The 54854-nt window shown below is 69.7% G+C and carries 65 protein-coding genes (1 of these 65 running past the window's edge); 17 read left to right on the forward strand and 48 right to left on the reverse strand.

Translation table 11 applies throughout. The features are described 5' to 3' along the window. The coding region (locus Q1V88_RS02010) for an HNH endonuclease signature motif containing protein (RefSeq protein WP_300677202.1) at positions 1–582 on the forward strand (582 nt) is incomplete at its 5' end. A gap of 2 nt (positions 583–584) precedes the next feature. Here the strand turns inward: Q1V88_RS02010 and Q1V88_RS02015 are convergent. Genes Q1V88_RS02015 through Q1V88_RS02040 form a run of 6 tightly spaced genes read right to left on the reverse strand, consistent with a single transcriptional unit; the run spans position 585 to position 9429 of the window. Next, positions 585–1193 carry a 4'-phosphopantetheinyl transferase superfamily protein gene (locus Q1V88_RS02015; RefSeq protein WP_300677205.1) on the reverse strand — a complete coding sequence of 203 codons (609 nt, stop codon included), beginning with the start codon at positions 1191–1193 and terminating at the stop codon, positions 585–587. Next, positions 1190–5029, reverse strand: a complete 3840-nt coding sequence (locus Q1V88_RS02020) for an amino acid adenylation domain-containing protein (RefSeq protein ID WP_300677207.1) — start codon at positions 5027–5029, stop codon at positions 1190–1192. Before Q1V88_RS02020 ends, Q1V88_RS02015 begins: the two co-directional genes overlap by 4 nt. A 2-nt stretch (positions 5030–5031) precedes the next feature. Next, positions 5032–5922, reverse strand: a complete 891-nt coding sequence (locus Q1V88_RS02025) for an isochorismatase family protein (protein ID WP_300677210.1) — start codon at positions 5920–5922, stop codon at positions 5032–5034. Further along, the gene (locus Q1V88_RS02030) at positions 5919–7568 is read right to left on the reverse strand and encodes an AMP-binding protein (protein ID WP_300677213.1); all 1650 of its coding nucleotides are present in this window, start codon (positions 7566–7568) and stop codon (positions 5919–5921) included. The genes Q1V88_RS02025 and Q1V88_RS02030 overlap by 4 nt, the downstream gene beginning before the upstream one ends. An 8-nt stretch (positions 7569–7576) precedes the next feature. Next, the gene (locus Q1V88_RS02035) at positions 7577–8656 is read right to left on the reverse strand and encodes an isochorismate synthase (protein ID WP_300677216.1); all 1080 of its coding nucleotides are present in this window, start codon (positions 8654–8656) and stop codon (positions 7577–7579) included. After that, positions 8653–9429 carry an SDR family oxidoreductase gene (locus Q1V88_RS02040; RefSeq protein WP_300677218.1) on the reverse strand — a complete coding sequence of 259 codons (777 nt, stop codon included), beginning with the start codon at positions 9427–9429 and terminating at the stop codon, positions 8653–8655. The genes Q1V88_RS02035 and Q1V88_RS02040 overlap by 4 nt, the downstream gene beginning before the upstream one ends. 85 nt (positions 9430–9514) lie before the next feature. Here Q1V88_RS02040 and Q1V88_RS02045 point away from each other — a divergent pair, with 85 nt between their 5' ends. After that, entirely contained in the window at positions 9515–10327 is an 813-nt protein-coding gene (locus Q1V88_RS02045; protein ID WP_300677221.1) for a siderophore-interacting protein, read from the forward strand. Positions 10328–10423: 96 nt separating this feature from the next. Here Q1V88_RS02045 and map read toward each other — a convergent pair whose 3' ends face one another. From map to rpsJ, 24 genes are all read right to left on the reverse strand, one after another. Beyond that, the gene (map, locus tag Q1V88_RS02050; RefSeq protein ID WP_300677223.1) at positions 10424–11245 is read right to left on the reverse strand and encodes a type I methionyl aminopeptidase; all 822 of its coding nucleotides are present in this window, start codon (positions 11243–11245) and stop codon (positions 10424–10426) included. Then, on the reverse strand, positions 11245–11817 hold the full coding sequence (locus Q1V88_RS02055; RefSeq protein WP_300677226.1) for an adenylate kinase: 573 nt from the start codon (positions 11815–11817) through the stop codon (positions 11245–11247). Before Q1V88_RS02055 ends, map begins: the two co-directional genes overlap by 1 nt. Then, positions 11817–13124, reverse strand: coding sequence for a preprotein translocase subunit SecY (secY, locus tag Q1V88_RS02060; protein ID WP_300677229.1), 1308 nt, complete (start codon positions 13122–13124; stop codon positions 11817–11819). The genes Q1V88_RS02055 and secY overlap by 1 nt, the downstream gene beginning before the upstream one ends. Before the next feature lie 165 nt (positions 13125–13289). After that, complete coding sequence (gene rplO / locus Q1V88_RS02065; protein WP_300677231.1) at positions 13290–13742, reverse strand: 50S ribosomal protein L15; 453 nt, start codon at positions 13740–13742, stop codon at positions 13290–13292. A gap of 2 nt (positions 13743–13744) precedes the next feature. Next, entirely contained in the window at positions 13745–13927 is a 183-nt protein-coding gene (rpmD, locus tag Q1V88_RS02070) for a 50S ribosomal protein L30 (protein WP_300677234.1), read from the reverse strand. Continuing rightward, entirely contained in the window at positions 13927–14571 is a 645-nt protein-coding gene (gene rpsE, locus Q1V88_RS02075; RefSeq protein ID WP_300677237.1) for a 30S ribosomal protein S5, read from the reverse strand. The genes rpmD and rpsE overlap by 1 nt, the downstream gene beginning before the upstream one ends. A gap of 21 nt (positions 14572–14592) precedes the next feature. Continuing rightward, positions 14593–14976 carry a 50S ribosomal protein L18 gene (gene rplR / locus Q1V88_RS02080; RefSeq protein ID WP_300677374.1) on the reverse strand — a complete coding sequence of 128 codons (384 nt, stop codon included), beginning with the start codon at positions 14974–14976 and terminating at the stop codon, positions 14593–14595. A 2-nt stretch (positions 14977–14978) separates the two neighbouring features. Further along, positions 14979–15518 carry a 50S ribosomal protein L6 gene (gene rplF / locus Q1V88_RS02085; RefSeq protein ID WP_300677240.1) on the reverse strand — a complete coding sequence of 180 codons (540 nt, stop codon included), beginning with the start codon at positions 15516–15518 and terminating at the stop codon, positions 14979–14981. A gap of 19 nt (positions 15519–15537) precedes the next feature. Then, entirely contained in the window at positions 15538–15945 is a 408-nt protein-coding gene (gene rpsH, locus Q1V88_RS02090) for a 30S ribosomal protein S8 (RefSeq protein ID WP_300677243.1), read from the reverse strand. A gap of 73 nt (positions 15946–16018) precedes the next feature. After that, on the reverse strand, positions 16019–16204 hold the full coding sequence (locus Q1V88_RS02095; protein ID WP_008361020.1) for a type Z 30S ribosomal protein S14: 186 nt from the start codon (positions 16202–16204) through the stop codon (positions 16019–16021). A 1-nt stretch (position 16205) separates the two neighbouring features. Next, a complete protein-coding gene (gene rplE / locus Q1V88_RS02100) occupies positions 16206–16766 on the reverse strand; it encodes a 50S ribosomal protein L5 (protein ID WP_300677250.1) in 561 nt (186 codons plus the stop codon). 1 nt (position 16767) lies between these two features. Beyond that, positions 16768–17136 carry a 50S ribosomal protein L24 gene (rplX, locus tag Q1V88_RS02105; RefSeq protein WP_300677253.1) on the reverse strand — a complete coding sequence of 123 codons (369 nt, stop codon included), beginning with the start codon at positions 17134–17136 and terminating at the stop codon, positions 16768–16770. Continuing rightward, entirely contained in the window at positions 17136–17504 is a 369-nt protein-coding gene (gene rplN, locus Q1V88_RS02110; protein ID WP_300677256.1) for a 50S ribosomal protein L14, read from the reverse strand. Before rplN ends, rplX begins: the two co-directional genes overlap by 1 nt. Positions 17505–17725: 221 nt before the next feature. Beyond that, positions 17726–18004 (reverse strand): 30S ribosomal protein S17, encoded by a 279-nt coding sequence (gene rpsQ / locus Q1V88_RS02115; RefSeq protein WP_300677259.1) that lies wholly within the window; start codon positions 18002–18004, stop codon positions 17726–17728. A gap of 2 nt (positions 18005–18006) precedes the next feature. Further along, positions 18007–18249: a 50S ribosomal protein L29 gene (gene rpmC / locus Q1V88_RS02120; RefSeq protein ID WP_300677262.1), complete on the reverse strand. Its 243-nt coding sequence runs from the start codon at positions 18247–18249 to the stop codon at positions 18007–18009. Beyond that, positions 18249–18668 carry a 50S ribosomal protein L16 gene (rplP, locus tag Q1V88_RS02125; protein ID WP_300677265.1) on the reverse strand — a complete coding sequence of 140 codons (420 nt, stop codon included), beginning with the start codon at positions 18666–18668 and terminating at the stop codon, positions 18249–18251. The genes rpmC and rplP overlap by 1 nt, the downstream gene beginning before the upstream one ends. A gap of 4 nt (positions 18669–18672) precedes the next feature. Continuing rightward, on the reverse strand, positions 18673–19488 hold the full coding sequence (rpsC, locus tag Q1V88_RS02130; protein WP_300677268.1) for a 30S ribosomal protein S3: 816 nt from the start codon (positions 19486–19488) through the stop codon (positions 18673–18675). Between the two features lie 3 nt (positions 19489–19491). Continuing rightward, positions 19492–19914, reverse strand: a complete 423-nt coding sequence (gene rplV, locus Q1V88_RS02135; protein WP_300677271.1) for a 50S ribosomal protein L22 — start codon at positions 19912–19914, stop codon at positions 19492–19494. Continuing rightward, positions 19911–20192, reverse strand: a complete 282-nt coding sequence (rpsS, locus tag Q1V88_RS02140) for a 30S ribosomal protein S19 (protein ID WP_300677273.1) — start codon at positions 20190–20192, stop codon at positions 19911–19913. The genes rplV and rpsS overlap by 4 nt, the downstream gene beginning before the upstream one ends. A 15-nt stretch (positions 20193–20207) precedes the next feature. Then, positions 20208–21044, reverse strand: a complete 837-nt coding sequence (gene rplB, locus Q1V88_RS02145; protein WP_300677276.1) for a 50S ribosomal protein L2 — start codon at positions 21042–21044, stop codon at positions 20208–20210. A 28-nt stretch (positions 21045–21072) separates the two neighbouring features. Next, the gene (rplW, locus tag Q1V88_RS02150) at positions 21073–21378 is read right to left on the reverse strand and encodes a 50S ribosomal protein L23 (protein ID WP_300677279.1); all 306 of its coding nucleotides are present in this window, start codon (positions 21376–21378) and stop codon (positions 21073–21075) included. After that, a complete protein-coding gene (rplD, locus tag Q1V88_RS02155) occupies positions 21375–21986 on the reverse strand; it encodes a 50S ribosomal protein L4 (protein ID WP_300677281.1) in 612 nt (203 codons plus the stop codon). Before rplD ends, rplW begins: the two co-directional genes overlap by 4 nt. A 2-nt stretch (positions 21987–21988) precedes the next feature. After that, complete coding sequence (gene rplC, locus Q1V88_RS02160) at positions 21989–22645, reverse strand: 50S ribosomal protein L3 (protein WP_300677284.1); 657 nt, start codon at positions 22643–22645, stop codon at positions 21989–21991. Positions 22646–22661: 16 nt separating this feature from the next. After that, positions 22662–22970 carry a 30S ribosomal protein S10 gene (gene rpsJ / locus Q1V88_RS02165; protein ID WP_008360994.1) on the reverse strand — a complete coding sequence of 103 codons (309 nt, stop codon included), beginning with the start codon at positions 22968–22970 and terminating at the stop codon, positions 22662–22664. Positions 22971–23415: 445 nt separating this feature from the next. Between rpsJ and Q1V88_RS02170 the strand changes: the two genes are divergently transcribed. The 3 genes from Q1V88_RS02170 to Q1V88_RS02180 are packed head-to-tail and all read left to right on the forward strand — an operon-like array spanning position 23416 to position 26503. Beyond that, entirely contained in the window at positions 23416–24663 is a 1248-nt protein-coding gene (locus tag Q1V88_RS02170) for an MFS transporter (RefSeq protein ID WP_300677287.1), read from the forward strand. 9 nt (positions 24664–24672) lie between these two features. Continuing rightward, positions 24673–25518: a hypothetical protein gene (locus tag Q1V88_RS02175; protein WP_300677289.1), complete on the forward strand. Its 846-nt coding sequence runs from the start codon at positions 24673–24675 to the stop codon at positions 25516–25518. A gap of 16 nt (positions 25519–25534) precedes the next feature. Next, the gene (locus Q1V88_RS02180) at positions 25535–26503 is read left to right on the forward strand and encodes a hypothetical protein (protein WP_300677291.1); all 969 of its coding nucleotides are present in this window, start codon (positions 25535–25537) and stop codon (positions 26501–26503) included. Between the two features lie 101 nt (positions 26504–26604). Here the strand turns inward: Q1V88_RS02180 and trmB are convergent, their stop codons facing one another. From trmB to Q1V88_RS02220, 8 genes are all read right to left on the reverse strand, one after another. After that, positions 26605–27408, reverse strand: a complete 804-nt coding sequence (trmB, locus tag Q1V88_RS02185) for a tRNA (guanosine(46)-N7)-methyltransferase TrmB (RefSeq protein WP_300677293.1) — start codon at positions 27406–27408, stop codon at positions 26605–26607. Positions 27409–27581: 173 nt separating this feature from the next. Beyond that, positions 27582–28775, reverse strand: coding sequence for an elongation factor Tu (gene tuf, locus Q1V88_RS02190; RefSeq protein ID WP_300677296.1), 1194 nt, complete (start codon positions 28773–28775; stop codon positions 27582–27584). A gap of 87 nt (positions 28776–28862) precedes the next feature. Beyond that, positions 28863–30977: an elongation factor G gene (fusA, locus tag Q1V88_RS02195; protein WP_300677298.1), complete on the reverse strand. Its 2115-nt coding sequence runs from the start codon at positions 30975–30977 to the stop codon at positions 28863–28865. Positions 30978–31066: 89 nt separating this feature from the next. After that, the gene (rpsG, locus tag Q1V88_RS02200; RefSeq protein WP_300677300.1) at positions 31067–31537 is read right to left on the reverse strand and encodes a 30S ribosomal protein S7; all 471 of its coding nucleotides are present in this window, start codon (positions 31535–31537) and stop codon (positions 31067–31069) included. A 1-nt stretch (position 31538) separates the two neighbouring features. Next, a complete protein-coding gene (gene rpsL, locus Q1V88_RS02205; RefSeq protein ID WP_280610197.1) occupies positions 31539–31910 on the reverse strand; it encodes a 30S ribosomal protein S12 in 372 nt (123 codons plus the stop codon). A 144-nt stretch (positions 31911–32054) separates the two neighbouring features. Beyond that, on the reverse strand, positions 32055–33320 hold the full coding sequence (locus Q1V88_RS02210) for an MFS transporter (protein WP_300677308.1): 1266 nt from the start codon (positions 33318–33320) through the stop codon (positions 32055–32057). A gap of 53 nt (positions 33321–33373) precedes the next feature. Continuing rightward, positions 33374–33592 (reverse strand): DUF2530 domain-containing protein, encoded by a 219-nt coding sequence (locus tag Q1V88_RS02215; protein WP_300677310.1) that lies wholly within the window; start codon positions 33590–33592, stop codon positions 33374–33376. Beyond that, entirely contained in the window at positions 33592–34362 is a 771-nt protein-coding gene (locus tag Q1V88_RS02220; protein ID WP_300677312.1) for a DUF3027 domain-containing protein, read from the reverse strand. Before Q1V88_RS02220 ends, Q1V88_RS02215 begins: the two co-directional genes overlap by 1 nt. A 68-nt stretch (positions 34363–34430) precedes the next feature. Between Q1V88_RS02220 and Q1V88_RS02225 the strand changes: the two genes are divergently transcribed. Further along, positions 34431–35840, forward strand: coding sequence for an MFS transporter (locus Q1V88_RS02225; protein WP_300677315.1), 1410 nt, complete (start codon positions 34431–34433; stop codon positions 35838–35840). Positions 35841–35856: 16 nt separating this feature from the next. Here Q1V88_RS02225 and Q1V88_RS02230 read toward each other — a convergent pair whose 3' ends face one another. Beyond that, on the reverse strand, positions 35857–36255 hold the full coding sequence (locus Q1V88_RS02230) for a cold-shock protein (RefSeq protein ID WP_300677317.1): 399 nt from the start codon (positions 36253–36255) through the stop codon (positions 35857–35859). Positions 36256–36368: 113 nt separating this feature from the next. Next, positions 36369–36977 carry an HAD family hydrolase gene (locus Q1V88_RS02235; protein ID WP_300677377.1) on the reverse strand — a complete coding sequence of 203 codons (609 nt, stop codon included), beginning with the start codon at positions 36975–36977 and terminating at the stop codon, positions 36369–36371. Between the two features lie 89 nt (positions 36978–37066). Between Q1V88_RS02235 and lepB the strand changes: the two genes are divergently transcribed. Continuing rightward, on the forward strand, positions 37067–37783 hold the full coding sequence (gene lepB / locus Q1V88_RS02240; RefSeq protein ID WP_300677319.1) for a signal peptidase I: 717 nt from the start codon (positions 37067–37069) through the stop codon (positions 37781–37783). 81 nt (positions 37784–37864) lie between these two features. Here the strand turns inward: lepB and Q1V88_RS02245 are convergent, their stop codons facing one another. Next, positions 37865–39316, reverse strand: a complete 1452-nt coding sequence (locus Q1V88_RS02245; RefSeq protein ID WP_300677321.1) for an FHA domain-containing protein — start codon at positions 39314–39316, stop codon at positions 37865–37867. 41 nt (positions 39317–39357) lie between these two features. Between Q1V88_RS02245 and Q1V88_RS02250 the strand changes: the two genes are divergently transcribed. After that, positions 39358–41337, forward strand: coding sequence for a helicase-associated domain-containing protein (locus Q1V88_RS02250; RefSeq protein ID WP_300677323.1), 1980 nt, complete (start codon positions 39358–39360; stop codon positions 41335–41337). A gap of 15 nt (positions 41338–41352) precedes the next feature. Here Q1V88_RS02250 and Q1V88_RS02255 read toward each other — a convergent pair whose 3' ends face one another. Further along, complete coding sequence (locus Q1V88_RS02255) at positions 41353–41796, reverse strand: cysteine dioxygenase family protein (protein ID WP_300677325.1); 444 nt, start codon at positions 41794–41796, stop codon at positions 41353–41355. A gap of 39 nt (positions 41797–41835) precedes the next feature. Here Q1V88_RS02255 and Q1V88_RS02260 point away from each other — a divergent pair, with 39 nt between their 5' ends. Further along, entirely contained in the window at positions 41836–43566 is a 1731-nt protein-coding gene (locus Q1V88_RS02260) for a DNA repair helicase XPB (RefSeq protein ID WP_300677328.1), read from the forward strand. Positions 43567–43737: 171 nt separating this feature from the next. Here the strand turns inward: Q1V88_RS02260 and Q1V88_RS02265 are convergent, their stop codons facing one another. Next, positions 43738–44274 (reverse strand): Fic family protein, encoded by a 537-nt coding sequence (locus tag Q1V88_RS02265; protein WP_366914054.1) that lies wholly within the window; start codon positions 44272–44274, stop codon positions 43738–43740. Further along, positions 44190–44819 carry a Fic/DOC family N-terminal domain-containing protein gene (locus Q1V88_RS02270; RefSeq protein WP_300677333.1) on the reverse strand — a complete coding sequence of 210 codons (630 nt, stop codon included), beginning with the start codon at positions 44817–44819 and terminating at the stop codon, positions 44190–44192. Before Q1V88_RS02270 ends, Q1V88_RS02265 begins: the two co-directional genes overlap by 85 nt. Positions 44820–45008: 189 nt before the next feature. Between Q1V88_RS02270 and Q1V88_RS02275 the strand changes: the two genes are divergently transcribed. Continuing rightward, positions 45009–45503 carry a hypothetical protein gene (locus tag Q1V88_RS02275; RefSeq protein ID WP_300677336.1) on the forward strand — a complete coding sequence of 165 codons (495 nt, stop codon included), beginning with the start codon at positions 45009–45011 and terminating at the stop codon, positions 45501–45503. A 1-nt stretch (position 45504) separates the two neighbouring features. On the opposite strand, the gene Q1V88_RS02280 is transcribed toward Q1V88_RS02275, so the two are convergent. Continuing rightward, on the reverse strand, positions 45505–45768 hold the full coding sequence (locus tag Q1V88_RS02280) for a hypothetical protein (protein ID WP_300677339.1): 264 nt from the start codon (positions 45766–45768) through the stop codon (positions 45505–45507). Positions 45769–46012: 244 nt separating this feature from the next. On the opposite strand from Q1V88_RS02280, the gene Q1V88_RS02285 reads away from it, so the two are divergent. The 6 genes from Q1V88_RS02285 (at position 46013) to Q1V88_RS02310 (ending at position 52362) form a co-directional block, all read left to right on the forward strand. Next, the gene (locus Q1V88_RS02285; RefSeq protein ID WP_300677342.1) at positions 46013–47194 is read left to right on the forward strand and encodes an RtcB family protein; all 1182 of its coding nucleotides are present in this window, start codon (positions 46013–46015) and stop codon (positions 47192–47194) included. 117 nt (positions 47195–47311) lie between these two features. Continuing rightward, positions 47312–47638, forward strand: coding sequence for a hypothetical protein (locus tag Q1V88_RS02290; RefSeq protein ID WP_300677345.1), 327 nt, complete (start codon positions 47312–47314; stop codon positions 47636–47638). 117 nt (positions 47639–47755) lie between these two features. Then, complete coding sequence (locus Q1V88_RS02295) at positions 47756–49117, forward strand: TrpB-like pyridoxal phosphate-dependent enzyme (protein WP_300677347.1); 1362 nt, start codon at positions 47756–47758, stop codon at positions 49115–49117. A gap of 189 nt (positions 49118–49306) precedes the next feature. Next, positions 49307–50512, forward strand: coding sequence for a phosphoglycerate dehydrogenase (gene serA, locus Q1V88_RS02300; RefSeq protein ID WP_300677350.1), 1206 nt, complete (start codon positions 49307–49309; stop codon positions 50510–50512). 40 nt (positions 50513–50552) lie between these two features. Then, positions 50553–51134, forward strand: coding sequence for a hypothetical protein (locus Q1V88_RS02305; protein ID WP_300677353.1), 582 nt, complete (start codon positions 50553–50555; stop codon positions 51132–51134). 40 nt (positions 51135–51174) lie between these two features. Continuing rightward, positions 51175–52362 carry an MFS transporter gene (locus Q1V88_RS02310; protein WP_300677356.1) on the forward strand — a complete coding sequence of 396 codons (1188 nt, stop codon included), beginning with the start codon at positions 51175–51177 and terminating at the stop codon, positions 52360–52362. 112 nt (positions 52363–52474) lie between these two features. Here Q1V88_RS02310 and Q1V88_RS02315 read toward each other — a convergent pair whose 3' ends face one another. Next, the gene (locus tag Q1V88_RS02315) at positions 52475–53086 is read right to left on the reverse strand and encodes an alpha-ketoglutarate-dependent dioxygenase AlkB (RefSeq protein ID WP_300677358.1); all 612 of its coding nucleotides are present in this window, start codon (positions 53084–53086) and stop codon (positions 52475–52477) included. A 124-nt stretch (positions 53087–53210) separates the two neighbouring features. On the opposite strand from Q1V88_RS02315, the gene Q1V88_RS02320 reads away from it, so the two are divergent. Continuing rightward, positions 53211–53930: a GntR family transcriptional regulator gene (locus Q1V88_RS02320; protein WP_300677361.1), complete on the forward strand. Its 720-nt coding sequence runs from the start codon at positions 53211–53213 to the stop codon at positions 53928–53930. Between the two features lie 16 nt (positions 53931–53946). Here Q1V88_RS02320 and Q1V88_RS02325 read toward each other — a convergent pair whose 3' ends face one another. Together Q1V88_RS02325 and Q1V88_RS02330 are read right to left on the reverse strand one after the other, a co-directional pair. Beyond that, positions 53947–54507, reverse strand: a complete 561-nt coding sequence (locus Q1V88_RS02325; protein ID WP_300677363.1) for a LemA family protein — start codon at positions 54505–54507, stop codon at positions 53947–53949. A gap of 16 nt (positions 54508–54523) precedes the next feature. Next, positions 54524–54854, reverse strand: partial view of a DUF2207 domain-containing protein gene (locus Q1V88_RS02330; RefSeq protein ID WP_300677366.1) — the end only. It continues 1418 nt past the right edge of the window; the window shows 331 of its 1749 coding nt (coding positions 1419–1749); the start codon falls outside the window, past its right edge; it ends in the stop codon at positions 54524–54526.

The following is a 54854-nucleotide window of genomic DNA, read 5'->3' on the forward strand; positions in this document are numbered from 1 at the left end:
CCTGAGTCCGGAGAGGCCACCATCTCACCACGGCCGTGGTGGGCGATGCCGGCCCCACACAAACTGGGTCATGCGTTCGTGGAGTTGCTTTCGCGGATCCCGATGGACCGGCTACCGGTCCACGGCACCACTGCGGCGACCCTGTTCATCACCGTCTCCCTGGACCACCTGCGGTCCGGGCTGGGCGCTGCGATCGTGCAGGCCCCTACCGGCGAAGACCTGATCAGTGCCACCGAGGCACGGCGTCTGGCGTGCACCCACGACCTGATCCCCGCAGTCCTCGGGACGAAAGGGGAGGTCCTTGACCTGGGGCGCCGCACCCGGCTCTTCAGCCCCGCCCAGGTGCGGGCACTACGGCTACGACATACGTCCTGCCAGGGCCAGGGCTGCACCAGGCCCGCGTCCTACTGCGAAGCCCACCACGACGCCGGCTGGCTTACCGGCGGCCCCACCGACCTGGCCAACGCCCTCCTGCTCTGCAACAGGTGTCACCACCACGCCCACGACCCCACCACGACCTACCAGGTCACCGCCGACGGCACCGTCGCCTTCTCCCGGAAGGACCCCGCATGGACGCACTGAGGCTAGGCCAGCAGCACCCAGGCGCCGACGACCTGACCAGCCCACGCCGTGTCCTCGAAGGTCCGGTCGTGCACCCGCGGATCAGGATCGAGCACGTCCAGCGTGCCCAGGTCGTCCAGGGTCGCAACGCCGGCCTTGATCAACGCCTCCTTGCGGGCCCACAGCCGACTGCGGGCCCGGTCGTCCCCGGCGTGCGAGCGCTCCCGGCCGGTCAGCGCCCGATCCGGCACCCGCCCGATCTGCTGTACGTCGATCCCGCACGGTCGCGACGCGGCCATCGCAGCCACGAACCGGTGCGAGTGGCTCAGGCTGACGTGGAGATCCTCGCGGCCCGGCACGTACGGCGCGCCGTGGTCGGTCCCGCCGCAGCCCGCGCACCGCTGGGCGAACGCGACCGGCTCCCCGGCCAGCTCCGCCAGACAGGCGCGGGCGAGCTCGTGGGCGAAGACGTAGGCAGCGCGCGCCTCGGCGGTGCGATGGCGGGCGAACCGCTCCCGTTCCCAGGCCTCGAGCCCGGCGGCCCAGGTCGGGAGATGCGAGGGCCCCGCCTCCTGGGTCTGGGCGACCCAGGACGGCGGGACCTCGTCGAAGCGGATGACCGGCGGTTTCACGCCTCACATGGTGCCAGCCACGGCTCCAGCAGCCGCGCCAGCATCTCCCCCACCTCGGCACGGCGGACCAGCTCGCCGTGCCCACAGGGCACGTCGAACCGGCCCAGATCGCCTGCGACCAGCGGGTCCCACCCGGCAGGGTCGACCCAGGTCTCGGGGCGGGGCGCGGTGGCCACGACCAGGGTCGCCGAGCCGGCCAGGACGCCCGGTGACGGCGTACGGACGAGGCGGGCGGCCTCCAGCACTGACGCGATGCAGCCGTCGATCACCTTCTCCGGGAGCGAGGCCAGGGCACTGCCGGACTCGCGCAGGGCCTGCGCGACCCGGTCGCGGGTGAGCACGGTGCCCTCGGGAACCGACGCCGCGCCGAGGCGGAGCAGCCCGAGCAGGGCGTCGGCCTCGGTCGGCTCGGGCAGCCCCTGCCACTGGTCGGACGGGTAGGCGTCGAGCAGCACGACCTCGCCGACCTGCTGGCCCGCGGCCCGGGCCAGGGTCGCTACGGCGTGGGCGGCCATCCCGCCCAGGGACCAGCCCGCGACGTGGAAGGCCCCGTCCCCGACGACGGAGCGGATCGTCACCCACTGCCGGGCGGCGAGCGCGGTCAGGGATTCGACCGGCTCCGGGGAGCCGTCGGCCAGGCCGGGCGCCTGGACGGTGAGGACCGGCAGGTCCCGCGGCAGGTGGCGCAGCAGCCCCGCGTAGCACCACCCCAGCCCACCGGCCGGCGGGAGCAGCACCAGCGGCGCCACCCCGGCACGGCCGGGCCGCAGCGTGAGCAGGTCGTCGAACCCGGACCCGGTCCCGGCGGCAGCCCCGGGCCGCAGCGCCGACTCCACCAGCACCGCGAGGTCGGCAGGGCTCGGCGCAGCGAAGACGCTGGCGAGCTCCAGGTCGATCCCCCACTCCTCCTCGATCGCAGCCAGCAGCGCCAGCACCGCCAGCGAGTCACCACCGAGCTCGAAGAAGTCGTCGTCACGGCCGACCGACGCCACCTCCAGGCACTGCCCGATCAACGCCGCGAGGCGTTCCTCGACCAGGCTCTGCGGCGGTACGCCACCCCCCTCCGACTCCCCCGCGTCGGTGGCCGGGGTGCGGGCCGCGAGCGTCCGTCGATCGGCCTTGCCGCTGGTCCCGACCGGGATCTCGGGCACCGGGATCCACCGTGTCGGCACCCACGCCGCGGGCAGCGTCGCAGCCACCGCCGTCTTGAGTACGGCCAGGTCGACGTCCCCGTGCAACCAGCAGACCAGCCGGTCGGCGATCACCCCGGCGACGGCACCCTCGACGCCGGGCTGGGCGGAGACGACCGCCTCGATCTCGCCGAGCTCGACGCGCTGACCGCGGACCTTGACCTGGTCGTCGGTGCGCCCGAGGTAGCGCAGCGCCCCGTCGAACCGCCACGCGGCCAGGTCGCCGGTGCGATAGAGCCGACCGAACGGCGTGGAGACGAACCGCTCGGCGGTCAGGTCGTCGCGACCGACGTACCCGTGAGCGAGCTGGACGCCGCCGAGCCAGAGCTCGCCGACGGCACCGACCGGCAGGGGCCGCAGGTCGGCATCGAGGACGAAGCAGGTCGTGTTCCAGATCGGTACGCCGATCGGCACCACCTCGTCGTCGGGCGTGCTGCGCCACACCGTGACGTCCACGGCGGCCTCGGTGGGGCCGTACAGGTTGACCGGCGCGGTGCCCAGCCACTGCACCGCCCCGGCGACCAGGTCCGGGGTGAGTGCCTCACCCGACGTGACCAGGTGCCGCAGCCCCCGTCCGGCCGCAGCCGAGGCGGCGACCGTCTCACGGGCCAGCCGGTCGCCCAGGAACGCGCGCAGCATCGAGGGCACGAAGTGCGCCACCGCGATCCCGTCGAGCAGCCGGGCCAGCGCCCGCGGATCGCGGTGCGCGCCGGGCGGAGCGATCTCGACGCAGGCACCGACCTGAAGCGGCCAGAACAGCTCCCAGACCGAGACGTCGAAGGAGATCGGGGTCTTGTGCAGCACCCGGTCGCCCACGCTCAACGGCAGCTCGTGCTGCATCCAGGCCAGCCGGTTGTCGATCGCCCGGTGGCCGACCAGGACCCCCTTGGGCCGCCCGGTCGAGCCGGAGGTGAAGAGTAGGTAGGCACTGGCATCGACGTCGTCGAAGACCCCGCTCCACGGCCCCGCGTCCAGGCCGGCGGCGACGAACCGCTCGACGTCGTCGACCAGGACGGTGACGGCGGCGTCGGCCAGCATCATCGCGGTCCGCTCCTCGGGCAGGTCCGGGTCGATCGGCAGATACACCGCCCCGAGCAGGATCACGGCGTGCAGCGCCTCATAGAGCGCGAACGAGCGTTCGAGGCGTACGCCGACCACGTCCCCGGCCCGCACCCCCGCCGCCACCAGCCCGCCGGCGATCAGGCGTGCCCGGGCGTCGAGGTCGGCATAGGTGCGGCTCGCACCGTCGCAGCGCAGGGCGACCGCGTCGGGGTAGGCCGCCACCGCGTCGGCGAAGCGGCGCCCCAGGGTCGCCACGTCGCGCTCGTGCGCGGTGGCGTTGAAGGTCTCGGTGACGAGCCGGTGCTCGGCCTCGTCGATCAGGCTCAGGTCGGCGATCGCGGTCTCCGGCTCGGCGGCGGCCCACCGGCCCAGCCAGGTGACCAGCCGCGGCAGGTGCGCCTCGACCTCGGCGCGCGGGTAGAGCGCCGGGTTGGCGTCGACCTCCAGGCGCACCGCACGGCCCCGTCCGGGCACCCCTCGCAGACCGACGGTGACGTCCTCGACCGGTCCCGCGGTGAGGTTGCGGACCACCCCGGTCACCTCGCCCAGCCGTAGCTCCAGGTCGAACGGGATCACGTTGACCTGCGCCCCGAAGAGCTGACCGCGGCCACCCAGACGTCGGGCCAGGTCCTCCTGACGGGTGAACGGCGCGGTCCTGATCGCGGCCTGCTCGGCGGCGGTGGCAGCCAGCGCCTCAGCGACGGTGCCCTGGCCGGGGACGGTGATCGGCACGACGTTCATCGCGGTGCAGACCGTCCGAGCCGCCGGCAGCGCACCGACCCCGGGCACGATCCGGTTCATCAGCGGCAGCCCGATCCGGATGGCGGGCTGGGAGGTCATCCGCGCCAGGTAGGCCCCGACCGCGGTGGTGAACAGGTCGGCCCACGGCACCCCCAGCCGCTTCGCGCCGGAGACCAGGGCCTGCTGCACCGCCGCGGGTACGTCGATCGCGGTCCGCACCGCTGCCGGGGCGGGCGCCGCGGCGTGACCGGCCAGGGACGCCGGCCCCTCGTAGCTCGCCAGCCGCTCCTCCCACACGTCGCCCGCACGGAGCGTCGCGGCGACCTCGGCGTCAGCAGCCACCAGCTCGGCCAGCGTCACGGTGCTGAGCGGCTTCGGGGCGCCCCCGACGTGCTCGGCCACCCGGCGGAGCAGCTGCTGGACGCCGTACCCGTCGAGCAGGACGTGGTGGGCAGCATGGACCAGCCAGTCCACCTCGGGCAGACGCACCAGCACCGCCCGCATCGTCTCACCGCCGCTCAGGTCGAGGGGGCGGGCCAGCAGCGTCGCGATCGTCTCCTCGGCCTCGGCCGGGCCGGCGACCTCGGTCACCTCCAGCCGTACGCCGGCCGAGGGCCGCACCCGCTGGACGGGGCCGTCGACGCGCAGCGCGAACTCGGCCCGGAGCTGTTCGAACTCGTCGTACGCCGCCAGCAGCGCGGCCTCCAGCCGAGCCGGCTCGATCCGCCCGTCGAGCTCGACCACCTCGGCGGTGGTGTAGCACGGGTTGGTCGGGTCGAGCTGGTGGGCGAAGAAGAGCCCCCGCTGTGCCGAGGTCAAGGGCACCCAGTCGTGCTGCTCCACGATCAGACGGCCACCGTCGACGCGTCGCGCAGGAACGTCAGGCTCGCCGAGCGGGCGAACTCCCCGAAGTCGACGTCCACACCGATCTCGGCCAGCGCGTCGAGGAGGTCGAAGGCGCGGATCGAGTCCAGGCCCAGCTCGAAGAGGTCCGCGCCGGGATCGGCGTACGCCGCCTCGACGACGTCGGCGGGCAGGAGCTCGTCCAGGGAGCGACGCAGCACCCCCTCGAAGCCCTCGGCCTCGCCCACCTCCGGCTCGGACTCGGCCTCGAACGCCGCCAGCACCTCGGCCGTGGTGGCGACCACACCCATGCAGCTGGCGACCTGGGCCAGGGCCCGCTCGTGCGCCTCGGCGGAGAAGTCGGCCACCGCGTCGGCCAGCACGAACGGCCGGACCTCACGCTGGAAGGCGTCGAACGCGGTCGCCGTGACCCCGATGTGGGCGTAGACGCCGGTGATCACCAGCTGGTCGCGGCCCGCCGCGGCGAGCCGGTCAGCCAGGTCGGAGTGGGCGAAGGCGCTGTAGCGGTGCTTGACCAGGACGGTGTCGCCCTCGGCCGGCGCCACCTCGGGCACGATCGTGGTGTGCTCGGCGATCGGCTGCATCCCCGGACCCCACAGCTCGCCCTGGAGACCACGCACGATCTCGCTCGGCTCGCCGGTCTGCGCGGTGTAGAACACCGGGACACCGGCGGCCCGGGCCGCGCTCAGCAGCGCGGCGGTGTTGGCCAGCGCCGCGCTCATCACCGGGGTTCCGGGGGCGAAGGGGCGCAGGAAGTAGTGCTGCAGGTCGTGCACCAGCACCGCAGCGCGCGACGGGTCGAAGCGCCACGGCGCCTTCGACTCGGGCAGCGTGGTCGGGACGGCGTAGTCGACGAGGTCGGGCAGGGTCATCGGGAGGCTCCAGTGGCGAGGTCGGTGACGAGCAGTCGGCGGAGTTCGCGTCGGCTGTTCTTGCCGACGTGGGTGGCGGGGAAGGTGTCGAGCACGACGACGTCGTCGGGGCTCTTGTGGCTGGCCAGGCCGGCGGCGGCGAGGTGGGCCCGCAGGTCCGGCGGCACAGCGCCGGGCTCGAGCCGGACGACGAGGGCGATCCGCTCCCCCAGATACGGGTCGGGTACGCCGACCGCGACCGCGTCCAGCACCGCGGGGTGCGCCAGGGCGAGCCCTTCGAGCTCGTCGGTGGCGATCTTCTCCCCCGCCCTGTTGATCTGGTCCTTGTCCCGGCCGGTCACGATCAGGTGCCCGCTGGGCAGCTGCCGGACCAGGTCGCCGGTGCGGTAGAAGCCCTCGGCGGTGAAGGAGTCGGCGTCGGCCTGCGGGGAGCCGTAGTAGCCCCGGATCGTGTACGGCCCCCGGGTGAGCAGGGAGCCCTCGGTCCCGACCGGCACCGCACGGTCCTCGGCGTCGACCACACGGATCTCGTCGAAGGCGCTGATCGGGCGGCCCTGGGTGGTCGTGATCAAGTCGGCGGAGTCGTCCAGCCGGGTGTAGTTGACCAGCCCCTCGGCCATGCCGAAGACCTGCTGCAGCCCGGCACCGAGGACGGGGCCGACCTCGGCCGCGACGGTGTCGGCCAGCCGGGCGCCGCCGACCTGGATCAGCTCCAGGCTCGACACGTCGGGGCGGCGCCGCTTGGCCGCCGAGATCCAGGCCTGGGCCAGTGGCGGCACCAGCGATGCCATCGTGACCCGCTCGGCCTCGATCAGCCGGAACGCGGTGCCGGGGCTGGGGTCGCGGGCCAGCACCACGGTGCCGCCGGCGTGCAGCACTCCGAGCACGCCCGGTGAGCTCATCGCGAAGTTGTGCGCCGCGGGCAGGCAGACCAGCATCACGGTCTCGGCGGTGACGCCGCAGATCTCGACGCTGGCCCGGACCGAGTACAGGTAGTCGTCGGCGGTACGCGGGATCAGCTTCGAGATCCCGGTGGTGCCGCCCGAGAGCTGCAGGAAGCCGACCTCGTGGGCGGCGCGGCCGGCGTCGGCGCTCAGCGCCTCTGGGGCGACAGCGACATCGCCGCCTGCCTCCTCCCCGACCAGCGGCGCCCACTCAGCCACGTCGACCAGCACCGGCGGCTCCCCGGCCAGGCGGGCAGCGGTAGCCGCATGGACGCCTGCCCAGTCGGCCCCGCCCGGCTCGGTGGCGACCACCAGCGCAGCGGCGTCGGCGATCTCGCAGAACTGGCTCAGCTCCAGCTCGCGGTGGGTCGGCAGCCCGAAGATCGGCAGCGCCCCGAGCCGGAACAGTCCGAGCACCACGGCGACGAACTCACCGATGTTGGGCAGCGCCACCACGACCCGGTCGCCGGGCTCGACCCCGACCGCGCGCAGTCGGGCCGCGGCCTGGGAGGCGGCGGTGCCGAGATCGGCGTACGACCAACGGATCGGCTCGCCGGTGGCCGAGGTCGCCACCACGGCTCGACGCTCGGCGAACTGCGTGGTCCTGCCGGTGACGAAGTCGGCGAAGGTCTCGCCGGTCCACAGGCCGGCGTCGCGGTACTGCTGGGCGGTGTCGGCGGGGATGGACCGCACCTGGTGCATCGGGGACCTCATGCCAGCCCCACCACCCGCAGCATCGTGGCCAGCTTGGCGCCGGTCTCGACCACCTCGGCGCTCGGCACGGAGCCTTCGACGATGCCGGCTCCGGCGAAGAGCCTGAAGGTCTCCTCGTGCAGCACCCCGGCCCGGATGGCCAGCGCGAACTCGCCGTCGCCGTGGGCGTCGACCCAGCCGACCGCCCCGGTCAGCGGGCCCCGGGAGTCGCGTTCGATCTCGGCGATCGCGGCCAGCGCGGCCGCGGACGGGACCCCACCCATCGCGGGCGTGGGGTGCAGCAGGAGCGCCAGGTCGAGGGCGGAGAGTCCGGTGTCACCCAGGGTGGCCTCGATCGGGGTGGCCAGGTGCCACAGCGTGTCGGTGGAGACCAGCACCGGTTCGGCCGGAGCGGCGGTCTGCTCGGCGACGTCGGCCAGCGCACCGACGATCTGGTCGACCACGTAGCGGTGCTCGGCCAGGTCCTTGGTGGAGCGCTGCAGCTGGGCGGAGCGCTCGGCGTCCTCACGCGGGTCGTCGACGCGGGGCAGCGAGCCGGCCAGCGGCAGGCTCTCGACCCGGGTGCCCCGGCGCCGCACCAGCAGCTCCGGGCTGGCCCCGAGCAGGGTGCCGTGCGGGGTCGGCACCGAGAAGACGTAGCGTCCCGGCCGGGTGGCCAGCAGCCGCGCGAGCAGCTCCTCGGGCTCCCAGGCCGGGGTCGAGGTGATCCGCAGGCCGCGGCCCAGCACCACCTTGTCCAGCTCGCCGCGCTCGATCCGCTCCAGGGCGTCGGCGACGCGGATGGCGTACGTCGACGCGGACGGCTCCTCCTCGACGCGATGGCTGCGGGCGCGGTCGGTGACCTTCGGCACCACGGTGTCACTGCGGCGGACCCGGTGCGCGATCGCCGGCTCGTCAGGTGAGAACGGCAGCACCACGACGGCACGCTCGGTGCCTCGCAGGGTGGGCACGATCTCGGCCGGCGGACCGCTGGCGAGGATCTCGCCACTGAAGGTCTCCTCGCCGTTGGCCAGGAGCACGGTGGTGCCGGCGTACTGGGTGAGGCTGGTCAGGCCTGCCTCGAGGAGCTCGGTCACAGCGACGCACCTCCATCGACGAAGAGCTGCTGCAGGGTGACGTGGCGGGCGGCGTCGGAGAGCAGGAAGAGCGCCACCTCGGCGACGTCGTCGGGGTCGGCGATCCGGCCCAGCGGGATGCCGACGCGGTACTCCGCGGGGGTGCCGCCCAGAGCGGCGGCGCGGCCGACCTCGGCGTCGGGCCACAGGTCGCGCTGCATCGCAGTGTCGGTCGAGCCGGGCTCGACGACGTTGCAGCGGATGCCGCGGGCGGCCAGCTCCAGGCCGGCGCAGCGGGCCAGGGCCGAGGTGGCGGCCTTGGAGGCGGCGTAGGCGAGCATCCCGGTGCGCGGCACCCGGGCCGCGTTGGAGCTGATCACGACGACGGCACCGCCGTCGACCAGGGCGGGGGCACCGTGCTGGAGCAGGTGCAGGACGCCGGTGGTGTTGACCGCGAGGTGGCGCTCCCAGGAGGCGGCGGTGACCTCGGCGAGTCCCCCGGGCTCGAGGATCCCCGCGGCCGAGACCAGTCCGGCGAGCGGCCCGAGGGCAGCGGTGGTGGCGTCGAGGGCGGCGGCCATCGCGGCCGCGTCGCTGACGTCGACGGTGTGCGTGACCACGTCGGCGGCGCCCTCCGCGCGGGCACGACGGGCGACGTCGGAGAGGGCGGTGGGGTTGAGGTCGAAGAGAGCGACGCTCCGGCCCTGCATAGCGAGGCGAAGTACGATCGCTCGGCCGATCCCGGAGGCGGCGCCCGTCACGAGGACGGGCCGTGACTCGGTCGAATGAATCATATGATGATGGTAAGGGAAGGCTTACCTACAGGGATAGCCCCCTCCCCTGACACACTGATGTCCTCTGCCTGCCCGAAGGAGTCTCATGGCCCTCCCCGACCGTCCCGCCAAGCCTCAGCACCTGCTCACCGTGGTCAGCAGCGAGCGTGTCAGCCCCCACATGGTGCGGCTCACGTTCAGCGCCGACACGATCAGCGAGTTCCCTGACGACGGCATCACCGACCGCTACCTCAAGCTGATCTTCATCGACCCCAGCCTGGGGCTCACCCCGCCGTACGACGTCCGTGCACTGCGCGCCGAGCTGCCGGCCGACCAGGCGCCGCGGGTGCGGACCTACTCCGTGCGCGCGGTCGACCGCGCCGCGGGAACTCTCGCCGTGGACTTCGTGATCCACGGCGACGAGGGCCTCGCCGGCCCGTGGGCGGCCGCGGCCCAGCCCGGCGACGTCATCTCGGCCACCGGCCCCGGTGGCGCCTACGGCCCCTCGGCCCAGGCGCCGTTCCACCTCTTCGTCGGCGACCTGTCGGCACTGCCGGCGATCTCGGCCGCGCTTGAGCGGGTCCGGCCCGGTACGCCGGGTCTGGCCCTGATCGAGATCCACGACCCGGTCGACGAGATCGACCTCTCCGGCGCCCACAGCGTCGAGGTGCGGTGGCTGCTCAACACCGACACCGCCGACGTCGACTTCCTGGCCCGCGCCGCCGCCGAGGCGCAGTGGCCCGCCGATGCGCAGGTCTTCGCCCACGGCGAGCGCGGCGCGATCAAGGCCGTCCGGGCGGTCATGCGCGAGCGCGAGATCCCGCGTGAGGCTCTCTCCATCTCGGCGTACTGGGCGCTCGGCCGTGCCGAGGACGCCTTCCAGGCCGAGAAGCGCGAGCCGATCGGCAAGATCGACTGACCGTCAGGCCTCACCACCCACAACGCGAACCGGGGGAAGATCACGACACAGTCGTGTTCTTCCCCCGGTTCGCTGGTGGTGGCTACGTTGCCTGGCTCAGTCCTGGCCGCCGTACGGCACGCCGAGCTCCGCGAGCTTGGCGCGGCCGCCGTCGAGGGCGGTCAGCACCCAGACACCGTCGTTGGTGAGGGCGAAGGCGTGCTCGAAGTGAGCCGCCCAGGAGCCGTCGTTGGTCTTGACGGTCCAGTCGTCGTCGAGCTCGTGGGTCTCCTTGGTGCCCAAGGTGACCATCGGCTCACAGCACAGCGCGATGCCGCGCTGCAGCTTCGGACCGCGTCCCGGCTTGCCGTAGTTCGGCACGTCGGGGTCCATGTGCATCTCGGTGCCGATCCCGTGCCCGAAGTAGTCCTCCAGGATGCCGTAGCGCTCTCCCCCGGGCTGGGCCCGGATGTAGCTCTCCACCGCATGGGAGATGTCGGTGACCCGACCGCCGAGCCGAGCCGCGGCGATGCCGGCCCACATCGACTCCTCGGTGACCCGCATCAGCTCGGTGACCTCGTCGGTGACGGGGCCGACCGGGACGGTGATGGCGGAGTCGCCGTGCCAGCCCTCCACGATCGCGCCGCAGTCGATGGAGATCACGTCTCCCTCGACCAGCGGTACGTCGCCGGGGATGCCGTGCACGACCGCGTCGTTGACCGACGTGCAGATCGTGGCAGGGAATCCGTAGTACCCGAGGAAGTTCGGCGTGGCGCCTCGCGAGCGGATCGAGTCCTCCGCGATGGCGTCGAGCTCCTTCGGCGTGACCCCGGGGCGCACCGAGGACCGCAGCAGCTCGAGGGTCTCCCCCACCACCAGACCAGCTCGCCGCATCAGGGCGAGCTGGTCAGGCGACTTGAGCTGAACCCGACCGAACATCAGGCCGTGCGCTGGGCGAGCGCGCCGAGGACGCGCTCGGTGACCTCGGCGACCTCGCCGAGACCGTCGACCTCCACCACGAGGCCACGGCTGCCGTAGACCTCGATCAGCGGAGCGGTCTGCTCGGCGTAGACCTCCTGGCGGTGCCGGATGACCTCTTCGGTGTCGTCGGCGCGACCCTCGGTCTGGGCCCGGGCGAGCAGGCGCTCGACCACGGAGTCGCGGTCGACCGTCAGGCACAGGACGGCGTCCAGCTGGTGGCCGGCCGGAGCCAGCATCCCGTCGAGCTCCTCGACCTGGGCCAAGGTGCGCGGGTAGCCGTCGAGGAGGAAGCCCTCTGCGGCGTCGGCGTGCGTCAGACGGTCGGCGACCATCGAGTTCGTCACGGCGTCGGGCACGTACTCGCCCTTGTCCATGAACTTCTTGGCCTCCAGCCCGAGCGGCGTCCCCGCGGACACGTTGGCCCGGAAGATGTCACCGGTCGAGATCGCCGGAATGCCGTAGCGCTCGGCGATGAACTTCGCCTGAGTGCCCTTGCCGGCCCCAGGGGGGCCCATGATGATCAGCCTCATCAGTGGAGGAATCCTTCGTAGTTGCGTTGCTGTAGCTGGCTCTCGATCTGCTTCACCGTGTCTAGTGCAACGCCGACCATGATGAGGATCGACGTACCACCGAACGGGAAGTTGCTGTTGGCATTGATCAGGGCCAGCGCGATCAGCGGGATCAGCGCGATCAGACCGAGGTAGAGCGCGCCCGGGAGGGTGATGCGGGACAGGACGTAGGACAGGTAGTCCTCGGTCGGCTTGCCCGCACGGATACCGGGAATGAAGCCGCCGTACTTCTTCATGTTGTCCGCCACTTCCTTCGGGTTGAAGGTGATGGAGACATAGAAATAGGTGAAGAAGACGATCAGGAGGAAGAACGCCGCCATGTAAAGCGGGTGGTCACCCTTCACGAAGTAGGTGTTGATCCAGTCGACCCAGGCCGGAGGGTTCTTGTTGCCGGACTGGAACTGGGCCGCCATCGCCGGCAGATAGAGCAGCGAGGACGCGAAGATCACCGGGATGACACCGGCCTGGTTGACCTTCAGAGGAATGTACGTCGAGGAGCCGCCGAACATCTTGCGGCCCACCATGCGACGGGCGTACTGCACCGGGATCCGGCGCTGCGCCTGCTCGATGAAGATGACAGCCGCGACCAGCGCCAGACCGATCGCCAGCACGATGCAGAACGTCCACCAGCCGTGCTGCTGCTTGGTCGCCCACATGGTCGACGGGAAGGTCGCGATGACCTGGGTGAAGATCAGGATCGACATGCCGTTGCCGATGCCACGCTCCGTGATCTGCTCACCGAGCCACATGATCACCGCGGTGCCGGCGGTCATCGTCACGACCATCACCAGGAAGGTGCCAGTGCCGTTGTCGTAGAGCAGATCCTTGTTGCACTGCAGCAGGTTGCCCGAGCGGGCCAGCGCCACGATGCCGGTCGCCTGGAGCAGCGCGAGGCCGAGCGTCAGGTACCGGGTGTACTGCGTGATCTTCGCCTGACCGGACTGGCCCTCCTCCTTGAGCCGCTCCAGTCGCGGAATCACCACGACGAGCAGCTGGAGAATGATGCTGGCCGTGATGTACGGCATGATCCCCAGCGCGAAGATCGTCAGCTGAAGCAGGGCTCCACCAGAGAAGAGATTGACCAGGTTGTACAGCCCGGCCCCCGACCCTTCCTTGGTGAGATTGATGCAGGACTCGACGTTGCCGACATTCACGCCCGGGGCGGGGATCTGGGAGCCCGCCCGGAAGATCACGATGATCAACAACACGAAAAGCAACTTGCGACGCAGGTCCGGGGTTCGGAAGGCGTTCGCGAACGCGCCTAGCACGTGGGGTCCTCTTCTCGACAGTGGAGCAAGCCAATGGGGCAGAAAGTCGCCCGGGGCAGCCTAACAGGGCCAGGGAAGCAAGAACGCGGCCAGGGTGCCCGTACGACGAATGGTGTCTACCATGCGCTGGGCGGCCCTGACCGCGTTCTTGATGAAACAGTTACCTCAGGAGAGGGTGATCGAGCCGCCAGCGGCCTCGATCTTCTCCTTGGCCGAAGCCGAGGCGGCGTCGACGGTGAGATCGATCTTCACCGTGATCTCGCCGGTGCCGAGAACCTTGACGACCTCGTTCTTGCGAACCAGGCCCTTGGCCACGAGGTCGGACACAGCAACGGTGCCACCCTCGGGGAAGGCCTCGCTGAGGCGGTCGAGGTTGATGACCTGGAAGGTCACCTTGAAGGGGTTCTTGAAGCCCTTGAGCTTGGGCAGACGCATGTGAATCGGCATCTGGCCACCCTCGAAGGCGACGGGAACCTGGTAGCGGGCCTTCGTACCCTTGGTACCGCGACCAGCGGTCTTACCCTTGGATCCCTCACCACGACCCACACGGGTCTTGGCGGTCTTGGAACCCGGGGCGGGGCGAAGGTGGTGGAGCTTCAGCGGGCTGTTGTCACCCATGATCAGTCGACCTCCTCGACCGTCACCAGGTGACGGACGGTGTTGACCATGCCACGGATCTCCGGGCGGTCTTCCTTGATGACCACGTCGCCGATCCGCTTGAGACCGAGCGTACGCAGGGTCTCGCGCTGGTTCTGCTTGAGACCGACGAGGCCCTTGTTCTGGCGAACCTTGAGCTGAGCCATTACGCGCTCACCTCGGCCTTGTCGGCGGCCGGAGCCGCAGCAGCCTCGGCGGCAGCAGCCTCACGGGCCTTGAGCAGAGCCGCCGGGGCGACCTCCTCGACCGTGAGACCACGACGCGAGGCCACGGCCTCGGGCTGCTCGAGCTGACGCAGCGCCTCGACCGTCGCGTGGACGATGTTGATCTGGTTGGACGAACCGAGCGACTTGCTCAGCACGTCGTGGATGCCGACGCACTCCAGGACCGCGCGCACCGGACCACCGGCGATCACACCGGTACCGGGAGCGGCGGGACGGAGCAGGACGACGCCAGCAGCCTTCTCACCCTGGACCGGGTGAGGGATGGTGCCGCCGATACGCGGGACGCGGAAGAAGTGCTTCTTGGCCTCTTCAACACCCTTGGCGATCGCGGCCGGCACCTCCTTCGCCTTGCCGTAGCCGACGCCGACCATGCCGTCGCCGTCACCGACGATCACGAGGGCGGTGAAGCTGAAGCGACGACCACCCTTCACGACCTTGGCGACACGGTTGATCGCGACGACGCGCTCGATGTAGGTGCTCTTCTCGGCCTGGCCTCCACGACGATCGTCGCGACCACGGCCGCGACCGTCGCGGCGGTCGCCGCGCTGGGGAGCGGTTGCGCTCATCAGACTAATCCTCTTTCCCGATCAGAACTGGAGGCCGCCCTCGCGGGCGCCATCAGCCAGGGCCGCAACGCGACCGGTGTACTTGTTGCCGGCGCGGTCGAAGACGACACCGTCGATACCAGCGGCCTTGGCGCGCTCGGCAACGAGCTGGCCGACCGTCTTCGCCTTGGCCGTCTTGTCACCGTCGTTGGCACGCAGATCGGCCTCGAGGGTGGACGCGGACACCAGGGTCTTGCCGACCAGGTCGTCGACGACCTGAGCGGTGATGTGCTTGGCCGAACGGGTGACGACCAGGCGCGGACGCTCGGCAGTACCGGAGACCTTCTTGCGGCCACGGACCTGGCGCTTGAGGCGCGCCTTGACCCGAGCAGCGGTGTGCTTGTTGTTGGACAGCGAGATGGCCATCGTCACTTACCAGCCTTTCCGACCTTGCGGCGGACGTTCTCGCCGGCGTAGCGAACACCCTTGCCCTTGTAGGGCTCGGGCTTGCGCAGCTTGCGGATGTTGGCCGCGACCTCGCCGACCTGCTGCTTGTCGATGCCGACGACACCGAGCTTGGTCGGGCCCTCGACGGTGAAGGTGATGCCCTCGGGGGCGTCGAAGATGATCGGGTGGCTGTAGCCGAGCTGGAACTCCAGCTGGGTCGGGCCCTTGGACAGGACACGGTAACCAACGCCGACGATCTCGAGCTTCTTCTCGTAACCCTCGGTGACACCGACGACCATGTTGCTGATCAGGGTGCGCGAGAGGCCGTGAAGAGCCTTCGAGGTGCGCTCGTCGTCGGGACGCTTGACGTCCAGGACGCCCTCGCCCTTCTCGACGGTGATGGGCTCGGCCACGACGTGCGTCAGCGAGCCCTTGGGGCCCTTGACGGTCACGCTCTGACCATCGATCTGAACGTCCACGTTGCCCGGGACCGGGACGGGAAGCTTGCCAATACGAGACATGTCTTCTTCTCCTTCCCGATTACCAGACGTAGGCGAGGACTTCGCCGCCCACGCCCTTCTGGTTGGCCTGACGGTCGGTCAGCAGGCCCTGGCTCGTGGAGATGATCGCCACGCCGAGGCCACCGAGCACGCGCGGGAGACCCGAGTGCTTGGCGTACACCCGGAGACCGGGCTTGCTGATGCGGCGCACACCGGCGAGCGAGCGCTCACGGTTGCGGCCGTACTTGAGGGTGATGGTGAGGGTCTTGGAGACCTCGCCCTCACCGGGCTCCTGCACCTCGAACGAGGAGATGTAGCCCTCCTGCTTGAGGATCTCGGCGACGCCCTGCTTGATCTTGCTGTGCGGCATCGACACCGAGTCGTGGTACGCCTGATTGGCGTTACGCAGACGCGTGAGCATGTCTGCGATGGGGTCAGTCATCGTCATGATGTGTTCTTTCTCGAAGTGGTTTCGCGTCGCACGAAGGCGTCCGCGACCTGCTTTGACTAGTTGGTGGCTGTCACCAGCTGGACTTGGTCACGCCGGGGAGTTCGCCACGGTGGGCCATCTCACGCAGGCAGATACGGCACAGGCCGAACTTCCGGAAGACGGCCTTCGGGCGGCCACACCGCTGGCAGCGGGTGTAGGCGCGAACGGCGTACTTCGGCTTGCGCGCGGCCTTGACCTTGAGCGCGGTCTTCGCCATGTCAGTTCTCCTTGAACGGGAAGCCGAGCGCCTTGAGCAGCGCGCGACCCTGGTCGTCGTTGGTGGCCGTGGTCACCAGGGTGATGTCCATACCGCGCGAGCGGTCGATCTTGTCCTGGTCGATCTCGTGGAACATGACCTGCTCGGTCAGACCGAAGGTGTAGTTGCCGCGGCCGTCGAACTGGTTGCCGTTGAGACCACGGAAGTCCCGGATACGCGGCAGGGCGAGCGACAGGAGGCGGTCGAGGAACTCCCACATCCGGTCACCACGGAGCGTGACGTGGGCGCCGATCGGCATGCCCTCGCGCAGCTTGAACTGAGCGATCGACTTCTTCGCCTTGTTCACCAGCGGCTTCTGGCCGGTGATCGCGGTGAGGTCCTTGATCGCGCCCTCGATGAGCTTCGAGTCGCGAGCAGCCTCGCCGACACCCATGTTGACGACGATCTTGGTGAGGCCGGGGATCTGCATCACGTTCGGGATCTCGAACTGCTGCTGCAGAGCCGGAGCGATCTCACTGCGGTAGCGAGCCTTCAGGCGCGGCTGGGTAGCGGTCTCAGTCATGTCAGATCTCCTTGCCGCTCTTGCGCGAGATGCGCACGCTGCGCTCGGCCGAGTACGTCGACCCGTCGGGGCGACGCTTGGTCACCGCGTCGCGACGGAAGCCGATGCGAACCGGCTTGCCGTCCTCGAGCAGCTGAACGTTCGAGACGTGGATCGGGGCCTCGGAGGCAATGATCCCGCCCTGGGTCTGCTGACCCGCGGCGTTCTGACCCGACTTGAGGTGACGCTTGATCAGGTTGACACCCTCGACGACCACGCGGTCCTCGTCACGAAGAACGCGGATGACCTTGCCCTCAGCGCCCTTGTCCTTGCCGGCGAGAACCTTGACGGTGTCACCGGTCTTGATGTTGAAGGACTTGCCCACAGACATCACAGCACCTCCGGGGCCAGGGAAATGATCTTCATGAACTTCTTGTCGCGCAGCTCGCGACCCACCGGGCCGAAGATGCGGGTACCACGGGGCTCGCCGTCGTTCTTGAGGATGACAGCCGCGTTCTCGTCGAAGCGGATGTACGAGCCGTCTGGACGACGACGCTCCTTGACGGTCCGCACGATGACGGCCTTGACGACGTCGCCCTTCTTGACGTTGCCGCCGGGGATCGCGTCCTTGACAGTGGCGACGATGACGTCACCGATGCCGGCGTAGCGACGACCAGAGCCACCGAGAACGCGGATGCAGAGGACTTCCTTGGCACCCGTGTTGTCGGCGACCTTCAGTCGCGACTCCTGCTGAATCATGGATAACTCCTTGTCGAGCTGGTTCTCTCACCGCAACTGGGGCGGCAGAGCCTGGCCGAACTTCGAATGGTTGGTCTCCGTACAAACGCCGGGGAACGTCTTAGTCTCCCCGGCGTGTGCACAGAAGGTCAATTTGGCGAACGCCCAGGCCCCCTCCCCGAAGGGAAGAGGGCCTGAACGCACGCTCGGGCGACACGGGCTATGCCCGTGCCGCCCTGAGCTCACTTGGCCTTTTCGATGATCTCGATCAGGCGCCAGCGCTTCGTCGCCGACAGCGGGCGGGTCTCCATGACCAGCACGCGGTCGCCGATGCCGGCGCTGTTCTGCTCGTCGTGCGCCTTGAGCTTGCTCGTGCGACGCATGACCTTGCCGTAGAGCGGGTGCTTCACGCGGTCCTCGACAGCAACGACGATGGTCTTCTCCATCTTGTCGCTGACGACGAGGCCCTCACGCACCTTGCGGCTGTTGCGCTCTTCAGTCTGCTCAGTGGTCTCAGCCATGATCAGGCCTCCTCGTTGGTGCTGGCGCCCGGAGCGGTCCGAATGCCGAGCTCACGCTCACGCACCACGGTGTAGATCCGAGCAATGTCCTTCTTGACCGTCCGAAGGCGGCCGTGGCCTTCCAGCTGGCCGGTGGCCGCCTGGAAGCGGAGGTTGAAGAGCTCCTCCTTGGACTCGCGGAGCTTCGCCTCGAGGTCCACATCGTTGAGCTCGTCGAGCTCGATCGCGGTGATCTGGTCTGCCATCAGAACTCACCAGCCTCTCGCGTGATGAAACGGCACTTCATGGGGAGCTTGTGGATCGCGCGGCGCATGGCCTCGCGGGCCACGTCCTCGGAGACACCGGAGAGCTCGAACATGACACGGCCGGGCTTGACGTTGGCGACCCACCACTCGGGCGAACCCTTACCGGAACCCATGCGGGTCTCGGCGGGCTTCTTGGTCAGCGGGCGGTCCGGGAAGATGTTGATCCAGACCTTTCCACCACGCTTGATGTGACGGGTCATCGCGATACGAGCCGACTCGATCTGTCGGTTGGTCACGTAGTGACCCTCGATCGCCTGGATGCCGAAGTCACCGAAGGCGAGCGAGGTGCCGCCCTTGGCAGCGCCATCCCGCTTGGGGTGGTGCTGCTTACGGTGCTTGAGCCGACGGGGCATCAGCATGGTCTCAGCCCTCCTGGGTCTCAGACGGAGCGGCCTCGGCCACGGGAGCCTCCACGGCGGGAGCCTCAGCGGCCGGAGCCTCGGTGCGAGCGCCACGCGAGCCACGGCTCGGACGGTCGCCACCACGGGCGGGACGGCCGCTGCGGCCGGGGACACCGGCACGGGCAGCCTGCTGGGCCTGGCGCTCGGCACGCGTGCCGGCAACCTCACCCTTGTAGATCCAGACCTTCACGCCGATGCGACCGAAGGTGGTGCGAGCCTCGTAGAAGCCGTAATCGATGTCGGCACGCAGCGTGTGCAGCGGAACGCGACCCTCACGGTAGAACTCGGTACGCGACATCTCGGCGCCGTTGAGACGGCCGGAGCACTGGATACGGATGCCCTTGGCACCCGAGCGCATCGTCGTCTGCATGGCCTTGCGCATGGCACGGCGGAACTGCACACGACCGGAGAGCTGCTCGGCAACACCCTGGGCGACCAGCTGAGCGTCGACCTCGGGGTTCTTGACCTCGAGGATGTTCAGCTGGACCTGCTTGCCGGTAAGCTTCTCGAGCTCGCCGCGGATGCGGTCGGCCTCGGCGCCACGGCGACCGATGACGATGCCCGGGCGGGCCGTGTGGATGTCCACACGGACACGGTCACGGGTGCGCTCGATCTCGACGCGGGCGATGCCGGCGCGCTCCATGCCCTTGGACAGGAGCTTGCGGATCGCAACGTCCTCGCCCACGTAGGACTTGTAGAGCTTGTCGGCGTACCAACGCGACTTGTGGTCGGTCGAGATGCCGAGGCGGAAGCCGTTCGGGTTGATCTTCTGACCCATTGCTTACTTACCTGCCTTCTTCGCGGCGACCACGTCGGCCGGCTGGACGGCCAGCGTGATGTGGCTGGTGCGCTTGTTGATCCGAGTCGCACGGCCCTGGGCCCGGGGGCGCCAGCGCTTCATGGTCGGACCCTCGTCCACCATCGCGACCGAGACGACCAGGTCGCCACGGTTGAGACCCTCAGTGGTCTCGGCGTTGGCAACAGCGCTCTCCAGGACCTTGTACACGGTCTCGGAGGCCGCCTGCGGCGCGAAGGCCAGCAGGGACAGAGCCTCGTCGACCTGCAGGCCGCGGACCATGTCCACGACGCGGCGGGCCTTGAGCGGCGTGATCCGCACGAAGCGGGCGCTGGCGAAGGAGCCGGGCTCCTCGCCGAGGACGGAAAGGCGCCGTGCGGAGACGGAACGACGATCGGTGGTGCTCATCGACGCTTCCCCTTTCGGTCTTCCTTGACGTGACCCTTGTAGGTACGGGTCGGTGCGAACTCGCCGAGCTTGTGGCCGACCATGGAGTCGACGACGAAGACCGGCACGTGCTTGCGACCGTCGTGCACCGCGATCGTGTGTCCGATGAAGGACGGCAGGATCATGGAGCGGCGCGACCAGGTCTTGATGACGTTCTGGGTGCCCTTCTCGTTCTCGGCGTCCACCTTCTTGACGAGGTGGCCGTCGACGAAGGGGCCCTTCTTCAGGCTGCGAGGCATTGGACTACTCCCCTATCAACGCTTGTTCTTGCCGGACTTGCGGCGACGGATGATGAGGGCGTCGGATGCCTTGCGGCGGCGCGTGCGGCCCTCCGGCTTGCCCCACGGGGAGACGGGGTGACGTCCACCGGACGTCTTACCCTCACCACCACCGTGCGGGTGGTCGACCGGGTTCATGACCACACCACGGACGGTCGGGCGAACGCCCTTCCACCGCATGCGGCCGGCCTTGCCCCAGTTGATGTTCGACTGCTCGGCGTTGCCGACCTCGCCGATCGTGGCGCGGCAGCGCACGTCGACGTACCGCATCTCGCCCGAAGGCAGACGCAGCGTCGCGCGGCTACCCTCACGGGCGACCAGCTGAGCCGAGTTACCGGCCGAGCGAGCCATCTTGGCGCCACCACCGGGACGCAGCTCGATCGCGTGGATCGTGCTACCGACCGGGATGTTGCGCAGCGGCAGGTTGTTGCCGACCTTGATGTCAGCAGTCGGGCCCGCCTCGACGGTCATGCCCTGCTTGAGGTCCTTCGGCGCAACGATGTAGCGCTTCTCGCCGTCCGCGTAGTGCAGCAGCGCGATGCGAGCGGTGCGGTTCGGGTCGTACTCGATGTGAGCGACCTTGGCCGGCACGCCGTCCTTGTCGTAACGCTTGAAGTCGATCACGCGGTAGGCACGCTTGTGACCGCCACCCTTGTGACGGGTGGTGATGCGACCCTGGTTGTTGCGACCACCGGTCTTGGAGAGCGGGCGAACCAGCGACTTCTCCGGGGTGGTGCGGGTGATCTCGACGAAGTCGGCCACCGAGGAGCCACGACGGCCCGGGGTAGTCGGCTTGTACTTGCGAATAGCCATTGTTCGATCAGTCCTTACTCAGACCCGGTCAGGCGACCGGACCCCCGAAGATGTCGATGCGGTGACCCTCGGCGAGCGACACGATGGCGCGCTTGGTGTCCTTGCGCTTGCCCAGACCGAACTTGGTGCGACGCACCTTGCCGTTCCGGTTGATCGTGTTCACCGAGGTGACCTTGACGTTGAACACCTTCTCGACCGCGATCTTGATCTCGGTCTTGTTGGCGTCAGGGTGCACCAGGAAGGTGTACTTGTTCTGGTCGAGCAGGCCGTAGCTCTTCTCAGAGACGACCGGCGCGAGCAGGATGTCGCGGTGGTCCTTGTGCAGGGTGCTCACTTGGCAATCTCCTTCTTGGAAGCGACGAGCGCCTCGAAAGCAGCCTTGGTGAAGACCACGTCGTCCGAAGCCAGCACGTCGTACGCGTTGAGCTGGTCGACAGCGATGAGGTGAACCTCGGGCGCGTTACGCAGCGACAGCCACGTGACGTTGTCCTCGCGGTCCAGGACGACCAGGTACTTGGCGCGCTCGGTGAGCGAGCGGAGACCGGCGAGAGCGTCCTTGGTGGACGGCTTCTCGGCGACGCCGAAGCCCTCGACGACGTGGATCCGACCGTGCGCGGCGCGGTCCGACAGGGAACCGAGGAGCGCGGCGGCGATCATCTTCTTGGGGGTGCGCTGCGAGTAGTCACGCGGCTGCGGACCGTGGACGATGCCACCGCCGGCGAACTGCGGCGCGCGGGTCGAGCCCTGGCGGGCGCGGCCGGTGCCCTTCTGCTTGTAGGGCTTGCGACCACCACCGCGCACGTCGGCGCGGGTCTTGGTGGCGTGCGTGCCCTGACGAGCGGCAGCCTGCTGAGCGACCACAACCTGGTGGATCAGCGGAACGTTGACAACCTGGCCGAAGATCTCGGCAGGCAGGTCGACCTTGACAGTCTTGAGAGCCATGGTCACTTCTCCGTCTTCTTCGCGGCGGAGCGGAGAACCAGAAGGCTGCCCTTGGGGCCGGGAACGGCGCCCTTGACCAGGATCAGGCCCTTCTCCGCGTCGACGGCGTGCACGGTGAGGTTCTGGGTGGTGACGGTGTCAGTACCCATGTGACCTGCCATGCGGACGCCCTTGAACACGCGACCGGGGGTGGCGCACGCGCCGATGGAACCGGGCTTGCGGTGGTTACGGTGAGCACCGTGCGACGCCGAGACACCGGCGAAGCCGTGACGCTTCATCGTTCCAGCGAAACCCTTACCCTTCGACGTGCCGGTGACGTCGATGACGTCGCCCTCGGCGAAGGTGTCCACAGCGAGCTCCTGGCCCACGGTGTAGGACGCGGCGTCAGCGGTGCGAATCTCGACCACGTGACGGCGCGGCGTGGTGCCTGCCTTGGCGAACTGGCCAGCGGCGGGCTTGGTCACCTTGCGGCTCGCGATCTCGCCGAAGCCGACCTGGATGGCGTTGTAGCCATCGGTCTCGGGCTGGCGGATCTGCGTGACCACGTTGGTGGAGGCGACAACGACGGTCACCGGGATGACCTTGTTGTTCTCGTCCCAGACCTGGGTCATGCCCAGCTTGGTGCCGAGGAGGCCCTTCACATTGCGCTCGAAAGTCATTGGAGGTCCTCCTTACTCAGAGCTTGATCTCGATGTCGACACCGGCCGGAAGGTCGAGGCGCATCAGAGAGTCAACGGTCTTGGGGGTGGGGTCGATGATGTCGATGAGGCGCTTGTGCGTGCGCATCTCGAAGTGCTCGCGCGAGTCCTTGTACTTGTGGGGCGAGCGAATGACGCAGTAGACGTTCTTCTCGGTCGGGAGCGGCACGGGGCCGGCGACCTTGGCACCCGTACGGGTGACGGTGTCCACAATCTTTCGCGCCGAGGTGTCGATCACCTCGTGGTCATAGGCCTTGAGCCTGATGCGGATCTTCTGTCCCGCCATCTGTCTCTCTCGTCCTTCTTCAGTCGCAGTTCCGACCCCCGCGGTCGGGCGTGTCGCCACTATTTGCGTCACGAACCGGGGCTCATCACTGCTTGGTTTGGGTTAAAACCTGCCAGGGGACTGACAGATTGAATCGGGTCTCCGTATCGATGCGGACACACCTGACCACCGATACACGACTGGAGCTCACGAGGAGCCCAGGAGACGCAATTCAGTAGTCAATTTGTAGCCGCACCCCGGCAAACCCAGCCGAAGCAACTTGGTTAGTCTGCCATCGGCCACGGGGGTACACCAAATCGTGGTCATGGGAGTCTGCGCCACGCCCATCGGGCCTGGAATCGACTCGCCTCCGACCACGGTTCTCGGACAACATGAGGCCGTGCCACCTGCTGTCGAACTCCCGTCGCGGCCTATCGTACGACGTCGCCTGCACCGTGCCGTACCGGTGGCCGCCGTCACGCTGCTGGCCCTCGTCGCCGCGGCCGGGTTCCGCTCCTCCACCGGTGCCCTGCTGGAGCCCTTGGAGACCGAGTTCGGCTGGACGCGGGCCACCACCTCCGGCGCGGTCTCCCTCAACCTGATCGTCTACGGCCTCACCGCCCCGTTCGCGGCCGCTCTGATGGGCCGCTTCGGGATGCGCCGGGTGGTGGCCGCCTCCCTCGTCCTGACGGCCCTCGGCTCGGGCCTCACCACGGTGATGACCCAGGCCTGGCAGCTGTGGCTGCTGTGGGGGTTCGCGGTAGGGGTGGGCACCGGGTCGCTGGCCCTGGTCTTCGGCGCGATCGTGGCCAACCGCTGGTTCACCTCCCACCGCGGCCTGGTCACCGGCGTGTTCTCGGCGGCCGGCTCCACCGGACAGCTCGTCTTCCTCCCGGCGATCGCCGCGCTGGCCGACGGGCCGGGCTGGCGCTGGGCGGCCGGCCTGATCGCGGTCTTCGCACTGGCGCTGGCACCGATCGTCTGGCTGGTGCTGCGCGACTCCCCCGGTGACGTCGGCGTGACGCCGTACGGCGCCGCGGCGGGCACCCCGGTCGTGGTCCCGCCCCGGGTGCGCGGAGCGGCGGCCCTGGCGGTGCGCACCCTCCTCGCCGTCTCCCGGCAGTGGACGTTCTGGGCGCTCTTCGCCAGCTTCTGGGTCTGCGGCTGGTCGACCAACGGTCTGATCGGCACCCACTTCATCGCCGCAGCGCACGACCACGGGATGGCCCAGACCACCTCGGCGTCGCTGCTGGCCCTGATCGGCATCTTCGACATCGCCGGCACGATCGCCTCGGGCTGGCTCACCGACCGGATCGACCCACGCCTGCTGCTGTGCTGCTACTACCTGCTGCGTGGGCTGTCCCTGCTCTGGGTCGACCGGCTGCTGGGTGACTCGGTCCACCCCAGCCTGTTCCTCTTCATCGTCTTCTACGGCCTGGACTGGGTGGCGACCGTCCCGCCGACGGTGGCGCTGTGCCGGACCCACTTCGGCCTGGAGCGCTCGGGCATCGTGTTCGGCTGGATCTTCGCCGCGCACATGGTCGGAGCGGGCATCGCGGCCAGCTTCGCGGGGTGGACCCGCGACACCACCGGCAGCTATCTGACCGCCTGGATCACCGCCGGCGTCGCGTGCCTGGTGGCCGCCGTGATCTGCCTGCTGATCCCGCGTGTGACGCCGACCACCGATTCGGAGGGCCTGGGGACCCCGGGTTAGCGTCGTCGGATGTTCGCGACGAAGAAGGTCCTCTCCTCGACCACCCTCCGCCTCGCTGCACTCGCGTCGGCACTGGCGGTGGTCGTTCCTCTCACCCCGGCACCAGCCCACGCGTACGCCTGCGGAAGGGTCTCGGGCTGCACCTCCTTCGAGCTCGTCTCGGCCGGCGCCAGCTACAACTGGTACCCCGTCGCCGTGCGCTACGAGTTCAAGGGCGGCCGCACCGCGCCCCGTCAGTGGAAGCTCAGCGGTGCCGGCAAGCAGTACCAGCAGAACGGCATGCTCACCCTCGTGGCCGCCGCCGGGCGCCACACCACCCCGCTCGCCTCGACCTGGTCCGACGTGCACCACACCAAGGGCCGCTGGGAGTCCCGGATGCGGACCAAGCAGTACGGCGGCGGCTCGGCCTACCGGGTCCAGCTCGCCCTGATCCCGGCGAAGCGCTCCGAGCGCCACTGTGGCGCCCAGGACATCACGTTCCTCGACTACACCCCCGCCAAGCGCAGCACCGCCAAGGTCGCGGCCAACACGCTGCCGGCGGCCTCCTACACCTACAGCAAGAAGCTCAGCCGCAAGGTCGGCGGCGACGAGTGGCACGTCTTCGGCGTCGAGGTCACCGCCAAGCACATCGCCTGGTTCATGGACGCGCACCTGGTCGCGATCGAGAAGCGCCCCGCGGCCCTGTCCGGCGTCGACCTCAAGATGCAGGCCCGACTCGTCCCCACCGCCGGCAAGCGGATGGAGAAGACCCGGCTGCAGCTCGACTGGGCCCGCTACTGGACCATGAAGAAGAAGGGCAAGACCCTCGGCAAGGCGGCACGGCCCGTTCGGGCCATTAACAAGGCGGCCTGCTGACCGGTACCGTTCCGGCGTGATTCCTCCATTTCGGGTACTCGCCCTCTCCGCTGCCCTCGCCCTCGGGGCCGGCCTGCTCACCACCGCGCCGGCCACGGCAGCGGCCGGGAGCTGCGGCCGCGCCGCCGGCTGCACGAAGTTCGAGCTGATCCACGCCGGGTCGACGTACGGCTGGTGGCCCGAGGCACGCCGCTACGAGTTCAAGAGCCGTGACGGGGTCGTCCCGCCCGCGGTCTGGCAGCACAGCGGCAAGACCGCGGTGTGGGGCGCCGGCTCGGTCGGCACCGGCACGCTGCTGACCAAGCTCGAGCCCGACAGCGGCGACGCGTTCACCAACTGGCGCGAGGGCTGGGTCAACGGACGCTGGGAGGTGCGGTTCCGCTCCATCTCGCAGCGCGACCCGGGGGTCAACTCGATCAAGCTCAAGGCGGCCGACGGCACCGTGACCACGGTCCCGGCCACCGACTACAAGGTCCGCCTGGAGCTGGTGCCGTCCGGGACGGTCGACCAGCGCTGCTCCCCGACGAGCGTCCTGATGGCGGGCTACGACCCGGCCAACCGGCGTACGGCCGCGATCGGCGTCACCGCCACGGACGGCTCCTATGCCGGGACCGTGACGCCGTGGTCCCAGGTCGGCGACCTGGACAGCAAGCGGCACTGGGCCGGACCGGTCAACTCCAAGAAGTCGGCGTGGCACGTGTGGGCCGTCGAGCTCAAGCCGACGGTGATCACCTGGTTCATGGACGGCAAGGTCGTACGCCGGGCACCGCGTCCCGTCTCCACCCGGGCCACGGCGTTCAGCTTCCGCGAGGGGCTGCTGGGCTCCACCAACCCGGCGGTGCACACCGCCTACACGTCGACGCAGATCGACTGGGCGCGCTACTGGACCCTGAAGCGCACCACCAAGAAGAAGCGGCTGCTCAAGCAGCTGCGCACCGCTCCCCTGCTGGCCCGCACCACGGCCACCACGATCGGGCCGTGCTGAGGCACCGCTGAGGCCCAGCCTCGCCCCACGCACACCGAAGGGCCGGGACCCGCCCTGATCCGTCCTCGGACGGACAGCGGGTCCCGGCCCTTCGCGTCGTGCTAGAGCCTGACCAGGTCGAAGTCGGCGATGTCGCGGCCCTCGGCGAGGCCCCGACGCTCGAACTTCGTCAGCGGGCGGTCCACCCAGCGCTCGACCCGGCCGCCGCGCAGCGTGTCCTCGGTGGCGAGCACCTCGTCCATGTGCTCGGCGTAGTCGGCCCAGTCGGTGGCGAGCCGCCAGTGGCCGCCCGGGATCAGGCGGGAGGAGGCCACCGAGACGAACGGCTGGTTGACCAGGCGGCGCTTGTGGTGGCGCTTCTTGTGCCACGGGTCGGGGAAGAGCGTCCACAGCTCGGTGACGCTGGCCTCGGGGATCAGGTGGGACATCGACCAGGCGGCGTCCACCGTGCACAGCCGCAGGTTGGTCAGACCGGCCACCTCGGCGCGGTGCAGGGTGTCGGCGACACCGGGCAGCCAGACCTCGAAGGCCAGCACGTTGAGCTCAGGATGCGCGGCGGCGTACGACGCGCACGTCTCCCCCACCCCCGAGCCGATCTCGATCACCAGCGGTGCCTCGCGACCGAACCAGCGCGAGCCCACGTCGATGGGGCGCTCGGTCTCGGCGATCGCGTCGACCTCGTCGGGGCCGATCACCCAGCCGCCGGCCAGGCGGTCCCAGGCGTCGGCCTGCCGCGCGGTGAAGCGGCTGCCACGACGCGCGTAGGAGAGGATCTCGCGCAGCGGCCGTCCGTCCTCCGACAGCCGGACGTCGGGCCGTGCCTCGGGGCTCTTGCCCTTCATCTCTTCAGCGCGGGAGCGGGCGAGCCTGCCGTGCTTGTCGTGGGAGTCGTGGGAGTCGTTCATCGTCCCCCATTGTCCCGGTCAGGGCGAGCGGTGACGAAATGCAGAAACGCCCCGAGCCGAGGCTCGGGGCGTTCTGAGTGAATCAGGTGCGGCTCACGCCGCGTGAATCACTTGGTGATCGAAGAGATCACTCGATCGGCTCGCACGGACGAGCAAGCTCGCCGTGCTCACGCTCACTTCGTGATCTTGGTGACGCGACCAGCGCCGACCGTGCGGCCACCCTCACGGATGGCGAAGCGCAGACCCTCGTCCATGGCGATGGGCTGGATGAGCTCGACGGCCATCTCAGTGTTGTCGCCAGGCATGACCATCTCGGTGCCCTCGGGAAGGGTCACAACGCCGGTCACGTCAGTCGTACGGAAGTAGAACTGCGGACGGTAGTTGTTGAAGAACGGCGTGTGACGGCCGCCCTCCTCCTTCGAGAGGATGTAGACCGAAGCCTCGAAGTTGGTGTGCGGGGTCGTCGTGCCGGGCTTGATCACGACCATGCCGCGCTCAACGTCCTCGCGCTTCGTGCCACGGAGGAGCAGACCGACGTTCTCGCCAGCCTGGCCCTCGTCGAGCAGCTTGCGGAACATCTCGACGCCGGTGACGGTCGACTTCTGCGAGGTCTCGCGGATGCCGACGATCTCGACCTCTTCGCCGACCTTGACGATGCCGCGCTCGATACGACCGGTGATGACGGTGCCACGACCGGTGATCGTGAAGACGTCCTCAACGGGCATCAGGAACGGCTTGTCGGTGTCACGAGCCGGGGTCGGGATGTAGTCGTCGACGGCCTGCATGAGCTCGAGGACCGACTTGCCCCACTTCTCGTCACCCTGGAGGGCCGGGAAGGCGGCAACGCGGACGACCGGAATGTCGTCGCCGGGGAACTCGTACTCGTTGAGGAGCTCGCGCACCTCCATCTCGACGAGCTCGATGAGCTCGTCGTCGTCGACCATGTCGCACTTGTTCAGAGCAACGACCAGGGCCGGCACGCCAACCTGGCGAGCGAGCAGCACGTGCTCACGCGTCTGGGGCATCGGGCCGTCGGTGGCGGCGACGACGAGGATCGCACCGTCCATCTGGGCCGCACCGGTGATCATGTTCTTGATGTAGTCCGCGTGACCGGGGCAGTCAACGTGGGCGTAGTGACGACCCTCGGTCTGGTACTCGACGTGCGCGATCGAGATCGTGATGCCGCGCTGACGCTCCTCCGGAGCCTTGTCGATCTCGTCGAAAGGCGTGAAGGGGTTGATCTCCGGGTAAGCGTCGTGCAGAACCTTGGTGATAGCCGCGGTCAGCGTCGTCTTACCGTGGTCGATGTGACCGATGGTGCCGATGTTGACGTGCGGCTTGGTCCGCTCGAACTTCGCCTTAGCCACTGTGGGCTCCTCCTGTGTGGGTTTCTTACTTGACTCGTACTAAAGGGTGATGCCGCAGGCTCCCAGGGACAAATCCCCGGGGCGAGATTACTCGCCGCGAGCCTTCTTGATGATCTCGTCGGCGACGTTCGTGGGAACCTCGGCGTACGAGTCAAACTCCATCGAGTACGAAGCCTGGCCGGAGGTCTTGGACCTCAGGTCGCCAACGTACCCGAACATCTCGGAAAGCGGCACAAGGGCGGAGACGACGAGGTCGCCGTGGTTCTCCTCCTGTGCCCGGATCTGGCCACGGCGGGAGTTGATGTCGCCGATCACGGTGCCGAGGTAGTCCTCGGGGGTCGTGACCTCAACGGCGAACATCGGCTCCAGCAGGACCGGCTTGGCCTGGCGGGCGGCCTCCTTGAAGGCCTGGTTGCCGGCGATCTTGAACGCGAGCTCGGACGAGTCGACGTCGTGGTACGCGCCGTCCTCGAGGGTGAACTTCACGTCGACCATCGGGTAGCCGGCGAGGACACCGAACTGCATGGCCTCCTGGCCGCCGTTGTCGACGGACGGGATGTACTCACGCGGAACGCGACCACCGGTGACGGCGTTCACGAACTCGTAGCCAGCGCCCAGACCGGTCTCGGGGTCGAGGTTCGGCTCGACCGAGATGACGACCTTGGCGAACTGACCCGAACCACCGGTCTGCTTCTTGTGGGTGTAGCTGTGGTTCGCGACCTTCTGGCGGATGGTCTCGCGGTAGGCGACCTGCGGCTTGCCGACGGTGGCCTCGACGCGGAACTCGCGCTTCATCCGGTCGACGAGGATCTCCAGGTGGAGCTCGCCCATACCGGCGATGATGGTCTGGCCGGTCTCCTCGTCGGTCTTGACGACGAAGGTCGGGTCCTCCTCGGACAGACGCTGGATCGCGACGCCGAGCTTCTCCTGGTCGGACTTCGTCTTCGGCTCGATGGCGACCTCGATCACCGGGGCCGGGAACGTCATCGACTCGAGCACGACCGGAGCCGACGGGTCGGACAGGGTGTGACCGGTCTTGGTGTCCTTCAGACCCATGACGGCCACGATCTGGCCGGCGCCGACCGACGCGATCTCCTCACGCTTGTTGGCGTGCATCTGGTAGACCTTGCCGATGCGCTCCTTGCGACCGTTGGTCGCGTTGAGCACGGTCGAGCCGGCCTCCAGCTTGCCGGAGTACACGCGGACGTAGATCAGCTTGCCCAGGTGCGGGTCGGTCGCGATCTTGAACGCGAGCGCGGCGAGGGGCTCCTCGTCGGAGGGCTGGCGGGTGATCTCGACGTCCTCGTGGTTCGGCTTGTGGCCGACGATGGAGTCGATGTCCATCGGCGAGGGCAGGTAGTCGACGACGGCGTCGAGCAGGGGCTGGATGCCCTTGTTCTTGAACGCGGTGCCGGTGAGGATCGGGTTGAGGTCGCCCGCGAGGGTCGCGCGGCGGATCGCAGCCTTGAGGGTGGGAACGTCGAAGACGTCGCCCTCCTCGAGGTAGGTCTCCATCGTCGCGTCGTCGGCCTCGGAGAGGGTCTCGACGAGCTTCTCGCGCCACTCGGCGGCCTTGTCGGCCATGTCGGCGGGGATCTCCTCGACGACGTAGTCCTCGCCGGTCTTGGTCTCGCCGCGCCACACCTTGGCGTTCATCTCGACCAGGTCGACGATGCCGATGAAGTCACCCTCGGCGCCGATCGGGAGCTGAAGCACGAGCGGGGTCGCGTTGAGCTTGCTGATGATGGTGCCGAGCACGCGGTAGAAGTCGGCACCGGTGCGGTCGAGCTTGTTGATGAAGCACATCCGCGGGACGCCGTACTTGTTGGCCTGGCGCCACACGGTCATCGACTGGGGCTCCACACCGGCGACACCGTCGAAGACGGCGACGGCGCCGTCGAGGACACGGAGCGAACGCTCGACCTCGACGGTGAAGTCGACGTGCCCGGGGGTGTCGATGATGTTGATCTGGTGCTTCTTCCACCAGCAGGTCGTCGCGGCCGACGTGATCGTGATGCCGCGCTCCTGCTCCTGCTCCATCCAGTCCATGGTGGCCGCACCCTCGTGGACCTCACCGATCTTGTAGGAGATACCGGTGTAGAACAGGATGCGCTCGGTGGTGGTGGTCTTACCGGCATCGATGTGCGCCATGATGCCGATGTTGCGGACCGTCTTGAGGTCCGTGGTGATGTCGACAGCCACTGTCTTTAAGTTCCTTAGGACTGGGAGAAGTGTGGTCTGGTGGCGAGTACGCCGGCCAGCGGATTGCGCCGGCCGGCGTACTCAGGAAGTCACCAGCGGTAGTGAGCGAAGGCCTTGTTGGACTCGGCCATCTTGTGAGTGTCCTCGCGCTTCTTCACAGCGGCACCCAGGCCGTTGCTCGCGTCGAGGATCTCGTTCATCAGACGCTCGGCCATCGTCTTCTCACGACGGTCGGCGGCGTAGCCGACGAGCCAGCGCAGCGCGAGCGTGGTGCCACGCGTGCCCTTGACCTCGATCGGGACCTGGTAGGTCGCGCCACCGACACGGCGGGACTTGACCTCGATGGCCGGCTTGACGTTGTCCATGGCGCGCTTGAGCGTCAGGACCGGGTCAGTGCCGGTCTTCTCCTTGCAGCCCTCGAGCGCGGCGTACACGATGCGCTGAGCAACCTGCTTCTTGCCGTCCTTCAGGACCTTGGAGACGAGCTGCGTGACGAGCTGCGAACCGTAGACCGGGTCGACGTCGATCGGACGCTTAGGAGCGGGACCCTTGCGAGGCATGTCACTTCTCCTTCTTCGCGCCGTAGCGCGAACGGGCCTGCTTGCGGTTCTTCACACCCTGGGTGTCAAGCGTGCCGCGAATGATCTTGTAACGAACACCGGGGAGGTCCTTCACACGACCGCCGCGGACGAGCACGATGGAGTGCTCCTGAAGGTTGTGACCAACGCCGGGGATGTAAGCGGTGACCTCGACGCCGGAGCTCAGGCGCACACGGGCGACCTTACGCAGGGCGGAGTTCGGCTTCTTCGGCGTGGTGGTGTAGACGCGGGTGCAGACGCCACGGCGCTGCGGGGACCCCTTCAGGGCAGGCGTCTTGGTCTTGGACGCCTTGTCCTGGCGGCCCTTGCGGACCAGCTGCTGAATAGTGGGCACCGGGTGGTTCCCTTCCTGTCATGCTCTCTCTCCGCGACACCATGTCCCGGAGGTACCCCATGCTCGCGCGGTGCAACGCCTAGAGAGAGCGGCGTCGTACGGACATGAGGGATGGCCTGGTCGTCCCAGACACGAACACTGAGGCTACCTGCGGGCCGGTGAGGGGGTCAAAACCTCGCGGAGACCTGCTATGGAGCCGGCTCGCGCGCGGGCGTAGAGCACGATCGCGAGGAGGGCCCCCAGCCCGGTCAGCGCTCCGCCCAGCCACAACGTCCAGCGGGCGCCGTACTCGGCACCGATCCAGCCGATGATCGGCGCGCCGATCGGCGTACCTCCCTGGACGACGGTCATGTACAGGGCCATCACGCGTCCGCGCAGCGCCGGCTCTGCCTCCAGCTGCATGGTGCCGTTGGCGCTGTTGAGCAGGGTCAGGGTGCAGAACCCGATCACCGGGGAGAAGCAGGCGAAGAGCCAGTACGTCGGCAGCGAGCCGGCGATGACGCAGGCGACGGCGAACCCGACGGCCGCCACGGCGAGCAGCCGCAGCCGGATCCGGGTGCGGCGCGCCGCCATCAGGGCACCGGCCAGGGAGCCGATCGCGAGGGTCGAGCCGAGGATGCCGTACTCCCCCGCGCCCTTGCCGAAGACCTCGGTCGCCATCAGGGCGCTGGTGATCTGGAAGTTCATCCCGAAGGTGCCGGCGAAGAAGACCAGGATCAGGACGAAGACCATCTTCGGCTGCCCGCCGACGTAGCGGACCGCGTCCAGCAACGCGCCCTTGCCCAGCACCCGTGGCTTCGGGGTGTGCAGCAGGCGCTGGTCCATCCGGCGCAGCTGGATGATGACGGCGAGGTAGGAGACGGCGTTGATCGCGAAGACCCAGCCGGTGGCGGCCTGGCCGCTCCCCCAGGCCGCGATCAGCAGACCGGCCAGGGACGGACCGAGCAGCCGGGCGGCGTTGAACGAGGCCGAGTTGAGGCCGACCGCGTTGGTCAGGTCGTCACGGTCGACCATCTCCGAGACGAAGGTCTGTCGGGCCGGCGCGTCGAACGCCGCTCCGACACCCAGGCCGAAGGCGCAGACGTAGACCAGGGCGAGCGAGGAGTGACCCGTGATCGCGGCGACGGCCGAGATCAGGGAGAAGACACCCATGAACGCCTGGGTGAACTGCAGCAGGGTCCGCTTGGAGTAGCGGTCGGAGACCACGCCGGCGAACGGCGTGAGCAGCAGCACCGGCAGGAACTGCAGGCCGGTGGTGATCCCGACCGCCTGGCCGCCGCCGTGCAGCGGCATCAGGACCAGCCAGTCCTGGGCCACCCGCATCATCCAGGTCCCGGTATTGGAGACGATCGACCCCGCCAGGTACAGGCGGTAGTTCGGATTGCGCAGGGCTCTGAAAGTCGGACTCACCAGTGAGGCAGAACACCGCGATCGCGGTGGTTATTCCGGCCGAGCCGAGAAGTTCAAAGGTTCTCGATGGACTTCTCGCCCGAGGCGAACCGGCGGCAGCACTCCCAGCCGATCAGGCCGATGCCGACCCCGGCCAGGCTCGCCCACAGCCACCACTGCCGGCCCGCGTCGGCCAGTCGGCCGGCGAAGGGCAGCATCCCGATGAACAGCACGGCCGCCACCACGGAGCCGACGCCGAAGAAGCGCACCCCGTCCAGTGGCCGGCCACGCATCAGAAGGACTCGAGCAGGTCGAGGGTCAGGTCGTCGACGACGGGCTCGGCGACCGGGACGGGCTCGTGCTTGCGCGCCAGCCGGACCTCGGAGTGCGCACCGCAGCCGTGGGCGAAGGCGACCACCCGGCCATCGTCGTTGGCGTCGCGGTTCGCGCACACGCCGAAGCTGGCCGACAGCGAGCCCGCCAGCCGGACCAGGAAGCCGCAACTGCTGCACGGGTGCGGAGCCGACTGGGCCAGCGGGGTGGCCGGGCCCCCGGTGCCGTTCCACCAGCGCTGCACGGTCTGGTCCAGACCCTCGACACCGAGGGTGCGGACCCGGCCGAGGCCGAGGTCGGTCGCCACCTGGCGGATCTGGGACTTGGCGTCGGCGTCAAGCGGGTCGTCACCGAAGGCGTACGTCGGCACCAGGCGGGGGTCGTCGTCGGCCACGGGCAGCAGGTCGCCGGGCGAGAGGTCACCGGGCTGGATCCGGTCACGGTAGGGCACCCACTCGGGCGCGATGATCGCGTCCAGACCGGGAAGCAGCACGACCTCGTCGATCGTCGGCGCCGCCTCGTCGAGCACGACCAGGGTCACGGCCCAGTGCCAGCCGACGTACCCCGGCTTCGTCGCGGCGAAGTAGTGCGTCGCCACGGGAGCGGCCTCGACGCCCCCTTCGGCGGAGTAGCCGAGCCACTCGCCCACCCCGACCTCGGCGGCCAGGGCCGACCGAGCCGCGTCCACGTGCTGGGCGGGCGCGTCGGTAGCAAGGGGGGTCTCAGACATGAGGTCATCATCGCTGATCGGGCAGCGTGCTGTCAGGTCGGGCCCCGATGTGTTGCAAAGATAGGGGGGTGAGCGACAACGCAAGCGGTCCCGGGCACGGCGAGCACGACGGGATCGACGGCCAGCCCGCGGCGCGGGTCGCCGGCTCGGTCGCGCGCGGCACCGCCGCTGCCGCCCGAGGTGTCGGTCGCTTCTCCCGGTTCGCGTTCCTCCAGGCCCGGCGGGCCGCCTCCGCCCAGGGCGCCGAGGCGTCGGGGCTGTCCCGGCTGATCGAGATGCACGCCTTCAACACCGCCGCCGACGCGGCGGTGGCGATCTCGCTGGCCGGCTCGCTGTTCTTCCAGATGCCCGGCTCAGGCGGCTCGTCGTCGCGGGAGTCGGTGGCGCTCTTCCTCGGCCTCACCATGCTGCCGTTCGCCGTGGTCGCCCCACTGCTCGGGCCGTTCCTGGACCGGGTCGCGCACGGCCGGCGCTGGGCGATCGGCGCCACGATGGCGATCCGGGCGTTCCTGTGCTGGATCCTGGCCGGCGCGCTGGTGCATCAGACCGCGGCGATGTTCCCCGCGGCGCTGGGCATCCTGGTCGCCTCCAAGGCGTACGGCGTCACCAAGGCCGCTGCGGTGCCGCGACTGGTCCCCGAGGGGATCACCCTGGTCAAGGCCAATGCGCGGGTCGCGATGGCGGGGATCGTCGGGGTCTGCGTCTCGGCCCCGATCGCCGGACTCGCCTCACTGGCGGGGCCGCAGTGGGTGCTGCGCTGGGCGTTCGTGCTCTTCATCGGCGCCACCGTGCTCTCGATCCGCCTGCCCGGCGGGGTCGACTCCAACCACGGCGAGGGCACCATCACGTTCCGCAAGGACGGCACGAAGCCCCGCAACGGCACCATCCGGATGCAGCTGCCGGCCGCCGTGTTCTACGCGATGCGGGCCAACTGCGCGCCGAAGTTCCTCTACGGCTTCCTGCTGATGTTCTTCGCGTTCCTGCTCCAGGAGCACCCGATCGGCGGCTGGAGCTCGACCCTGCTGATCGGCCTGGTCGCCGGGGCCGCCGGGACCGGGAACTTCCTCGGCGTCACCGCGGCCTCCCTGCTCAAGCAGATCCCGCCGGTGGTGACGGTCTCGGCGGTGATGCTGGCCGACGTCATCGTGACGGCGCTGACGCTGTTCTTCTACTCGGTGCCGATGCTGGCCGTGCTCGGCCTGATGACCGGCCTGGGCGCGTCGCTGGCGAAGTTCTCACTGGACTCCTCGATCCAGCGCTTCGTGCCCGGCTCGGTGCAGACCGCTGCCTTCGGCATCTCCGACACCGCCCTGCAGACCGCCTGGGTGGCGGGCGGCTTCGTCGGGATCCTGGTGCCGCTCAACGCTCAGGTGGGCCTGACGGCGGCCACCGTGGCGCTGGCGGTCTGGGTCTTCTTCACCCTCGCCAGTCGCCCCGGTGCCCGCCGACTCAAGGCCGATCTGCCGATCGGCGAGTGAGGCTCAGCCTCCAGGCTCAGAGCTCGAACTCGTCGGCCAGCGCCCGCAGGGCGGGGCTGACCTTCTTGCCCAGGTCGCGGGTCGGGCCACGGCCGTGGCGGTAGCCCTCGCGGATGTCCTCCAGGAGCGTGATCACGTTCTCCACGATCAGCTCCATCTCCTCGGGCTTGCGGCGCTTGGCGGCGGCGACGTTGCGGGAGACCGAGGCCGGGGCGTCGAGGATGCGGACCTGGAGGGCCTGCTCACCGCGACGTCCCTGAGCGATGCCGAACTCGACCCGGGTGCCCGGCTTGAGGGTCTTGGCGACCCCCGCGGGGAGCGCGTCGGCGTGGACGTAGACGTCCTCGCCGCCCTCCTGGGACAGGAACCCGAACCCCTTCTCAGCGTCGAACCACTTCACCTTGCCAGTGGGCACCGGACGACCTCTTCTTGTACTTGCTGGTGCGCGGCGTACGCGCTCGGACATGCCCCGGCTCGTCGCCGGAACGACAGAGCCTAGCCCAGGGGCCTGACAGCCCCATGACAGGCTCAGCGCAGGTGGTCGGCCAGCCAGTCGGGGAACTCCACGAGCGAGTCGAGCACCACGTCGGTGCCGGCATCGAGCAGCTCGGCGCGGGTGCAGCCGCCGGTCAGGACGCTGACGCTGGTGGCCTGGGCGGCCAGTGCTCCCTCCACGTCGTGGACGTGGTCACCGACGTAGACGCTGGCCCCCTGGGCCCGCAGCACGTCGGCCTTGCCCGCACCCCAGACCCAGCCCTGGAGGTGGTCGATGTCGAAGCCGAGGTGGTCGACGTGAAGCTGGGCGTTGGGCTGGTACTTGCCGGTCGCGATGATCACCCGGCCGCCGCGGTCCCGTACCGCCGCCATCGCGTCGTAGGCGCCGGGCAGTGCCGGCACGCTGGTGATCGCGTGGGTCGGGTAGAGCGCCCGGAACCGGTCGGTGACGCGGTCCATGTCGGCGGCCTCGACGTACGGCGCCAGCATCAGGTCGATCGGAGGACCGAGCCGCTTGACCAGCTCCTCGGCCGGCAGGTCGACGCCGATCTCGGTGCCGAGGGCACGGAGCACGTCGGCGAAGCCGGGTGCGGTGTCGATCAGCGTCATGTCGAGATCGAATCCCACCACCAGCCGATCCATGTTGCTCACAGCGTCGATCCTACGGCGGCGCGCCACACGGTTCGTCCAACCATCCCCCGTCCTCACCAGGGTGCCGATAGGGTCCGCACGTGGCCACATCAGACAGCTCCCCGTGGAAAGTCATCCGCGAGACGGTGATCCTGCTCGTCGTCGCCCTGGTGCTGGCGATCGGGGTCAAGACCTTCTTCGTGCAGGCCTTCTACATCCCGTCGGGCTCGATGGAGCCCGGGCTCCAGATCAACGACCGGATCCTGGTCGAGAAGCCGTCGTACTGGTTCGGTCATCCGCAGCGCGGTGACATCGTGGTCTTCAACGACCCCGGCGACTGGCTGACCGCCTCCGACGACAGCTCCAAGGGGTTCCTCTCCTCGGCGCTGGAGAAGATCGGCCTGTACCCCAGCGGCGGGCACCTGGTGAAGCGCGTGATCGGCGTCGGTGGCGACACCATCGTCTGCTGCGACAAGCAGGGCCGGATCTCGGTCAACGGCACGCCCTTGGACGAGGACAGCTTCATCGCCCCACAACAGTCGTGCGACGGACCGATGGCCGGGTGTCAGACCGGCTGGAAGGCGGTCGTCCCGAAGGACAAGCTCTTCGTGATGGGCGACAACCGGTCCAACTCCGCCGACAGCTCCGCGCATCTGTGCGGTGCGACCTCACCGACGACCTGCGATCCGAACGACGCGTACGTCGACGAGAAGCTGGTCGTGGGCCGTGTGATCAGCCTGGTCTGGCCGCTGAAACGGTTCAAGATCGAGCATCGGCCCGACATCTTCGCCGACATCGCGAAGCCGACCAGCAACTAGGCGGCTTCACGCCCGCCGCCATGACGAACGGCCGCTCCCCCGGTGAGGGGAGCGGCCGTTCGGCGTCTGCGGTGGTGCGAGTCAGCGGACCCGGATGGTGAGGCCGTCGCCCAGGTCGATCAGGGCGCCACTGGCGAGCACGACCGGCACGCCGGCACGCAGCTCCTCGGGACGCTGGCCGGGCTGGACCACGAGGGTGCCGTTGGTGGAGCCGAGGTCGGTGACCACGGCCTTGCCGGCGTCCTCCCCGGTGCCGGGGCGGACCTCGGCGTGGGTGGAGGAGATCTCCGAGTGCGGGCTCGGCACGGTGACCACGAAGGGCTGATCGTCGGCCGGGAAGCGTCCGGCGTCGGGGTTGCGCCCGATCACGATCAGCCCGGCGACGTCGATCTCGGCGCCGTGGGAGAACGTCAGGTGGGCCGGCTGGGCCTTCGGCGGCGCCGGCGGGGCCGCGGGGGCCGCCGCCTCGGGGCGCTCGGGGCGCTCCGGGGTCCACGACGGCGGCGGCGACGTCGGGCCGGCCAGCGGGGCGTCGATCGCCGCCTGCTCGTCGGTGACGGCATCGTCGTCGTCCGGGGCGTCGGCACCGAACGCGTCGTCGACCTGGTCGAGACCGGCACCGGCGGCGGGCGCCTCGGTCACGGCAGGGGCCTCGGCGGCCGGGTCGTAGGCGGCGAAGATGTCGGTCGGGAGGTCGTCCTGGTCGAGGTCGACGGCCGGCGGCTCGGTGGGCGCAGCGGCGTACGACGGCTCCTGGACGGGCGCGACCGGCTCGGCGACCTCCTCGGGAACGGCGGTCCCGAACGGAGCCTCGGGCTCCTCCGGTCCAACAGCGTCCTCGTCGGCAGGGTCAGCAGTGTCAGTGGCGTCGGCGGCGTCGGCCACGTCGTCGTGGCCGTGCAGCGGGCCGTCTAGGAAGTCCGGAACGGCAGGGGCCACCGGCGGGACGGCGACGACGGGCGGGACCGGCACCGGGATCGGGGCGGCGGGCACCGGCGGGGCCAGCGGCGCGGGCGGCACCGGCGGGGCGGAGACGACCGGCGCCACCGGGGCGATCGGGGCGACGGGAGCCAACTGCACGACCGGCGCGAGCGGCGCGGCGGTGGCCGGGGTCTCCAGGGAGCCCAGCCGGACCAGACCGTCGGTGACAGCGAGCTGCGGGCCGTCGGCCTCCTCCCCCGGCAGGCTGATCGCGAAGTCGCGGGCCTCCACGGTGCGCTCGGCCCACATCGCGCCGGGGTCGGCGGCGACCCGGAGCTGACCCTGGTCGGTCTCGAAGGTGGCGGCGGCCTCGCCGCGCACCAGCACCCGTACGGAGCCGGCGGCGCCGGCCAGCAGGACGAAGCCAGGCAGGGCGGACAGGCCGCCGGCTACGAGGGCGTCGAGGACGGTGTCGAAACCGGCGCCGTCGTCGATCAGTGCCCAGAGCGCACCGGCGCGGGCCTTCTCGGTTCCGGGCAGCAGCACCGTGGCGTTCTCGCCGACGATTCCCAGCCAGGATCCAGGCCGATAGGTGAGAGTCCGATCAGTCACCAGGCCATCCCATCACATCCGGGGTCGCTACCGTTGGACGGATGAGCAGCCGATCGCCCTCGCCGCACGGGTTCCGCTCGCTCGCCGACCAGTTCAGGACCTGGGACGACGAGCACCTGGGCCGGCTGCTGCATGCCCGCAGCGACCTGTGCTCCCCCGCCCCGCAGGACTCCGCTCACCTCGCCTCCCGGGCCTCGACGCGCTCCAGCGCCGGCCGGGCACTGGACGGGCTGACCCACTTCGAGCTGGCCCTGGTCGGCGCCGTGATGACCGCCCAGCCGGTCGAGCCCGGCTCCCTGGAGGCCCGGGGCGAGGCGGTCGCGACGGCGCTGGCGACCCTGGCCGAGCGCGCCCTGATCTGGCACTCCAGCGGTGGCCTGCGGGTGGTCTCGGGCGTCTCGGAGGTGCTCACCCCCGGCACCTTCCCGACCTCGACGTCGCCCGAGCCGCCCGCGCTGCCGCACACCGAGCGCGGCGCCGACCTGGTGGACCGTGCCGCGGCCGGTGCCGCCTTCGAGGCCGTACGCCGTGCCGAGCTGCTCCTGGACACCTGGAGCACCCACCCGGCCCCCGGCCTGCGTGGCGGCGGGCTCGGTGTCCGCGAGCTGCGCTCGCTGGCGGCCCGGCTCCAGGTCGAGGAGTCCGAGGCCGCCCTGGTCGCCGAGATCGTGGTGACCGCCGGCCTGGCCACCTCGGCCGCCGACGCCGAGGGCAACCCGACCTGGATGCCGACCGACGCCTACGACCGCTGGCTGGACGCCTCGATCGCCGAGCGCTGGATCGCCCTGGCGCGGGCCTGGTGGACCACCGACCGGGCGCCGGGGCTGGTCGGGAGCCGCGACGCGGGCGGGAAGCCGGTCAACGCGCTCGTCCCCGACCTGGTCTCCCGGGACCTGACCGAGACCCGTCAGATGGCGATCGAGGCGCTGGCCGGACTGGCGCCGGGCTCGGTGCTGGCCGCCACCACCGGGCCGCCGGCCCTGGTCGCCCACCTGGCCTGGATCCGCCCGCGACGTTCCCGGGAGCGGACGCAGCAGGTGATCTGGACCCTGGCCGAGGCAGGGTTCCTCGGCCTCACCGGACTCGACGGCGTCACGTCGTACGGCAGGAGTCTGTTGGCCGGCGACCACGACGCGGCGACCGAGCGGCTGGCGGCGCTGCTGCCCGCCCCGGTCGACCACGTGCTACTCCAGGCCGACCTGACCGCGGTCGCGCCGGGGCCGCTGGAGCCCGCTCTCGCACGCCAGCTCGCCCTGGTCGGGGCGGTCGAGTCACGGGGCGGCGCGACCGTCTACCGGTTCTCGGGCTCCTCCATCCGGGCCGCGCTCGACGCCGGCTGGAGCGCGGCGGAGATCCACGCGTTCCTGGCCGGTGTCTCCCGTACGCCGGTCCCGCAGCCGCTCAGCTACCTGGTCGACGACACTGCGCGGACGTACGGCTCGATCCGGGTCGGTCATGCCGAGGCGTTCCTCCGCTCCGACGACGAGCAGGCGCTGGTGGCGCTCACCCACCATCCGATGGCCGAGAGCCTGGGGCTGCGCCAGATCGCTCCGACGGTGCTGATCTCGACGGTCCCGCTCGACGTGCTGCTCCCCCGGCTGCGCGAGGCCGGTGCCTCCCCGGTGGTCGAGGGCCTCGACGGCACGATCCACGTCACTCGGCCCGACGTGCACCGGGCACGCACCCCGCAGGCGCGGCGCAAGGGCGCGGTGGCCCAGGTCAAGGAGGCCGCCCGGGTGCCGGCGGTGATCGCCGCGATCCGGGCGGGCGACGAGGCGGCCTCGGCGCGGCCACGGCGCGAGGGGCCGCTCACCCCGGCCGACGCCCTGGGCGAGCTGCGCGACGCGATCGATGCCGGCGACTCGGTCGTGCTGACCTATGTGGACAACCACGGTACCCTGACCGACCGGGTCGTCGTGCCGCAGCGGGTGACCGAGGGGAAGCTGGTCGCCTACGACCAGCGCACCGACGAGGACCGGTCGTTCGCGGTGCACCGGATCCGCGACGTCCGGCGGGTCTGAGTCGGACGAGGCTGGTCAGTCCCGGCCGGGCTCGGCGGCGATCAGGTGCAGCCGGTCGCCGCGGTACTCGTACTGGTTCATCGCGTCCAGGCGCGGCGAGTAGGCGTGCAGCGAGAGCGCCGGGGTGTCGGCGGCATTGCGCACCCGATGGACGTGCCCGGCGGCATAGGCCCGGGCGTCGCCGACCTCGAAGTCGGTCAGCTGGAGCCCGCCGTCGACGTCGTACTCGACCAGGGAGCCCTCCAGCACGGTGTAGGCCCCGGTCGCGGTGCCGTGGTCGTGGTAGCCGGTCTCGGCGCCTGGTGCCCAGGCGATCAGCCAGACCTCGAGGTCGTCGGCGCGCTGGAGCAGCAGGAAGGTGCGCCCCTGCGCGGGGGCGTCGAGGAGGTGCCGCAGGGCGGGATCGCGGGCGTAGTCGCGGACGGCTTCGAGGAGCGGGAGGACGGTGAGGGTGGACATGACGCAATACTACAGTGACTTGGTTGACTTTCTAGCCTTATGGTCGAGATCCGGATCACGCTGGCCCCGACTCGTAGACTTGCGGCCGTGGATGGACCGTTGATCGTGCAGTCAGACAAGACCCTGCTGCTCGAGGTGGACCACCCCGGAGCCCGCGAGGCCCGCAAGGCGATCGCCCCGTTCGCCGAGCTGGAGCGCTCGCCCGAGCACATCCACACCTACCGGCTCACCCCGCTGGGACTGTGGAACGCCCGCGCCGCCGGCCACGACGCCGAGCAGGTGATCGACGCGCTGCTGGCGCACTCACGCTACGCGGTGCCGCACTCGCTGCTGGTCGACATCGCCGAGACGATGGCGCGCTACGGCAGGCTGCGCCTGGAGAAGCACCCGGTGCACGGCCTGGTGCTGGCCTCCTCGGACCGCGCGGTCCTCGAGGAGGTGGTGCGCTCGAAGAAGATCGCCGGGATGATCGGCGCCCGCGTCGACGACGACGTCCTGGAGGCCGAGGGCGCCGTCATCGTGCACGGCTCCGAGCGCGGCAACCTCAAGCAGGCGCTGCTCAAGCTCGGCTGGCCGGCCGAGGACTATGCCGGGTACGTCGACGGCGAGGCGCACCCGATCGCGCTGCGGCCCGACGGCTGGGAGCTGCGGCCCTACCAGGCCGAGGCGGCGGAGTCGTTCTGGCACGGCGGCTCCGGGGTCGTCGTACTGCCCTGCGGTGCCGGCAAGACGATCGTGGGTGCCGCCGCGATGGCGCACGCGCAGGCCACCACCCTGATCCTGGTGACCAACACCGTCTCGGCGCGGCAGTGGAAGGACGAGCTGGTCCGGCGCACCTCCCTGACCGAGGACGAGATCGGCGAGTACTCGGGCACCACCAAGGAGATCCGCCCCGTCACGATCGCGACCTATCAGGTCCTCACCCTCAAGCGGAAGGGCGTCTTCCCGCACCTGGAGCTGCTCGACGCCCGCGACTGGGGCCTGATCGTGTACGACGAGGTCCACCTGCTGCCCGCGCCGATCTTCAGGATGACCGCCGACCTGCAGGCCCGCCGCCGGATCGGCCTGACCGCCACCCTGGTGCGCGAGGACGGCCGCGAGGGCGACGTCTTCTCCTTGATCGGCCCGAAGCGGTACGACGCCCCCTGGAAGGACATCGAGGCGCAAGGCTGGATCGCGCCCGCCGACTGCGTCGAGGTCCGCGTCACGCTGCCCTCGGCGGAGCGGATGGTCTATGCCGTGGCGGAGCCCGAGGAGCGGTATCGCCTCGCCTCCTGCACGCATCACAAGATCGACGTCGTCAGGACCCTGCTCGCCCAGCACGTCGGCCAACCGACCTTGGTGATCGGCCAGTACCTCGACCAGCTGCACGAGCTGGCCGACTCCCTGGACGCCCCCGTGATCTCCGGCGAGACCCCGGTCAAGGAGCGCCAGCGCCTCTTCGACGCCTTCCGCTCGGGTGAGATCTCGCTCCTGGTGGTCTCCAAGGTCGCGAACTTCTCCATCGACCTCCCCTCGGCCGAGGTGGCGATCCAGGTCTCAGGCTCGTACGGCTCGCGGCAGGAGGAGGCCCAGCGCCTGGGCCGCCTGCTGCGCCCCGGCCCTCCCCTGCCTGATGGCTCGCGGAAAGTCGCGCACTTCTACACCGTGGTCTCCCGCGACACCGTCGACGCCGACTTCGCCCAGAACCGGCAGCGGTTCCTGGCCGAGCAGGGGTATGCGTACCGGATCGTCGACGCTGATGATCTGGACCGCTCCCGGGAGCACTAGGAGGGCGTGCCCCCGGGGCTGACTTCCCCTGCCGTCCCGGCGGTGAGCTGTTCCGACGTACGGGCCATAACTCGGAATATCTCGCGTGCTATTCCGAGTTAGCAGGGCCGACCGAATCGAGGGCGATGACGTCGACCCGAGCCGTGGACACGTCCCCTTCGCCCCATCGGCTCACTCGGCGCGCGTGAGCACGTCCAGGAACTCATGGTTGACGAAGAGGCGTTCCCGACCGACCTTGAGGTCGCTCAGGAGCCCCACCCCAACCAGGGCGTGAAGCCAGGTCGACGCGGTCTGCCGTGACACGGCGCAGCGCTCGACGACAGCGCTGATCCGGCAGTAGGGCTGCTCGAAGAGGACGTCGAGGAACTGCCCGTCACGCCCGCCGGGTGTGGCTGCTCTGACCCGCTCCGCAATGTCGTCCTGGCACTCACGGATCGCGTTGATCTTCCGCGTCGTCGACTCCGCCGACTCCCTCACGACCTCGAGCATGTACAGGACCCACGCGGTCCACGCGCCCTCGGCCGTCACGGCTCGCAGGAGACGGTAGTAGTCGTTCTTGCGAGCGATGATCGCCCGGGAGAGGTAGAGGATCGGCTCATCGAGCAGCCCGGCTTCGATGAGCATCACGATGTTGATGACCCGGCCGGTACGACCATTGCCGTCATGGAACGGGTGGATCGCCTCGAACTGGTAGTGAGCGACCGCCATCCGCACCAACGGGTCCAGGTCGTCGTGCGCATGCAGGACCGTTCCCACTCCGAGAGCTTCTCCCGAATGACGTCTGCCCCTTCCGGCGGCGCGTAGATGATCTGCCCAGTCGCCGGGTTCGCGATCCGCGTGCCCGGCACCGCGCGAACCTCCACCTCCCGACCTTGCAGCTGCGAGCAGATCGCCGCGGCGGTCGAGGCGATGAGTGGACGCGTCCGAATGAAGTCGACCCCAGCGAAGAGTGCACTGCGGTAGCGAAGAGCCTCCTTCGTGGCGTGGTCACCGCTCCCCGACTCGACATGCTTGAACAGCTCGTCGGCCGTCGTGACGATGTTCTCGATCTCCGAGCTCGCTTGGGCCTCGAGCAGGGTGACGGCATGAATCAAGACATTCGGGTTCGGAAGCAGCCGTCCCGCCTGCGCCAGTGTGGCCAGGGCCGCCCGTGCCTCGACGGTCGCCTTGAGGACGACCTTCGGCTCAAGGTCGATCCCGGCCGGCGGCAGCGCCGGCAGGTCGTTGTAGGGAACATCCGGCTGCCAGATCACGTGTCACCTCCTCTAACGCATCCGAGGGATACGTTAAAATTTATCGCGAAACTTAACATTTCAAGAACATGTCCCGTTCCTGCACCCATCATCGGCGACACGCCGAACACCTCGGCGTGTCCCCCGCACCAGCCGCACGAACGGCGGCGACAGCGGCGTACTGCCGCAGCGCGGCTAGGCTTGTGGACCATGTCGGAGAGCTTTGACGAGGACTTCGCCCGCCGCCTGGGCCAGATCGCCGACAGCGTCGCCGGGCTCAGCGAGGACGAGGCCGTCCAGGTGCTCGACCTGCGGCTCAAGCGGGCCCAGCTGACCGGCGCCGCGCGGCATCGACTCAGCCTCGCCCAGGCCCGGGGGACGTTGGCGCGGGCGCTGGGTGCCGAGGCCGAGGCGGAGGTGCTGACCTCCCTGGAGCAGATGGTCACCACGATCGCCGAGACGGCGCCGGCCGACATGCCGCCGCTCGGGGCCGCAGCGCCGCTGATGGACGCCACCGCCGCCAGCTTCGACGTGGACCTCGCCACCGACGTGGCACGCCTGCTCGACCGGCACCGCGACAACGCGATCACGGTCCTGGGCCTGATCGCCCAGGCCACGACCAGCGGCAACACCGCACTGGTCAGCGCGCTCGACGCCCTGCTCGAGCACGACCTCGAAGCACTCAGCGAGCTCGAAGGGCGCTGACTCACAGCCGGGTCACCGTGAGCTGAGCCGCGAACCCACCGACCTCGGCGATCGGCAGCCACGCGTCGAGGCAGGCCTCGCACAACAGCGACCGGTGCACCTCGATCGGACAGTCGACCTCCAGACAGCGCAGCATCACCCGGTACGTCGCCGGCCGCGGACACCTCCCACTCTCGGTCCCCACGCTGTGCCGGCAGGCGCAGCGCGACGCCTGCGGACTCGCCGGTGCGGGCTCGGGGCGGACAGGCAGGGCAGGTGCTGACATCGGGGCCTCCTGGAGGATCGGGCCTCGACCTTCCCCCGCCCTGACCGCCGCCGCCAGCACCCCGGCTCCGACGGTGGATAACTCTCACCCGGGCCGTGTGCTGTGGACGGAAGATGGTCCGGATCCACCTCGCGGCGGCACATGAATAACCGGTCGTACAACCCCTTTTCTCCTGCCTAGGGTCGTCCACCGTGCCCACACCCGTGGGCACCTCTCCTGAGAGGACAGACCAGAGGACACCACGATGCAGAAGATCACGCCGACGCTCATGAACTGGGCGTCGATCCTTGAGGACACCACCCGCGAGCAGGCGATGCGGACGGCGAGCATGCCGTTCGTCTTCCCGCACGTCGCGCTGATGCCCGACGCCCACCTCGGCCTGGGTGCCACCGTCGGATCGGTGATCCCGACCCTCGGTGCGATCATCCCGGCCGCGGTCGGGGTGGACATCGGCTGCGGCATGATCGCGGTCCGCACGCAGTTCCACCGCGACCAGCTTCCGGCCGACCGGGCGCCGCTGCGCCAGGCCATCGAGCGGGCGGTCCCGCTCTCGGCCGGCGCCGCGAACCGGACCATCAGCCGCGACCACACCCACACCCGGCTGAACCAGCTCACCGCGCAGGCGCAGGCCGCCGGCTTCGACCCCGGCCACTACGCGAGGAAGTGGGAGCTCCAGCTGGGCACGCTCGGCTCGGGCAACCACTTCATCGAGGTCACCGCCGACGAGACCGGTCAGGTCTGGCTGTTCCTGCACTCGGGCTCGCGGGGCGTGGGCAACCGGATCGCGCAGCACCACATCAAGGTCGCCGCCGACCTGTGCCGGCGCTGGTGGATCACGCTGCCGGACAAGGACCTCGCCTACCTGGTCGAGGGCACAGCGGAGTTCGACGCCTACATCGCCCAGATGCGGTGGGCGCAGCACTACGCGCTGCTCAACCGTGAGGAGATGATGGACCGGGTGGTGCGCCAGTTCGCCGAGTGGATGGGACTGGGCGGTGCCGACGACGTCGCGCGGCTCGAGGAGATCAACTGCCACCACAACTACACCGAGTCCGAGGAGCACTTCGGGCGCCAGGTGTGGCTCTCGCGCAAGGGTGCGATCAATGCCGAGTCCGGTCGGGCCGGGCTCATCCCCGGGTCGATGGGCACGGCGTCGTACGTCGTCACGGGCCGCGGCAACCCGGTAGCCCTCCACTCCGCACCCCACGGTGCCGGGCGGGCGTTCTCCCGGTCCGCGGCGCGGCGGCAGTTCAGTGCCGACGACCTGCGCACCGCGATGGCGGGGATCGAGTACCGCGACACCGATGCGTTCATCGACGAGATCCCGGCGGCGTACAAGGACATCGACCAGGTGATGGCCGACGCCGCCGACCTGGTCGAGGTCCGGCACACGCTCCGCCAGCTGGTCAACGTCAAGGGCGACTGAGTCAGGGGCGGGTTCGGCCTGCGGGCCGGATCCGCCCCCTTCTGCGCCCAGGCGGCGGCCTGATGTGGCAGGGTCATGCCCACCACCCACGCCGTACTCCATCTCGGGAGGACCCCCATGCCGGACGGCCGCCTGCTCGCCCTGGTCACGACCGCATCGGTGCTGGTCGGCGCAGCCGCCGCCAGCGTCGTGTTCCTGGTCACCGACGACGACTCCCACGCGTCGGCGTCGACCACCCACTCCACGGCCGCCCCGGCGTCAGCGGATCTGTGCCAGGAGTCGTGGGGGCACCAGCAGATCGCGACGCCCTTCACCGCGACCGGGACCACGCCCGGCACCACCGCCACCTGGCGCGCTGCCTCGGCGTACGGCCGCGGGTGCGCCCAAGCGCCCCACCAGGGCTCCTTCGACCACGAGCCGCAGCCCTCGACCACTGCCGGCTAGGCCGCGGGCTCCGAGGCCGGCTGTCCGGACGGTGAAAGTTCGCTGCACGGCGAGGGGGTGAACCGCTACGTTGCTCACCATCTCACCCGAGAGCGATCGCGCCGAGAAGGAGCAACGATGAGCGACGAGCAGGTCATGTACACGCTGGACCCCGACGAGGAGGTCAAGCACTGGTACAACATCGTCGCCGACTTCCCGACCCCGCCGCCGCCTCCGCTGCACCCGGGCACGCACGAGCCGGTCGGTCCCGACGACCTGGCGCCGCTGTTCCCGATCGAGCTGATCATGCAGGAGGTCACCACCGACCGGTACGTGGAGATCCCCGAGGAGGTGCTCGCGGTCTACCGCCAGTACCGCCCCAGCCCGCTCTACCGCGCCCGCACGTGGGAGAAGAAGCTCGGCACCCCGGCGCGGATCTACTACAAGTACGAGGGCGTCTCCCCGGCCGGCTCGCACAAGGTCAACACCGCGGTCCCGCAGGTCTACTACAACTCCCTGCACGGCATCCGCCGCCTCACCACCGAGACCGGCGCCGGGCAGTGGGGCACCGCCTTGTCCTATGCCACCAGCCTGTACGGCGTCGAGTGCGAGGTCTGGCAGGTCGGCCACTCCTACGACACCAAGCCGCAGCGCCGCACCCTGATCGAGGTCTTCGGCGGGAAGGTGCACCGCTCCCCCAGCCAGAACACCGAGGCCGGCCGCGCCTTCCCCGAGGGGCACCCGGGCTCGCTCGGCATCGCGATCTCGGAGGCTGTCGAGGTCGCCGCGCAGTCCGAGGACACCAAGTACGCCCTGGGCTCGGTGCTCAACCACGTGCTGCTGCACCAGACCGTGATCGGCGAGGAGGCCCTCAAGCAGCTGGCCAAGGCCGGCGAGAGCAAGGTCGACGTGGTCTTCGGCTGTGCCGGCGGCGGATCGAACTTCGCCGGGATGACGTTCCCGTTCCTGCGCGAGAACCTCACCAACGGTGCCGGCACCCGGATCGTCGCCGTCGAGCCGACCTCGTGCCCGACCCTGACCCGGGGCGAGTTCCGCTACGACTTCGGTGACACCGCGGGGATGACCCCGCTGATGAAGATGTACACCCTGGGTCACGACTTCGTGCCGTCCCCGATCCACGCCGGCGGGCTGCGCTACCACGGCATGGCGCCGCTGGTCTCGCACGCGGTGCACGAGGGCTACATCGAGGCGATGGCGCTGCCGCAGAACGAGTGCTTCGAGGCCGGGGTAGAGTTCGCCCGCACCCAGGGCATCGTCCCAGCACCTGAGTCGAGCCACGCCTTGGCCGCGGCCCGCGCCGAGGCACTGGCGTGCAAGGAGACCGGCGAGGAGAAGGTGATCGTGGTCGGCCTGTCGGGTCACGGCCTGCTCGAGCTCGGCGCGTACGCCGAGTTCCTGGCCGGCAACCTGACCGACGACGCGCTCTCGGAGGGCGACCTGCAGGCCGCCCTGGCCACGGTCCCGGAGATCGACGGCTGAGCCCAGCGTCGTACGAACGCCTCGACGACCCCACCACGGCGGGATCATCGACGCCGGAGGTCCACCTTCCGGCGTCGACACCCCCACTGTGGTGGGGTTGTCGGCATCGGACGTGACCCACGACATAGTCACACGTTCGCATCGTGGCCGATGCGGCACAGTGTCGGTGCACCGCCCTAAACTTGGTGCATGGCTGAGAAGGCGCTCCTGCTCGAGAACATCCACTCCGTTGCCGTCGAGACCCTCGAACGTGCCGGATTCGACGTGGAGCTGAAGAGTGCCTCGATGTCCGAGGAGGAGCTGATCGCCAACCTCCCCGGCGTCACCCTGCTCGGGATCCGGTCGAACACGCACATCACCGCGCGTGTCCTGGACAACGCTCCGGACCTGCGCGCCGTGGGCTGCTTCTGCATCGGCACCAACCAGGTCGACCTGGCCGCCGCCTCCGAGCGTGGCGTGGCCGTCTTCAACGCGCCGTACTCCAACACCCGCAGCGTCGTCGAGCTCGTGATCGCCGAGATCATCAGCCTGGCCCGCCGCCTGCCGGAGAAGACCGCCAAGATGCACGACGGCGTCTGGGACAAGTCGGCCAAGGGCAGCCACGAGGTCCGCGGGCGCACGCTCGGCATCGTCGGCTACGGCAACATCGGCACCCAGCTGTCGAACCTCGCCGAGGCCCTCGGCCTGAACGTGATCTTCTTCGACATCGCCGACCGCCTCCGGCACGGCAACGCCCGCCGGATGCCCAGCCTGGACGCGCTCCTGGCCGAGGCCGACGTCGTCACCCTGCACGTCGACGGCCGCCCCGGCAACGCCGGCATCTTCGGTGACGAGCAGTTCCGGAAGATGAAGCCGCGCTCGATCTTCATCAACGCCGCCCGCGGCATGGTGGTCGACACCGAGTCGCTGCGCGAGCACATCCTCTCGGGCCACATCGCCGGTGCCGCCCTGGACGTCTTCCCGATCGAGCCCAAGGCCCAGGGCGACGAGTTCCAGAGCCCGCTGCGCGGCCTGGACAACGTCATCCTGACCCCGCACGTGGGTGGTTCGACGATGGAGGCCCAGGAGGAGATCGGCTACTTCGTCGCGAACAAGCTCAAGAACTTCCAGCGCGAAGGCTCCACCGCCCTGTCGGTGAACCTCCCCGCCGTCCAGCCGCCGGCGCTGGCCGAGGGCAGCCGGCTCGGCTTCCTGCACGTCAACGTGCCCGGCGTACTGGCCGACGTCAACAACCTCCTCGCAGCCGAGGGCGCCAACATCACCGGTCAGTACCTCGCCACCCGGGGCGAGCAGGGGTACGTCGTCACGGACCTGGCCGGGGAGCTGAGCGAGGCCGGTCTGGCCAAGCTGGAGGCGTCCCCGCACACGCTCTGGTTGCGTCGCTACGCGATCTGAGGTTGGGTAGCGCGGCATGGAGTTGCCTCAACATTGGCCGTTGGCTGACGCCGACGGACTCCGCGACGAGCTGATCGCGGCCTACGACGCCCCCGGGCGGGATTTCCACGACACCCACCACCTGCGGGCCGTGCTCGACCGGCTCGTCGTGCTGGCCAGCAACGGGACCCCGTTCGCACCGCTCCCGGTGACCCTCGCGGCCTGGTTCCACGACAGCCGCTACGACGGCGAGCGCGACTCCGAGGAGCGTGCCGCCGCGTGGGCCCGGGAGGCACTCGCGCCGCACCTGCCCCCCGAGGAGCTCGACGAGGTGGCCCGCCTGGTGCTGCTCACCGAGACCCACGTCGCCGAGCCCGACGACCTCAACGGGGCGGCCCTGTCCGACGCCGACCTCGGCGTCCTGGCGGGCACCACCGAGGAGTACGCCGACTACCTGGCGTGCGTGCGCCGCGAGTTCGGCTACCTCGAGGACGAGCAGTTCCACACCGGTCGCACCCACCTGATCGAGAAGCTCCTCCACCGGCCGGCGATCTTCCAGACCGCGCACGCGCACACCCACTGGGAGGCGCCCGCACGGACCAACCTGGCCGAGGAGCTGGCCTCGATGGGCGTGCGTCAATAACGATTCGTGCAAACCTGGGCCGGGGAGGACAATCGACCCAGTGGGTTTCGCAACGTATGCCGAGGTTCTGAAGGAGCCGATCATCCGGCGTACGGTCCTGCTGGGTCTGGTCATCCGGATCCCGTTGTGGGCCGCGAACATCGTTCTGACACTGCACGTCGTCGACCACCTGCACCGTTCCTACGCGATGGCCGGCATCGTCGGCATGGTGGTCTCGGGCTGCCTGGCCGCCAGCGGTCCGCTGCGCGGTCGCAAGCTCGACCGCAAGGGGCTGCGCGCCACCCTGGCACCGTCGCTGGTGATCTGCACGGCGGTGTGGTGCATCGCGCCGTGGCTCGGGTTCTGGCCGCTGGCGGTGCTGGCCGGGTTCGCTGCCCTCTTCACCGTGCCGACCTTCCCGATCATCCGTCAGGTGCTGATCAGCCACGTCTCGCCCGAGCACCGCGTCACCGCGCTCTCGATCGACTCCGTGGCGGTCGAGATCAGCTTCCTGATCGGGCCGATCCTGGGCGTCCTGGCCGCCACCCTGCTGCCGACCCCGATCGCGCTGATGATCTGCCAGCTCGCCGTGCTGGCCGGCGCCGCGACGCTGTGGATCGTCAACCCGCCGCTGCACCGGGAGAAGCCCGAGCACGCCGGGCACGTGCCGGTGCGGTCGTGGCTGGGGCCCGCTGCTGCCGCCGTACTCGGCATGACCCTGATCTGCACCGTGACCCTCACCGCAGCGGACCTGGCCACCGTGGCGGCGCTGCGGGACTGGGACCGCAAGGGCGACATCGGCTGGGTGCTCGGCCTGTGGGGCGCCGGATCGGGCGTCGGTGGGCTGCTGTACGGCGCCGCCAAGCGGCCCCCGGGCGCCTCGACGCTGCTGCTCCTGCTGGCCGGCACCACCGCGCTGGTGGCCCTGGCACCGAACTTCTGGACGTTCGTCGTCCTCCTGATCCTCACCGGCGTCTTCTGCGCGCCCACGATCACCGCGACCGTCGACGCGCTCTCGCGGATGGTCCCGGCCTCGATCCGTGGTGAGGCGATGGGCTGGCACGGCTCCGCACTGACCTTCGGCAGTGCCGCCGGAGCCCCGGTCATCGGCCTGCTGATCGACCACGGTGGCTGGTCGGCGGGGATGGGCTACACCGGCGTCGGCGCCGTCGTGGTCGCCCTGCTCGCACTGTTGGTGATGAACCGCTTCCGGGCCCGGGCCCAGGCCGCCACCGTCCGTGCCGCCTGAGGCGGGGGCGAACCCGGATCTCGGCGGTGGCGAACCCGGATCTCGGCGGTGGCGAACCCGGATCTCGGCGGTGGTGAACCCGGATCTCGGCGGTGGTGAACCCGGATCTCGGCTAGAAGACGTTGAGCGGGCGGAACTGCACCGAGAGCCGGGGTCCAGCCTTGGCAACCTTGGGCACCGCGTGTTCCCAGGTGCGCTGACAGCTGCCGCCCATCACCAGCAGGTCGCCGTGGCCCATCTCGAAGGAGATCGTGTCGCCGCCGCCCCGCGGGCGTAGCGCCAGCCGGCGCGGGTCGCCTAGGGAGACGATCGCCACCATGGTGTCGTGGGTGCGGCCGCGGCCGATGGTGTCGCCGTGCCAGGCCACCGAATCACGACCGTCGCGGTAGTAGCAGCAGCCCGCCGTGGCGAACCGCTCCCCCAGCTCCGGGGCGTAGTGGTCGCTCAACGCCTCGCGTGCCTCGGCCAGGCCGGGGTGCGGCAGGTCGTCGCCGACCAGATAGGTGTGCACCAGCCGCGGTACGTCGACCACGCGGTCGTACATCTGGCGGCGTTCGGAGCGCCACGGAACCCCGGCGACCATCGCGTCGAAGATCGCGTCGGCCTCGGGCAGCCATCCCGCCGCCACGTCCACCCACGCCCCCGAGCGCAGTGGGGTGCGGGTGATCCGGTCGAGGCCGAACTCGTGCCCGGCCGGGGCGAACAGCGAACCCTGGAAGTCCATGCCACCACACTAGATCATGTGTTCGAATATGCGCGGAGGTGCGCTAAATACTGGGGGTGACTAGTCCCGCCGGAGGATGGATTCTGGCCACGCGACCCCACCGCCTCCCCCTATTCTGATCCGCATGGACCAACCAGTGGCCGGACGGGGCCGCTCACTGAAGCACGAGACGATCCGTGAGTACGTTCGAACGCTCGTCGCCCACGAGGCCCCCGGCTCCCCCGCGCCCTCCGAGCGCGAGCTGGTCCATCGCTTCGGCGTCGCCCGGATGACCGTCCGGCAGGCACTGGACGCCCTGGTGGTCGAGGGCCTGCTGGAGCGGATCCCCGGCCGCGGCACCTTCGTCGCCCGCCCCCGACGACGTACGACGCCGGTGCTCTCCTTCTCCGAGGAGATGGCGCGCCGCTCCCGGACCGCACAGTCCCGGACGCTCGCGGCCCGCCTGGAGGGCGCCAGCGAGTCCGTCGCCAAGGCGCTCGGGATCTCCGAGGGCGACGCGGTGATCTACTGGCGGCGGATGCGCGGCTCGGCCAACCGGCCGCACTGCATCGTCGACACCTGGCTCAACGAGGTGCTGCTGCCGGGCTTCCTGCTCACCGCGCTGCCGCCCAGCCTGTACGAGGACCTCGCCACCCGCGGCCTGCGACCGACCTGGGCCGAGGACATCATCGGCACCGGCCCGGCCCAGGCCGACGAGCCGTCACTGCTCGAGGTGGCCCACGAGTCGCTGCTGATCCGCGGGCAGCGTCGCGCGTTCGCCGGGGAGTCGATCGTGGAGGTCAGCCGCTCGGCGTGGCGCCCCGACGCCTTCCAGCTACGGCTCCAGCTCGGCACCGCCGACTGAGCCCTGCCTCGACGCCTCAGAACTGCACGGTCGGAGCGGCGCGCTGCGCGTCCGGCGCCTGGTAGAACTGCCGCGCCGACACCTTCGCCAGGCCGGTGAAGAACATCCACGGGATGGTGGCGACCAGCTTGTTCAGCCTCGAGACGGCGTCGTTGTAGTACGTCCGCGCGAACGCGATCTGGTTCTCGGTCTCGGCCAGCTGCTTCTGCAGGTCCAGGAAGTTCTGGTTGGCCTTGAGGTCTGGGTAGGCCTCCACCGCGATGTTGAGCTTGCCCAGCGCGCCCTGGAGCTGGGCGTCGGCCGCAGCCTTGGCCGGTACGTCGCTGCCGGCCGCAGCCGCCTGGACCCCGGCCCGAGCCCGGGTGACCTCCTCCAGCACCTCACGCTCATGGGACGCGTAGCCCTTGACCGTCTCGACCAGGTTCGGGATCAGCTCGGCGCGCCGGGTCAGCTGTACGTCGATCCCGCCGAGCGCCTCCTGGGCACCGATGTCGGTCGAGCGCAGCTTGTTGAACCCGATGATCACGAAGCCCACCAGGGCGAGGATCACAACGACGATGATGATCGCGATCAGCATGTCGGCATCCTCGCATTCACCACGAGCCGCCGCCACCCCCGCCGCCGCCACCGCCGCCGCTGAACCCACCGCCACCGGAGGACGAGCTCTGCGTCGCCGAGTACGACGCGATCGCGCTGTTCACGGTGCTGTCGAAGTCGGCGACCAGGCTGGAGGTCAGGTCGCCCGAGGACATCAGACCGGCGGCGTAGTAGCCGCCGAAGTACGTCGGCACGGGCGGCTCCGAGCCGGTCTCGACGCGGTACTTCTCGGCCCACTCGCGGGCACAGTCGAAGGCGACGGCCCAGGGGATGTAGGCGGTGTAGAGGTCGGTGCGTCCGGAGAACTCGAAGCGGTCCTTGCTCGAC

The organism is Nocardioides sp. (assembly GCF_030150155.1).
GTDB lineage: Bacteria > Actinomycetota > Actinomycetes > Propionibacteriales > Nocardioidaceae > Nocardioides.

Coding starts and splice junctions, on each gene's coding strand:
- rplO (WP_300677231.1), bottom strand. CDS start 13,742: ATGGGTGACAACAGCCCGCTGAAGCTCCACCACCTTCGCCCCGCCCCG.
- Q1V88_RS02285 (WP_300677342.1), top strand. CDS start 46,013: ATGCAGAAGATCACGCCGACGCTCATGAACTGGGCGTCGATCCTTGAG.
- rpmC (WP_300677262.1), bottom strand. CDS start 18,249: ATGGCAGACCAGATCACCGCGATCGAGCTCGACGAGCTCAACGATGTG.
- Q1V88_RS02030 (WP_300677213.1), bottom strand. CDS start 7,568: ATGCACCAGGTGCGGTCCATCCCCGCCGACACCGCCCAGCAGTACCGC.
- rpsQ (WP_300677259.1), bottom strand. CDS start 18,004: ATGGCTGAGACCACTGAGCAGACTGAAGAGCGCAACAGCCGCAAGGTG.
- Q1V88_RS02235 (WP_300677377.1), bottom strand. CDS start 36,977: ATGGATCGGCTGGTGGTGGGATTCGATCTCGACATGACGCTGATCGAC.
- Q1V88_RS02260 (WP_300677328.1), top strand. CDS start 41,836: ATGGTCGAGATCCGGATCACGCTGGCCCCGACTCGTAGACTTGCGGCC.
- rpsC (WP_300677268.1), bottom strand. CDS start 19,488: ATGGGTCAGAAGATCAACCCGAACGGCTTCCGCCTCGGCATCTCGACC.
- Q1V88_RS02250 (WP_300677323.1), top strand. CDS start 39,358: ATGAGCAGCCGATCGCCCTCGCCGCACGGGTTCCGCTCGCTCGCCGAC.
- rplB (WP_300677276.1), bottom strand. CDS start 21,044: ATGGCTATTCGCAAGTACAAGCCGACTACCCCGGGCCGTCGTGGCTCC.
- rplC (WP_300677284.1), bottom strand. CDS start 22,645: ATGACTTTCGAGCGCAATGTGAAGGGCCTCCTCGGCACCAAGCTGGGC.
- Q1V88_RS02095 (WP_008361020.1), bottom strand. CDS start 16,204: ATGGCGAAGACCGCGCTCAAGGTCAAGGCCGCGCGCAAGCCGAAGTAC.
- rplV (WP_300677271.1), bottom strand. CDS start 19,914: ATGAGCACCACCGATCGTCGTTCCGTCTCCGCACGGCGCCTTTCCGTC.
- rpsH (WP_300677243.1), bottom strand. CDS start 15,945: ATGACGATGACTGACCCCATCGCAGACATGCTCACGCGTCTGCGTAAC.
- Q1V88_RS02320 (WP_300677361.1), top strand. CDS start 53,211: ATGGACCAACCAGTGGCCGGACGGGGCCGCTCACTGAAGCACGAGACG.
- Q1V88_RS02280 (WP_300677339.1), bottom strand. CDS start 45,768: ATGTCAGCACCTGCCCTGCCTGTCCGCCCCGAGCCCGCACCGGCGAGT.
- Q1V88_RS02025 (WP_300677210.1), bottom strand. CDS start 5,922: ATGACCCTGCCCGACCTCGTCGACTACGCCGTCCCGACCACGCTGCCC.
- Q1V88_RS02290 (WP_300677345.1), top strand. CDS start 47,312: ATGCCGGACGGCCGCCTGCTCGCCCTGGTCACGACCGCATCGGTGCTG.
- serA (WP_300677350.1), top strand. CDS start 49,307: ATGGCTGAGAAGGCGCTCCTGCTCGAGAACATCCACTCCGTTGCCGTC.
- Q1V88_RS02325 (WP_300677363.1), bottom strand. CDS start 54,507: ATGCTGATCGCGATCATCATCGTCGTTGTGATCCTCGCCCTGGTGGGC.
- Q1V88_RS02040 (WP_300677218.1), bottom strand. CDS start 9,429: ATGATTCATTCGACCGAGTCACGGCCCGTCCTCGTGACGGGCGCCGCC.
- rplR (WP_300677374.1), bottom strand. CDS start 14,976: ATGGCCATCTCGCTGTCCAACAACAAGCACACCGCTGCTCGGGTCAAG.
- map (WP_300677223.1), bottom strand. CDS start 11,245: ATGTTCGGTCGGGTTCAGCTCAAGTCGCCTGACCAGCTCGCCCTGATG.
- Q1V88_RS02220 (WP_300677312.1), bottom strand. CDS start 34,362: ATGTCTGAGACCCCCCTTGCTACCGACGCGCCCGCCCAGCACGTGGAC.
- rplN (WP_300677256.1), bottom strand. CDS start 17,504: ATGATTCAGCAGGAGTCGCGACTGAAGGTCGCCGACAACACGGGTGCC.
- rplD (WP_300677281.1), bottom strand. CDS start 21,986: ATGGCTCTCAAGACTGTCAAGGTCGACCTGCCTGCCGAGATCTTCGGC.
- Q1V88_RS02255 (WP_300677325.1), bottom strand. CDS start 41,796: ATGTCCACCCTCACCGTCCTCCCGCTCCTCGAAGCCGTCCGCGACTAC.
- Q1V88_RS02265 (WP_366914054.1), bottom strand. CDS start 44,274: ATGGCGGTCGCTCACTACCAGTTCGAGGCGATCCACCCGTTCCATGAC.
- Q1V88_RS02175 (WP_300677289.1), top strand. CDS start 24,673: ATGTTCGCGACGAAGAAGGTCCTCTCCTCGACCACCCTCCGCCTCGCT.
- Q1V88_RS02275 (WP_300677336.1), top strand. CDS start 45,009: ATGTCGGAGAGCTTTGACGAGGACTTCGCCCGCCGCCTGGGCCAGATC.
- rplX (WP_300677253.1), bottom strand. CDS start 17,136: ATGTCTGTGGGCAAGTCCTTCAACATCAAGACCGGTGACACCGTCAAG.
- trmB (WP_300677293.1), bottom strand. CDS start 27,408: ATGAACGACTCCCACGACTCCCACGACAAGCACGGCAGGCTCGCCCGC.
- rpsS (WP_300677273.1), bottom strand. CDS start 20,192: ATGCCTCGCAGCCTGAAGAAGGGCCCCTTCGTCGACGGCCACCTCGTC.
- rpsE (WP_300677237.1), bottom strand. CDS start 14,571: ATGAGCGCAACCGCTCCCCAGCGCGGCGACCGCCGCGACGGTCGCGGC.
- Q1V88_RS02215 (WP_300677310.1), bottom strand. CDS start 33,592: ATGCGTGGCCGGCCACTGGACGGGGTGCGCTTCTTCGGCGTCGGCTCC.
- rplF (WP_300677240.1), bottom strand. CDS start 15,518: ATGTCTCGTATTGGCAAGCTTCCCGTCCCGGTCCCGGGCAACGTGGAC.
- rpsJ (WP_008360994.1), bottom strand. CDS start 22,970: ATGGCGGGACAGAAGATCCGCATCAGGCTCAAGGCCTATGACCACGAG.
- Q1V88_RS02295 (WP_300677347.1), top strand. CDS start 47,756: ATGAGCGACGAGCAGGTCATGTACACGCTGGACCCCGACGAGGAGGTC.
- rpsG (WP_300677300.1), bottom strand. CDS start 31,537: ATGCCTCGCAAGGGTCCCGCTCCTAAGCGTCCGATCGACGTCGACCCG.
- Q1V88_RS02045 (WP_300677221.1), top strand. CDS start 9,515: ATGGCCCTCCCCGACCGTCCCGCCAAGCCTCAGCACCTGCTCACCGTG.
- Q1V88_RS02315 (WP_300677358.1), bottom strand. CDS start 53,086: ATGGACTTCCAGGGTTCGCTGTTCGCCCCGGCCGGGCACGAGTTCGGC.
- rpmD (WP_300677234.1), bottom strand. CDS start 13,927: ATGGCTCAGCTCAAGGTTCGCCAGAACAAGGGCCTCGTCGGTCTCAAG.
- rplE (WP_300677250.1), bottom strand. CDS start 16,766: ATGACTGAGACCGCTACCCAGCCGCGCCTGAAGGCTCGCTACCGCAGT.
- rplP (WP_300677265.1), bottom strand. CDS start 18,668: ATGCTGATGCCCCGTCGGCTCAAGCACCGTAAGCAGCACCACCCCAAG.
- Q1V88_RS02055 (WP_300677226.1), bottom strand. CDS start 11,817: ATGAGGCTGATCATCATGGGCCCCCCTGGGGCCGGCAAGGGCACTCAG.